Below are 46,663 nucleotides of genomic sequence, written 5' to 3' on the forward strand. Positions count from 1 at the left end.
CCTTGGACCTGAGCCGTTCTACTTCGACCAGGTATGCCAGCTCAGACGTCACACACTTCGCTATGTTCTCGAAGGCCGTAGCGTCACCGTCCCTGTAATTCGACGCGGCTCGCTCCATCGTCTCAGCGACCTGCTTCCACCCATGCGCGAAAGGGCCAAAGGGATTTCCCAGCGTTACATCCTCTCGTTGGGAGTAGAGCTCCTTTGCAGGCGCGGAGTTTCCTTTCATGAACTCATCCAGAGCCTGGTGGTATTTTTCAACTGTTTGATCGAAGTCATTGGCGTCGAGGGACACGTCATCCTCCCTGTCGTTCTATTCTGATGCGGGCTGGCGACTCCCATAGGTCAGCATTTTGTTTGTCTGCAGCGGCGAGGCATTTCCCCTAATGGGGGCGCAGTCCAGGTTGGCTTGCTGAGTATACCATGGCGTGAGACAAGTTTCGCGATGGCGTTTGAGACGGTCGGCAAATGGCCGTTCTCTACCCACAGCCGAAATTCAAACTGAGACGCTACCACCGGTCTAGTTGGCTTGCCTCGCCAGCGACGCTTGCGCATCATCCGGTAACAGGACACCGTCGGGCGGACCAAACAACGGAGGAAACATGCGCGACGAGCGGCCAAAATCGATTCTTCGTGAATTCCTCGACGGCGAGGCGGCCGGCGGCGTCATCCTGATGGTGGCCGCAGCCCTTGCGCTGATCGTCGCCAACTCGCCGCTCGCCGGCATCTATTTCGCGGCGCTTCACGCCTATCTCGGCCCGCTCAGCGTCTCGCATTGGATCAATGACGGGCTGATGGCGGTGTTCTTCCTGCTGGTTGGGCTCGAGATCAAGCGCGAGATGCTGGACGGACAGCTCTCGACCTGGCCGCGCCGCGTGCTGCCCGGCATCGCCGCCGCCGGCGGCATGGTGGTGCCGGCGCTGGTCTATGTCCTGATCAACCGCGACAATGCGGCGGCGCTCTCCGGCTGGGCGATCCCCACCGCCACCGACATCGCCTTCGCGCTCGGCGTGCTCTCGCTGCTCGGCAGCCGCGTGCCGGCCTCGCTGAAGGTCTTCCTCACCGCTTTGGCCATCATCGACGATCTCGGCGCCGTCATCATCATCGCGCTGTTCTACACCAGCGGCTTGTCGCTCACCTACCTCGCGGCTGGCTTCGTCGTCATCGCGCTGCTCGTCGTGCTCAACCGCATGCGAGCGATGAAGCTCTGGCCCTATCTCTTGCTTGGCGCATTGCTGTGGGTGCTGGTGCTCAAGTCAGGCGTGCATGCGACGCTCGCCGGCGTGGCGCTGGCGCTCACCATCCCGCTGGAGCGTTCGCCCGGCATCAGCCACGAAACAGAACATTCGCCGCTGCACCGGCTGGAGCGCGGCCTGCACAAGCTTGTGCCGTTTCTTGTCATCCCGATCTTCGGCTTCGCCAATGCCGGCGTCTCGCTCGGCGGCCTGAGCCTTGCTGCACTGGTCGAGCCGCTGACGCTTGGCGTCGCCGCCGGCCTGGTTCTCGGCAAGCTGGTCGGCGTCTTCGGCTCCTCGGCGCTGGCGATCCGCTTCGGCCTCGCCGACCTGCCGGCCAATGCCGGCTGGCTGCATATGCTGGGCATTTCGCTGCTTTGCGGCATCGGCTTCACCATGAGCCTGTTCATCGGCCTGCTCGCCTTCGCCGGCGACCCGGCGCTGCAGGACGCGGTGAAGGTCGGCATCCTCGCCGGCTCGCTGATCGCGGCGCTGGTCGGCGCGGCAGTGCTGCTGACGGCGCCGGCGGGCGGCGGAGTGGGCGAGGAAATGGAATAGGTCAGCTGCAACGCCTATTTCCTCTTCCACCTTGTGCGACGAGGAACAGACGCTACTCGCTCTCGCCATCCAGCGCCGGCACGGCGACGCCGGCAAGCTCGGCGGCCAGCAGCCGCGCGGCGCCCGCGCGGGCAATTCGCAGCATCAGCGCCTTGCGCGTCGCAGCCGCCATTCGGTGCTCGGGCGCGTCGCGCAGGATCTCCGCGCCATAGCCGTCGGAAAGGATGAAGCCGCATTCCTCGGGGAAGATGTCCTGGGGAACGCCGGGATGGGTGGCGAAGAAGAAGCGGTCGGAATGCAGCCGGTAGTCCGGCCACTTGCGGTCGACCCTGAAATCCTCGATCGAGGATTTGATCTCGATGATCCAGATATCGCCCTGCCTGGTCAGCGCCACGAGATCGGCGCGCCGCCCTGTGGCCAAAGACAGCTCCGGCAGCACATGCGCGCCCATTTCGGTGAGCAGCCGCTGCACGCCGCGCCGCACCAGCATGGCGCGCTCGGACTGGCGGCCGTCGATCAACGGGTTGAGGGGAATCGGGGAAACGAGTGGCATGGGAGGCACCATGCCAGATTTTGTTCACGGTTTGAACCCCTGTAGGCCGGGCGATTGTATACTTGACAGACCCGTTGGCGAATCCGTGATGCGGCAATATTTCAAGAAGAACGCTTGCGTATCAGGGTTCTAATAGCGGGATAGACCACGCTCATAACGATGGTGAGCACTACGAGAATTGCGATCTGCCAGTACCAGACATAATGGACACGGACCGCCGCAAAGACTGCTACGGCAACCATAGCCGCCCGGATGATCTGATCCCCAACGCCGCCATTCGAATAAGGGCTTTTATCCATCTTTGGTATCCTTCTTCGGCTTATCGCCCTTTAGCGGTGGCGATTCACCACCTTTTCAACATGCGGTCGAAGTTCTCTTCGGAGTCGTCCGTTTCGAGTTCGCGGGCGGCCTCTTTGAACTTTTCCAGTTGCTTGTTAGGTTGATCGGGCATTTCCATCACCTAGGCTCAAATCCATGCCGAAGCGGCACTATACAATCTATTGCGATGAATCCTCAAAAAAAGGCCGGTACTTCTCCAATTTTTACGGAAGCGCGTCGATCCAGTCTGCGGAGAGGCAGGCTATCGAAAAGGTGCTTCGCGAGAAAAAGAAGAACTGAATATCTTCGGAGAAATGAAGTGGACAAAAGTTACCAAGGAATATCAGGAGAAGTACATTGAATTCATCCGGTTGTTTTTCGATTTCGTGGCGAGAGGTCGCATCAAAATTCGAACTATGTTCACCCAGAATTACCACCGACCAAATAACCTGACCGACGAGCACCGGGATAAAGAGTACTATCTTCTACTACCAGATGCTCAAGCACGCGTTCGGGTTACGGCACTGCAATCCTAACGGTATCGACCGGGTTTCATCACCACGCTCTTGGATGACATGCCGGACAACAAGGAGAAGATTGAGCGCTTCCGCAACTACATATCCACATATCACAGACTAGCCGCGAACGTATTCGTCCTTGGAATGCGTGACGAACTCATGCGAGGCGAAATCCTGGCCGGCGCGCCGGTAGATACCACTCTCGTCGGTCATGAGCGCGCTTTCCGTGGCGATGTCGGTCCGGACGACAGGCGTGACATTGCCCATGCGCGCGGGGTCGACATGGAAGGAACGGGCTTTGCCGCCGGCGATTATCGGTTCCTTCGATGGTCGGCGGCGCAAAAGGCAGCGGTTAAGGCAGATGTCTACGGCGAGACCCGCTACTGCTAATCCCCCGCTCGAAATTCGTCCGCCAGAAGCCTGGCCAGGTGGTCGCGGCTCAGGCTCAATGCCTCTTTCAGGAACCACAGGAAGTTGCTCGGACCGTCTGTCGGCAGGCCGTTCTCTTCCGCCTGGGTGATGACCGCGCGCTGGCGCTCGATCCGCTCTTCGATCTCGCGGATGTGCTGCTCGACACGTTCGATGTCGTCCTGGAAACCCATGGCCGGCAATCTCATTGTGCGCGATCGTCAGAATAGCACAAAAAACGGAAATGCGTGGAGCGCAAAGCCAAGTGGGATGCTTGAGCCTTGGTTCAGATAGAATTAGCCCTTGCTAATTATATGCCCGGCAGCAATCTCGCCGTGAGAGGATTTCCGCCATGACCCGCGACCAGATGCTCGCCCACCTTAGGTCCGCCGATGCCGTCGCGCGCGAGGCGGCGGCGCATGGGCATCATCCGTTCGGCTGCGTGCTGGTCGGGCCGGACGACCGCGTTTTGATGCGGCAGGGCAATCTCGACACGGTGCGCCACGCCGAGACCGAGTTGGCCCGTCGCGCCGCGGCGGCCTATGAGCCGGAGTTCCTGTGGCAATGCACGCTGGTCTCGACTTTCGAGCCGTGCGCGATGTGCGCCGGCACGATGTACTGGGCGAATATCGGGCGCCTGGTCTATGGGGTCGAGGAAACCAGCCTTCTGGCGCTCACCGGGGATCACGCGGAGAATCCGACGATGAACCTCGCCTCGCGCACGGTCTTCGCCTCCGGCCAGAAGAAGATCGAGGTGTTCGGCCCCTTTCCCGAAATCGCGGACGAGATGCTCGCCCCGCACCGCGATTTCTGGAAGCGCTGAGCGGTTTCTCAGAAGTGGTTTCCCGCCTCGTTGAACCGGTAGACGAGCGAGAACGAAAGCGTCTGCACCGTCGGCTTGAACGCGATCGCGCCGTCCGGGGCACCGGTGGCGTCGACATACATGCCGGCGCTTCTGCGGCCATAGTCGGCGAAGCGGTATTCGGTTTTCATGAACCAGCCCGGTGAAGAGATGCCGGTGAAGTCGAGCGTATTCTCGACGCCGCCGCCCACGAACCAGCCATCATAGTGTTGTTTGGCAACGCTCAAGGGGACGAGTGGGGTCGGGTCCAGACCGGACCCTGTGAACTCGGCGTGACTGCAGCCGCCATTAGCATAGATCAGCACGTCCGGCGTTGCGAGCGCGCCCACCCGAAGGCCGGCGGCATAGTTCAGCCTGTTGTTCGTGGTGCCGGAATATCCCTCGAAGGGTGCCTTGATCCTGCCCTTGACGTCGCCGAACTGAACGTCGGCAAATGCGCCGGCCACCCAAGAGGGTGCGAACTGCCAGTCGAAGCCGCCGCCCACCGTGCCGAATCCGCCGCTGCCGTCCGTTTGCGCGGACGGAGGCGCTTCGAAATCCGTATGCTGGTCAGCGCTCCACCATCCGAACCCGCCGCCTGCCGAAAGATAGAACCCGCTCCAGTCCCTGGCCGGTGCTTGCGCCGCGGCGTCCATGTCGGCTGCCGACGCCGCCCGCGGCAATATGCTTGCGATCACGATACCGGCCGCGCACAAAAGTCTCATGCAAAAGTCCTCGATGTTCATCTTGTCCCTGCAAGCCATCGCCGATTTCGCGGCCATCGTCTTGGACGCACGGGCTCCGGCGTTGGACAGGCAGGCCCGCCGCAGGATCGGCCGGAAATGTTGCGCCGGCGCAACGACAGGAGGCTCAAATGATCGTCGATTGGACTGGCGGGCCCTGAAATTGGACGGCAGGGATTCCGCCGCTTCTTTGGCCGCTCCCGAAATGCGAAGGTCGTGATAGGTTGCGGCCAATCAAACAGATTTCCGTCAATGCAGAAGATCGATTTTTCGTCGGACAGCCTGCCAGCGTATCTGAGCGACAAGGATCGCTTTCGCCTCTGGCGCGACATGTGGATGGAGCAGCTTGGCGACGCCGAGATCAGGCATGCCGAGGACAAGCGTTTCGCGACGGCGACGAAGATGCGCTTCCTCGGCGAGCTTCGCGTCGGCCTGTTCGAGACCACGACCGAGTACTATGTGCGCACGCGCCGGCATGTCGCCAACGACCGCGACGATATCTTCGTGGGATTCTACCGCAGCCCCAAGCCGCAGATATGGTCGGTCGCCGATTGCGATCTGTCGCTGCAGCGCGGCAACGGCATCGCCTACAACGTCGCTCAGCCCTGTCAAAGTTTCACCGACGGCGTGACCGCCTGGGTGTTGGCCTCCATCCCTCGCGCCGCGTTGCTCAGGATGGTGCCGCATGCCGACGACCGCCCGGTGACGCGGCTCGATCCGGCAAACCCCGCCGTGCGCCATCTCGAGCGTACCATCGACTTCCTGCTTCAATCCGAGGAGCTGGATGCGGAGCCGGCGCTCTCGCGGCGGGCCGGGGCCGCACTGGCCGATCTGATCGTGCTGGCGCTGGGGGCCAAGGGCGATGCCGCGGAAATCGCGACCGGCCGCGGGCTCCGCGCGGCACGGCTGCGCGAAGCCGTGGCGGTGATCGAGGCACGCTTCGCCGACCCGGCGCTGTCGACCGAAATGGTCGCTCGCGCGGTGGGGCTTTCGCGTCGATATCTCAACACGCTTCTGCTCGAAAGCGGCAGCACCTTTGCCGAGCGTGTGCTGGAGCTTCGGCTGCAGAAGGCATGCGCCATGCTGTCGGACATCCGCAACGACGCCACGAAGGTGAGCGACATCGCGCTCGCCGCGGGATTCAACGACGTGTCCTATTTCAACCGGCGGTTCCGGATCCGGTTCGGTGCTTCGCCCACGCAATATCGCGGCGGGTAACCTGCCGGGGGCACCCCGGTCCTATCAGGCGGACACCTGGTCCGCCGCTCCCGCCATGTCGTCCAGGATCGGGCAGTCCGGCCGGTTATCGCCGTGGCAGGCATGGATCAGCTTCTGCAGCGTCGAGCGCATCGACTGCAATTCGCGCACCTTCTCCTCGATTGCCCTGACATGGGCGGCGGCGATCTCGCGCACATCGTGGCTGGCGCGGTCGCGATCCTGATAGAGCGCCATAAGCTGCCTGCAATCGTCGATTGAGAAGCCGAGATTGCGCGCGCGGCGCAGGAAGGCCAGCCGGTGGATATCCTCGCCGGAGTAATCGCGATAGCCGTTCTCAGCCCGTGCCGGGCGGATCAGCCCGATCTCCTCATAGTAGCGGATGGTCTTGGCCGGCAGGCCGGAACGCTCGGCGGCATCACCGACATTCATGGCGCTCTCCTCGAACCCAAGCGGCTCCATGAGCCGCCTCATTGATTTTGTTTCACAATCCGGTGAGGCCTGTTGCGGAAATGCCGCAGTTCGGCACTTACCGGCGCGTAAGGTCTTGCATATAGGCAGTGCGCGCTTGGCAAGCAAAAGAAATGCCAGCATGAATGATGACAACAAAGCGGCCGACTCGTGCCGCTGGCATCCAGGCGGGGCATCGGACCAATTTATGCGCTTGAAGTCATTTGCAATCCTCGCCGCTCTTGCGCTGTCGACCGCGATCAGCGGGTGCAGCACCATCGGCGGGCAAATCTTCACCAACAACTATGGCGCGATGACCGATGCCGGCTATCAGCTGCCGCGCATCCCGATCGAGAAGGTGCCCGCCAAATACCATCGGCAGGAAGTGCGCTATGACACTTCGGAGAAGCCGGGCACTATCATCGTCGATACCCAGAACAAGTTCCTCTATTTCATCGAGGACGACGGCATGGCGATGCGTTACGGCATCGGCGTCGGCCGCGAAGGTTTTGAATGGCACGGCACCGCCCATATCGCGCTGAAGCGCGAATGGCCGACCTGGACGCCGCCGGCGCCGATGATCAAGCGCCAGCCCGAGCTCGCCAAGTTCGCCAGCGGCATGGAGCCGGGCCTGAAGAACCCGCTCGGCGCGCGCGCCATGTATCTGTTCAACAAGGGCGGCGACATGGGCTATCGCCTGCACGGCAGCCCGGAATGGTTCTCGATCGGCAAGGCGATGTCGTCGGGCTGCATTCGGCTGATGAACCAGGATATTATCGACCTCTATGACCGCACGTCGGTCGGCGCCAAAGTCATCGTGATGTAAGGACCATGATCCCAAAAAGTGGCAGCCGGTTTTCGGAAAAGATCATGGTCAACTAAAGAGTTTCGCAGGCGGACCGTCTAGGCAACAACAAGACGTCCTGAAAACAGAAAACCGGGCTGTTGGGGCCCGGTTTTTTGTTTTTTGTGATAAGGCTGGTCGCGCAGCAACCGGCCGGGAATGCGTCAGGCGACTTGCTCGACCTGCTGCACCTCGGGAACAAAGTGGCGAAGCAGATTCTGGATGCCGTGCTTCAGCGTCGCCGTCGACGACGGGCAGCCGGCGCAGGCGCCCTTCATATGCAGGAACACCGTGCCGTTCTCGAAACCGCGGAAGGTGATGTCGCCGCCGTCCTGGGCAACGGCCGGGCGCACGCGCGTGTCGAGCAGTTCCTTGATGGTCAGCACCAGCTCTTCGTCTGCCTTGTCGTAGAACTCAGCGGTGCCGCCGGCGTCGCTCGCCGGAGCGGCCGAGGCCATGACCGGCGCGCCGGACATGAAATGCTCCATGATGGCGCCGAGGATCGCCGGCTTCAGATGCTGCCAGTCCGGGCCGTCCTTGGTCACGGTGATGAAGTCATAGCCGAAGAAAACGCCTGTGACGCCGGGGATCTCGAACAGCCGGCCGGCCAGCGGCGAGGCCTCCGCCGCGGCTTCGGCGTTGCGGAAATCGGCGGTGCCTTCGCGCAGCACTTCCTTGCCCGGCAGGAATTTCAGCGTCGCCGGGTTCGGCGTCGATTCGGTCTGGATGAACATGGGTATCTCCAGGCCCTTCGTGGGCCGATAGTTTGGAATAATTCTAAATAGGCTCTATCGGCTGGACATTCAAGCGAAACGCGTCGCTAGGAACGGCTGGCTGGCGGAATGTTTTTGCCATGCTGGAGGTCCGAACCATGGCAGCCCTCATCCGCCGACTTCGACGGTCAATTGTCCACTCGTCTGCAGGACATCGACCTCGGCGCCGTCATCCGTTCGCCTGAATTCGAGATCGGCGCTGCCCTTGCCGACACGCAACCCGCGAAGCGCGATACGGTTCACGAAACCGGGCATCCGCGGCCGCACGATCCGCAGCTTGTTCGCGAAGCCGTCGGGTTCCAGGCCAAGGCACACGGTCAGCAGGAAGGGCGCTGTTCCGGCCGCCCAGGCCTGCGGGTGGCAAGCCACCGGATAGTGCACCGGCACCTGGAAATCCGCGCGCGGAAAGCCCGCCATCGCTTCAGGTAGCCTGTGATGGCGAAAGTGCATCGCAGCCTCGGCGATGCCCGTGAAGATCCGCAGCGCCGCGTCGTCCTCGCCATATTGCCGGCAGCCGGCCGCCACCAGCGCATTGTCGTGCGGCCAGACGGTTCCGAGGTGGTAGCCGACGGGATTGTAGCGCCTTTCCGAGGTGGCAAGCGTACGCACGCCCCAGCCGTTGAACATGTCGTCCCGCATCAGCCGCGCCACGGAACGGCGGCCCTTGTCGCGGTCCGCGATACCGCACCACAGCGCATGTCCGGGGTTCGAGGAAACGACCGTGACCGGGCGGCTTCTTGCTTCCAGCGCGAGGGCGAAGATCCCTTGGTCCTCGCACCAGAAGTCGCGGTTGAAGCGTATTCGAAGCCTGTCGGCCTCTTGGCGAAGCTGTCTTGCGCGGTCAGCTTCGCCGCTGCGCTCATAAAGGTCGGCGATGGCATGTTTGGCGGCAAAGACATAGCCCTGCACCTCGACCAGGGCGATCGGCGGCTTGGCGAGGCCGCCATCGGCTCTCACGATCGCGTCGCCCGAGTCCTTCCATCCCTGGTTGACGAGACCCTCGGTGGAGCTGCTCCGGTATTTAAGGTAGCCCTCGCCATGGTCGTCTCCAGCCTTGGCGATCCAACCCAACGCCTTTTCCACCGGCGCCTGCAATTCGCGAAACAGGTCGAGATCGCCGGTCCAGGCGGCATGACGGCCGAGAAGCAACAGGAAGAGCGGGGTAGCGTCCACCGTGCCGTAGAACCTGGCATGAGGAACATCGCCGGCGCGCGCGAGCTCGCCGACGCGCAGTTCGTGCAGGATCTTGCCGGCCTGCTCCTCCCGCCATCGATCCGTCCGGCTTCCCTGATAGCTGGCCAGGAGGCGCAGCGTCTGGGCGGCGATCTCCGGCTGGAAGGCCAGCATTTCCAGCGCGACGATCAGGCTGTCTCGCCCGAACAGGGCAACGAACCAGGGCACGCCGGCGGCAAAGTATTCACGGCTCCCCAATTCCGAGCGCAGCATCACGACGTCGCGCAGGGATCTCTCCATGATGCTGTTGAGCAGAAGGCTGTCGCTGTCGAGCTTCGTATGCTGCTCCAGCCATTCTTCGGAGTTCGTCCGGAGGTTGCCGGCAACACCGTCGAACGTGGCTGTTGGGCGCTGAGTCAGTTGCCCGGCCCCGGCGTCTTCCGGCTGTTCCTCCAAGGCGATGGTCACCGCGATGGTTCGCGTGGCTCCGGGCGGCACGTCGATCTGGAATTCGGCCGCCGTCTTGTGCGTGGCATCAGGCCGGGGCGAGAATGCGACCGTCGCCATCCTGCGGAGCCGGTCGGCGCCGTGATAGGCGAAATGCAGCCTGCCGCCCCGCCAGGCGGGCCGTTCGGCCCTGCCGAGATTTTGCCTCACCAGCCCGCGGACGTTGAAGATGTCCTCGAAGCCGGCGCCGAACTGCAAGGTCAGCGGAAACTCGTGCGCCTCGTGTCCCAGATTCTGGATGGTCAAGACTTCCCTGACGCATGTCTGTTCGGCGTCCAGAATACGCTCCCAGCGAATGCCGAGTTGGTCCTTGGGGATCAATCGATCCTTGCTGGAGTGCAGGTCGGGGTTGGTCAGCTCGAAGAGCGCCGCGTACCCTTTCTGGGCGGTCGAGGCCAGGACGACCGGCGTCAGGCCGGCCAAGGTCATCTGATAGCCGCCGATGAAGCGGCAGTCATGAAAGTAGAGCCCGAAGCCGTGCCCGTCGCTTATAGGTATCTGCGCATCGGCGGCGATGACGTAATACAGATCGAGGCTCTTGACGGTGATCGCTCCGGCGATGCTGTCGACCATGGCCGGATGGCCCTTGGTAAGCACCCGATGCTTGCGCTCTTGCTGCGCATGAGGTGTCTGCCGGGCTTTTTCCTGGGTCCGTGCCGACTGCGGGCGCGGCCGCGCCGGTGGTTCGGCGCCCATGGCTTTCGCCCTCGATTGTTCGCGTCGGCCTGCCTCTTGCTCTGCTTCGGTCATCGGCTCTCCATTGGAATGCGCACATGATTCCAAATGGCGCGCCGCAAAAGCCGGCCAAGGGTGGCGTTGTTCTTGTACCAGCTTGGACATGTGCGCCGCGGGTGAGAAACCCGGCGCCGCCGGAAGGCCTTCGCAAATCAGGCCAGGCTGTCGATCTCTTCGTCGGACAGGTTCTGCGGCACGACCGTCACCGGAATCGGAAAGGCCGCGCCGCGGCCGGCAACCGCGCTGACCAGCGGTCCGGGACCTTCCTTGCCGGCGCCGGCCGCCAGTACCAGGATGGCGATGTCCTGGTCTTCCTCGATCAGCTTGTGGATCTCTTCGGTCGGCTTGCCTTCGCGCACCACCAGCTCCGGCTCGATGCCGACGCTCTGACGCACTTTGGTGGCGTAGCCGTCGAGTGCTCCGCGCGCCGTCGCGTTTGCTTCCTCGCGCATGATCTTTTCCACGCCCAGCCAGTGCTGGAAATCATCCGGCTCGATGACATAGAGCAGCACCAGCACGCCGCTGGTGTGCTGCGCCCGCTTCGAGGCGTAGGCGACGGCGCGCTCGCATTCCGGCGTGTCGTCGATGATCGCCAGGAACTTGCGGCGATGGCCGGCTTCGCGGCTGAGGCGTTTGGAGACCATGTCTATCTGCTCGGTATGGTTCGGCCGCAATCTGCCACCGCCAGCGGCCGGCGGCAAGCGGCCGGCCAGCATGGCGATGGTTCAGCAAGACCGCTCGATCAGTCCTGCAGCAGGCCGATGATGTCGCGAACCGTCTTCATCGTGCCCTCGGCGATTGCGCGGGCCCGGTTGCCGCCATCCTTGAGCACGGCGTCGACATAGGCGCGGTCGCCCTCGATCCGGCGCATCTCGGAAGCGATCGGCGCCAGCTTCTCGACGGCGAGATCGGCAAGCGCCGGCTTGAACACGGAAAACTGCTGGCCGCCATATTCCTTCAGCACGTCTTCTTTGGAGATCTCGGCGAGGCCGGCATAGATGCCGACGAGGTTTTCCGCCTCGGGCCGGCTTTCCAGTCCGTCGATCTCGCTCGGCAAGGCCTCCGGATCGGTCTTGGCCTTCCGGATCTTCTTCGAGATGGTGTCGGCGTCATCGGTCAGGTTGATGCGCGACAGGTCCGACGGATCCGATTTCGACATCTTCTTCGAGCCGTCGCGCAGGCTCATGATGCGCGCCGCAGGACCGCCGATCACCGGTTCGGTGATCGGGAAATAGCCGTTCACCGTCTCTTCGCCGACCTGCATTTCGACGCCGACGCCGAGTGCCGCGATCTTCTCGGAGAAGTCGTTGTTGAATTTCTGCGCGATGTCGCGGGTGAGCTCCAGATGCTGCTTCTGGTCCTCGCCCACCGGCACATGGGTGGCGCGGTAGAGCAGGATGTCGGCGGCCATCAGGCTCGGATAGGCGAGCAGGCCGAGCGAGGCGTTCTCGCGGTCCTTGCCGGCCTTGTCCTTGAACTGCGTCATGCGGTACATCCAGCCGATGCGCGCCACGCAGTTGAAGATCCAGGCTAGTTCGGCGTGCTGGATGACCCGCGACTGGTTGAAGACGATGTGCTTCTTCGGGTCGATGCCGGAGGCGAGGAACGCCGCAGTGATCGAGCGGGTCTGGTCGCCCAGGTCCTGGTGGACGAGCTGCGCCGTGAGCGAATGCAGGTCGACGACACAATAAATGCAGTCGGACTGTTCCTGGAGGGCGACGAATTTCTTGATGGCGCCGAGATAGTTGCCGAGGTGCAGATTGCCGGTCGGCTGGACGCCTGAAAAGACGAGTGGCTTGAAGGCGGACATGATTTCCTCAGGGCTTGTGGAGGGCCGTATTAAGCGTGATTCCAAAAAGTTGCAGACTTTTTGGAGCCAATCACGCGGCTGGAAACCGCGTGCGGCGAAAGTCTTGCGACGGCGCGCTTATGGACGAAGGGCGCGAGGGGATCAAGACCGGTGTTGCTGCAAGCCAGCTCGAGTTATTCGTCCAGGCCAGTATTCGATTCCCGCGGCGCAGATTTCCGTGAGCCGCGTTTCACATTCCGCCGGATCATGCCGAAGTCGGCGCCGCCAGTGCCGAAAGCGGCGAGGAAGTAGAGCGCGGCGCCTCCGCCGACCAGCGCGAACAGCGTCGTCGCCTTCACCACCAGCGGCGAGCCGGGTCCGAGCCGCGCGGCGAAGTAGTGCTCGGCGAAGTAAAGCGCCGTTGCCATGATCACGGCGGACAGCACCAATCGCGGAATGCGTCTCAAGAGCGGCACGTCGCGGCCCCAATGGCCGCGCCTGATCAGCATGGCGAGCAGCATCAGCGCGTTGACCCAGCCCGCGACTGCCGAAGCCACCGCGATGCCAGGCGCGCCCATCGACGGGAACAGGCTCAGCGCCGTGGCGACATTCACGCCGACCGAGATGGCGGCAAAGATCATCGGCGTGCGCGTGTCCTCGCGCGCGAAATAGCCTGGTGTGAAGGCCTTGATCAGCACGAAGGCCGGCAGGCCGAGGCCGAAGATCGCTAGGATGGAGGCGACGATCGGCGTCGAGTGGTTGGCGGCGAAGGCGCCGCGCTCATACACCAGCCGCACGATCGGCTCCGACATCACCCAGAGCGCCGCCGCCGCCGGCAAGGTCATGAACAAGGTGAATTCGACCGAGCGGTTCTGCAGATTGGCGGCCTCGACCAGGTTGCCGGATTTCAGCGCCCGCGACAGTTCCGGCAACAGCACGATGGCGACGGCCACGCCGACGACGCCGAGCGGCAGCTGATAGATTCGGTCGGCATAGGCGAGCGACGACACCGCGCTGTTCTGCGCCGAAGCGATCGCCGTGCCGATCAGCTGGTTGATCTGGGTGATGCCGCCGGTGATCGCCGCCGGCAGCGCCAGGATCAGCAGCCGCTTGACGTTGGGCGTCATCTTCGGACGGCGGAAGCCGATCGAGATGCCGGCGTGGCGCACCGCGATCCAGACGATCGCCAACTGCACGATGCCCGCTGCCAGCACGCCCCAGGACAGGCCAAAGCCGACGTCATGCGCGTCGAGCCCGTGATACCAGGCATAGGCGAGTACGCTGATCAGGATGATGTTGAGGAAGGCGGGCGCAATCGCCGCCGCGAAATAGCGGCGCAGCGAATTCAGCATGCCCGCCATCATGGCCCCGAGCGACATGCAGATCAGGTACGGGAACATGATCGTCGCAAGCCGCACGGTCGTCTCGAACTTGCCCGGGATGTCGGCAAAGCCCGGCGCTACCAGGTAGCGCACGATGAGCGGCATCGCGAGTTCCATGGCGATCGTCAGCGCCAAAAGCGCCGAGAACAGCACGCCGAACACTTCCTCCGAAAAACGCTTGGCGCCGTCGGTGCCATGCTGCTCGATCTCCTTGGCGAAGAGCGGCACGAAAGCAGCGTTGAAGGCGCCTTCGGCGAACAGCCGGCGGAAGGTGTTGGGGAACTGGAAGGCAGCGTTGAAGGCATCGGCGACCGGCCCGGTGCCGAGTGCCGCCGCCATCAGCATCTCGCGGCCGAAGCCCAGCGCGCGGCTCATCAGCGTGCCGGACGCGACGGTGGCGAATTTCTTGACGAGGCTCATACTGGGAATGACTGCCAGAAAAATTGCGTCAAATGGATGGTCACTCAGCCGCCGCCTTGGCCTTGCCGTTGCGTTCCGCCGAACTGCCTTCCAGCGTATCGATCAGCCGCTTGTGGATGGCGGCGGTGCGCGTCGGGCTGTCGATCTTCTGTCCGGTCAGGTCGGTGACGTAGAACGTATCGATGACCTTCTCGCCGAAGGTGGTGATATGCGCCGAGGCGATGTCGAGCGAAAGGTCGGAGATCGTTCCGGTGATCTCGGACAAAAGCCCCGGCCGGTCCAGTCCCTCGACCTCGATCACCGAGAAACGGTTCGACAGCGTGTTGCGGATTTCGGCGCGCGGCGGAATGCGGAAAGCCTTGGCGCCGCGCTTCGGCTTGGTGCGCTTCTCGATCATCTCGGGCAGCCAACTCTTGCCGGACAGCACGTCCTCGATCAGCCGGCCGACGCGCTCGGCGCGGCGGCGCTCGTCCTCGTCGCGGTCGAACTCGCGGGAGATCAGGATGCTGTCCAGCGCGCGGCCGTCCGAGGTGGTGAAGATCTGCGCGTCGACGATGTTGCCGCCCGCCGCGGCGCAAGCTCCCGCGATGATCGACAGCAGGCGCGGATGGTCCGGCGCCAGCACGGTGATCTCCGTCACCGCCTCGAACTCATGCGTCTTGACCATGGTGGCGAGCTTCTTGCCTGCCGCATCCGCCTCGCGGATGAATTCGGCATGGCGCAGCTGGTCGGGCAGATCGACGGTCAGCAGATAGTTCTCATAGTGCTGGGCGACATAGCGCTTGCGCTCCTTCGCCGGCCAGGCGGACAGCGCCTCAGCCAGCCGCTCGCGCGCCGCCGCCGTACGCTCGGCGCGCGACACTTCGGAGAAACCGCCGGTCAGAAGCAGCTCGGTCTCGAAATAAAGCGTACGCAGCAGCTGGCCTTTCCAGCCGTTCCACACGCCGGGCCCAACACCGCGTATGTCGCAGACCGTGAGGATCAAAAGCAGCTTCAGCCGCTCGGCCGACTGCACGATCGAGGCGAAATCCTCGATCGTCTTGCGGTCGTTGAGGTCGCGCGTCTGCGCGGTCATCGACATCACGAGGTGGTTCTCGACCAGCCAGGCGACCGTCTCCGTGTCGGCTGCCGACAACCCCATATGCGGGCAGATGCGCCGGGCGATCCTGGCGCCGGCTTCCGAATGGTCTTCCGGCCTGCCCTTGGCGATGTCGTGCAGAAGCACCGCGACATAAAGCGCCTCGCGGCTTTTCTTCAGACCCGGCATCAGCGTATGCGACAGCGGATGCACCTTGGCGCCGTCGCCGCGCTCGATCTCGGCCAGCACGCCGATGCAGCGGATCAGATGCTCGTCCACCGTATAGTGGTGGTACATCGAGAACTGCATCATGGCGACGATCTTGCCGAAGTCGGGGATCAGCCGGCCGAGCAGCCCCGCTTCGTTCATGCGCCGCAGATTGAGTTCGGCGTTGCGGTCCGAGGTCAATATGTCGAGGAACAGCCGGTTGGCTTCCTCGTCGCGCCGGAGCGATTTGTTGACAAGGCCGAGCGAACGGGTGAGCAGCTTCAGCGCATCGGGATGGAACTCCAATCCGTGCTTGTCGGCGAACCAGAACAGCCTGAGCAGATTGACCGGGTCGCGCTCGAACACGCTGTCGTCGGCGACGTTGATGCGGTGATTGTCGACGATGAAGTCGGACGTGCCGGCAAGCTTGCGCTTGCGCCGCTGGAAAGTGAGGAAGATGCGGTTGAAGCCCGGCACGTGCTTGGCCTGCTCTTCCTCGAGCGCCGCGCAGAAGATGCGGGTAAGGTCGCCGACATCCTTGGCGACGAGGAAATAGTGCTTCATGAAGCGCTCGACTGCCGACAGGCCGGGATGCGTCGTATAGCCCAGCCGCTCGGCGATCTCGCGCTGGATGTCGAAATGCAGCCGCTCTTCCGCCTTGCCGGTGAGGAAATGCATGTGGCAGCGCACCGCCCACAGGAAATCCTCGGCCTTCTGAAACTCGCGATACTCGGCCTCGGTGAAGACGCCCTTCTCAACCAGTTCCTCGCCCGTGCGCACGCGATAGAAATATTTGCCGATCCAGAACAGCGTCTGCAGGTCGCGCAACCCGCCCTTGCCGTCCTTGACATTGGGCTCGACCAGATAGCGGCTTTCGCCGGCCTTGGCGTGGCGCTCGTCGCGCTCGGCAAGCTTGGCCTGCACATATTCCGGCCCGGTCGTGCGCACCACCTCGTGGTCGAAGCGGGTCAGCAGCTCGTCATAGAGCTTGCGTTCGCCCCACAGGAAACGCGCTTCCAGGATCGACGTGCGGATGGTGATGTCGCTGCGCGACAGCCTCAGGCACTCGTCGATGTTGCGGGTGGCGTGGCCGACCTTCAGTCCCATGTCCCACAGCATGTAGAGCATGTATTCGACGATCTGCTCGCCCCATGGGGTCTGCTTGTAGGGCAGCAGGAAAAGCAGGTCGATGTCGGAGCCCGGCGCCAGCGTGCCGCGGCCGTAGCCGCCGACGGCAACGACCGCCATGCGCTCGGCCGCCGACCGGTTCTTGACCCGGTAGACATGGGTGGCGGCGAAATCATAGAGCGCCCGGATCAGATCATCCATCAGATGCGAGAGCCGCTCGGCGCAGGCGTTGCCGCCGCCATCCTGCTTGAGCATGGCCTCCGCGATCTTTCGCCCTTCCGTCATCCTGGCCTTGAGTAGCTGGAGGACGGCCGTGCGAACAGCCGGGCCCGAGCCGTCGCCGGCGCTCGCCGCCGTCAACGCCGTCAAGTCGCGGCGCAGCGCGTCGCCATCGATGATTTCGTCGAGTTTCAAGGAGATCTTTGCCATTCGGCGGCGTCTATAGCCTGTTTTCACGGCGCTGTGTATGGGGCCTGCGGCCGCGATTGCCATCGCGCAGGGGCGTAATTCGCAACCGCCCGGCCGATTTTCGCAAAAGTCGAAACCGCCCCTTGACCTTCCAGTTACTGGAAGGACTACCTCCGCCTCAATTCGAGAATTCCGAGGCATTGCTGATGACCCATTCCGACCATCACCACCACCACCATGCGCATGGCGGCGCCTGCTGCTCCGCGAAGAGCACCGCGCCCGCCGGCGAGCCGGTGATTCGCGATCCTGTCTGCGGCATGACGGTCGATCCGGCGGCCGGCAAGCCGACGGCCGAGCATGGCGGCCGGACCTTTCATTTCTGCAGCGAGCGCTGCCGCACGAAATTCCAGGCCGAGCCTGAGAGCTACCTGACGGCCACGGACCCCGTCTGCGGCATGAGCGTCGACCGCGCGAGCGCGAAGCATTTCGTTCGCCATGAAGGGCAGGGCTTCTATTTCTGCTCCGCCGGTTGCAAGGGCAAGTTCGAGGCGGAGCCGGCAAAATATCTCGCCGGCCGGCCCGAGCCGCAGCCGATGCCGAAGGGCACGCAATACACCTGCCCAATGCATCCCGAGATTGTTCGCGACAAGCCAGGTTCCTGCCCGATCTGCGGCATGGCGCTGGAGCCGATGGGCGTGCCGACAGGCGACGAAGGCCCTAACCCCGAGCTCGTCGATTTCACCCGCCGGTTCTGGGTCAGCGCTGCGCTCTCCCTGCCGCTCCTGATCGTCGCGATGGCGCCGATGCTGGGCGTCAGCTTCGAAACCCTCATCGACGGCCGGACGAAGACGTGGCTGGAACTCGCGCTGGCGAGCCCGGTGGTGCTGTGGGCGGCGTTTCCGTTCTTTCATCGCGGCTGGGAATCGATCCTCAATCGCAGCCCGAATATGTGGACGCTGATCTCGCTGGGCGTCGGCGCGGCCTATCTCTTCAGCCTCGTCGCGACATTGTTCCCGGGCGTCTTCCCGCATCAGTTCCGCGGTCACGATGGCGCCGTGCCGGTCTATTTCGAGGCCGCCGCTGTCATCGTCGCGCTGGTCTTCCTAGGCCAGGTGCTGGAACTGCGCGCCCGCGAGCGCACCGGCTCGGCTATCCGCGCCCTGCTCGACCTTGCGCCGAAGACGGCGCGGCTGATCGGCGCCGACGGCTCCGACAAGGACGTGCCGCTCGACAGCATCAAGTCGGGCGACCGCTTGCGCATCCGCCCCGGCGATGCGGTGCCGGTCGACGGCATCGTGCTGGAGGGCCGCTCGGCGATCGACGAATCCATGATCACCGGCGAGCCGCTGCCGGTCGAAAAGACGGAAGGCGACACACTCACCGGCGGCACGCTGAACAAGAACGGCTCGCTAGTCATGCGCGCCGAGAAGGTCGGCGCGGAAAGCACGCTGTCGCGCATCGTCGAGCTGGTCGCCAAGGCGCAGCGCTCGCGCGCCCCGATCCAGGGACTGGCCGATCGCGTGTCCTTCTATTTCGTCCCGGCCGTCGTGCTGGTGGCGATCCTGGCCTTTATCGCCTGGTCGATCTTCGGCCCCGAGCCCAGCCTGATCTTCGCCATCGTCTCGGCGGTGTCGGTGCTGATCATCGCCTGTCCCTGTGCGCTTGGCCTCGCCACCCCGATGTCGATCATGACGGCAACAGGGCGCGGCGCGCATGCCGGCGTGCTGATCAAGGAAGCCGCCGCGCTGGAGCGCTTCGCCGCCGTCGACACGCTGATCGTCGACAAGACCGGCACGCTGACCGAGGGCAAGCCGCGGCTGACCGACGTCGTTGCGGCCGACGGCATCCAGGAGAATGAGCTGCTGGGCCTCGCCGCCGCGCTCGAAAAGGGTTCGGAACATCCGCTGGCCGAGGCGATCGTCGAGGGCGCCGCCGCGCGCGGCTTGAAGCTGGCCGATGCCGTCGATTTCGAAGCCGTCACCGGCAAGGGTGTTTCGGGCATTGTATCGGGCCGGAAGGTCGCGCTCGGCAATGCGGCGATGATGAACGATCTTGGAGTCGAAACGCCGGTGGCCGATACCGAGGCGCTGCAGGCCGAAGGCAAGACGGCCATGTTCGTGGCCGTCGGCGGCAGCTTCGCCGGCATCGTCGCTGTCGCCGATCCGGTAAAGGCAACGACGGCCGAGGCGATCAAGGCGCTGCACGACAAGGGCCTGAAGATCATCATGGCCACTGGCGACAACGAGCGCACGGCAAAAGCGATCGCCGGCAGGCTCGGCATCGATGAGGTCCGCTCCGGTTTGCTGCCGGATGAGAAGGGCGCGCTGATCGAGGAACTGCGTGCCAAGGGCGCTGTCGTCGCCATGGCCGGCGACGGCGTCAACGACGCGCCGGCGTTGGCCGCCGCCGATGTCGGCATCGCCATGGGTACCGGCGCCGACGTCGCCGTCGAAAGCGCCGGCATCACGCTGGTCAAGGGCGACTTGAACGGCATCGTCAGGGCGCGCACGCTTGCCCAGGCGACGATCCGCAACATCCGCCAGAACCTGTTCTTTGCCTTCCTCTACAACGTGCTCGGCGTGCCGGTCGCGGCCGGCGTGCTCTACCCACTTACCGGCACATTGCTGTCGCCGATGATCGCTGCGGCGGCGATGAGCCTGTCGTCGGTGTCGGTCATCGCTAATGCCTTGCGGCTGAGAACGTTGAAACTCTGAGCAAAACCCCCAGATACGAACCCCAACCACAAGGAGAGCTTGAATGACCCTGGCCAAGAAAATCGTGCTGCTGCTGATGGCCGCCGGAATGCTGCTTGCCGTGTTCCTCGAAAGTGTGCCGGCCTCGTCGGAGGAGATGAAGCATGACATGTCCAAGATGGCGATGGGCGCCCAGAGCCCGGCCACTGTCGGCTACGAGAAGGCGATGAAGAAGATGCACAAGGACATGGCGATCAAATACACCGGCAATGCCGATGTCGACTTCGTCCGCGGCATGATCCCGCATCATCAGGGCGCCATCGATATGGCCAAGGTGGTGATCGCCAATGGCAAGGACCCGGAGATACGCAAGCTCGCCGAAGGCGTCGTCGCGGCACAGGAAGCCGAGATCAAACAGATGCAGGACTGGCTCGCCAAGCATCCGGCGAACTAGAGCAATTCCAGGAAAAGTGTGTAGCGGTTTTCTGTCCGGAATTGCGCAGAAACAAATACTTAGAGCGGTTCGGCGGTTCTGTGAAACGCTGAACCGCTCTAACCCGCTCCGGGAAATCCAGGCAGCCAGGCGGCTTTGGTCTGGATTTCCGACTTTGGCTGTGCTGCGATCCGGCCCACGCGGAGAGAAAGCCATGCCGTCAACAGTCAGGACCCTCAAGCTGCCGTCCGGCGAAGCCGTTCCGGTGCTGGGGCAAGGCACCTGGAAGATGGGTGAGGACCGGCGCCACCGCGCCGACGAGGTCGCGGCGCTGAAGCTCGGGCTCGATCTCGGCATCACGCTGATCGACACCGCCGAAATGTATGCCAGCGGCGGCGCCGAGGAGGTGGTGGCGGAAGCCGTCGCCGGGCGCCGCGACGAGACCTTCCTCGTCTCCAAGGTTTTGCCCTCCAACGCCTCGCGAGCCGGCGTGAAGCGCGCCTGCGAGGCCAGCCTGAAGCGTCTCGCCACCGATCGTATCGATCTCTATCTGCTGCACTGGCCGGGCAGCGTGCCGCTGTCCGAAACCGTGGAGGCGTTCGAGGCGCTGAAGTCGCAAGGCAAGATCCGCCACTGGGGCGTCAGCAATTTCGACAGGGACGAGATGGAGAATCTTGTCAGTCTGCCGTCCGGCAGCAATGTCCAGACCAACCAGGTGCTCTACAACCTGTCGCGGCGCGGGCTCGAATTCGACCTTGCGCCGTGGAGCCGGCAGCGCCGCATACCGCTGATGGCCTATTCGCCGGTGGAGCAGGGCGCGCTGGCCCGCAATGCGCGGCTCGAGGCCGTCGCTGCCCGACACAACGCCACGCCCGCGCAGATCGCGCTTGCCTGGGTACTGATGCAGGACGGCGTCATCGCCATCCCGAAGGCCGGCCGCCAGGAGCATGTCCGCCAGAACGCCGCCGCGCTCGACATCGCTCTGACGGCGGAAGACCTTGCCGATCTCGACCGCGCCTTCCCGCCGCCGACGCGCAAGCGCGGCCTGGAAATGATCTAGCCGAAAACCTCGATCGGGCGGAGAGCGGGCATTGGAACGAATTTCAGCCGGACCTCATCACACGGCCTATAAAATCGGCGACTTGACCGTCAGCTCGCTGCGCGACGGTTATGTCGACATGCCCGTCCGGCGACTGCGCCAGCCGGGAGACAAGCCTTTTGGCGACGATCTGCCGCCGCAGGTGCCGCTCTTCGACGGCGCGCTCAGATTGTCGGTCAATGCCTTTGCCATCCACGACGGCGAAGATATCACGCTAATCGATACGGGGTCCTCGAACGCCTGGCACCCGACGATGGGCTTCCTCCCGCAGGCGCTGAGCGAAGCTCAAATAGCCGTCGGTCGGATACGCACAATTGCCTTCACTCACACGCATCTCGACCATATCCACGGGCTCGTCCGTCCGGATGGCGGGGACGGTTTCCCGCAGCTCTCCCGCTTGCTTGTCCCTCGAGCCGAGCTCGACATGTTTCGGTCGGTAGCGAGGTTGAGCCGCTTCCATGATCGAGCACAGCCCTTGGACCCGGGCCAGCACCTGAACGCGAATATCGAGGCAATCGCCGCCCCGGGTCATGAAATCGGCCATACCTGCTTTCGCGTCACTAGCGGCGGCGAAACATTGTTGGTCTGGGGCGACCTCGTCCATGCTCCGTCGCTTCAGTTCGATCGGCCGGACATCGCATGGGAGTTCGACGCGGATCAGGAACAGGCGCGGGCAACACGGTTGCGAATATTGGCCCTTGCCGCCGACAACGCCTGGTACGTTGCCGGGGCGCATCTCGATTCACCGGGCATCGGCCGGGTTTCCCGAACCGAAACCGGTTTCCGCTTCGAACCTTTGTAGGAACCCCGGGGCAATTGCATATGGGGTTATCGGCGGAGGCCAACACAAGCCCGAGGATGACGCCAAGACATGCCGGGTTGTCCGAACTCCCAAACCCATACGCGATTGCCCTGGTAAGAACCCGGGCTAAATTAGGTCTTGGCCGGCAGCCCAAGCCGCATGCGCAGCCGGCGCAGCATACGCGAAAATACCCCGGCGTCGTCGGCGGCACGGGCGAGGGTGAGCGCGCCCTGGATGGCGGCAACGGTTTCCTCGGCGAGTTCCATGGCTTCGGCCGGTCGATGTCGGCCTCGCACCAGCGCATCGGCGAGATGCGTGATCCAGCGGCCGAAATAGTTGCTTATCTGGCCGGCGAAGAGGTTGCGCGAGTCATCCAGCGCGAAGGCTCCGATGAGGCAGACGCGCCGCCCGGAGCGGAAATAGCTGTCCGTCACTGCGAGCATCTGCTCGATCCCGGCCGACGGATCGGCGCCGTCGCGCAGCGGCGCAAAGACATTGTCCTCGAACCAGCCGTCGATATGGGCAATGACGGCCCTCGCCATCTCTTCCTTGCCGCCCGGAAAGAAGTGGTAGAGGCTTCCCTTGCCGAGCCCCGTCGCCTCGCCGATCAAGGCCAGGCTGGCGCCCTCATAGCCGTGCTCGCGGAAGACTTCGGCCACGATCGCCAGCAACTGGTCGTGGTCCGGAGCGATGCGTCGCATGCTTAGTGTTCTTGTTTGAGCATGACCTTTTCCAAAAACCGCTAAACACTTATTGGGATCATGCTCTAAAGCCCGAGTTCCGAAAGGCCCGGATGATCATCCGGCCGGCGGCCGAGCGGCCAATGATATTTCCGCTCGCTTTCGGCAATCGGCAGGTCGTTGATGCTTGCCACGCGCCGGCGCATCAGGCCGGCTTCGTCGAATTCCCAGTTCTCGTTGCCGTAGGAGCGGAACCAATGGCCGCTATCGTCGCGCCATTCATAGGCGAAGCGCACCGCGATGCGGTTGTCGTTCCAGGTCCAGACCTCCTTGATCAGGCGATAATCCAGCTCGCGCGCCCATTTGCGCGTGAGGAAGCCGACGATCTCGCCGCAGCCCGAGATGAATTCGGCCCGGTTGCGCCAGATGCTGTCCTCGGTATAGGCGAGCGAAACCCGTTCCGGGTCGCGGCTGTTCCAGGCATCCTCGGCGAGGCGCGCCTTTTGCGCCGCCGTCTCGGCCGTGAAGGGCGGCAATGGCGGACGGCTCATGAAGATCTCCTGTCGGTTCCGATCGTCGATAACCGACATTGTACCGATTGGTACAATGAGTCAACGGCCACGCCTGGTTCTACTGCTTTGTCGCCAGCCCCTTCAGCCGGTACAGCGCCTCCAGCGCCTCGCGCGGCGTCAGCTCGTCGGGATTGATCGCGCCGAGCGCATCGCCCAGCGCATCGCTCTTGACCGGCTTCGCCGCCTCGCGCTTCACCGCCACCGAAAACAGCGGCAAGTCATCGACGAGCCGGTTGGTCTTGCCCGAGACTTCGCCTTCCTCGAGCTGATGCAGGACTTCCTTGGCGCGGGCGACGACGGCTTCGGGCAGGCCGGCGAGCCGCGCCACCTGCACGCCGTAGGAGCGGTCGGCGGCGCCCTTGCCGACCTCGTGCAGGAAGACGACGTCGCCTTCCCATTCCTTGACACGCATGGTGACGTTGTGAAGCCGGGGGAGCTTGCCGGCCAGCGCCGTCATCTCATGGAAATGCGTGGCAAAGATTGCCCGGCAGCGGTTCTTCTCATGCAGATATTCGACCGCCGCCCAGGCGATCGACAACCCGTCGAAAGTTGCCGTGCCGCGGCCGATCTCGTCGAGGATCACCAGCGCCCGCTCGCTGGCCTGGTTGAGGATCGCCGCAGTCTCGACCATCTCGACCATGAAGGTCGAGCGGCCGCGCGCCAGATCGTCCGACGCGCCGACGCGCGAGAACAGCCGGTCGACGACGCCGATATGGGCGCGTTGCGCCGGCACGAAAGAACCGGTCTGGGCGAGGATGGCGATCAACGCGTTCTGCCTGAGGAACGTCGACTTACCGCCCATATTCGGGCCGGTGAGCAGCCAGATCGCCCCGGCCTTGGCGCCGCCCTGGGGCGACAGGTCGCAATCATTGGCGACGAACGGGCCTTCGCCGGAACGCCTGAGCGCCTGTTCGACCACCGGGTGACGCCCGCCGGTAATTTCGAAGGCGAGGCTGGAGTCCACCAGCGGCCGGCACCAGCCCTCGCTTTCGGAAAGCAATGCCAGAGCCGATGAAACATCCAGAGCCGCAAGCGCGTCGGCGCCGGCGCGGATCCGTTCGGCCTCGCTCACCACTTCCGCCGTCAGCCGGTCGAAGGCGGCGAGCTCGATGCTGAGCGCCCGGTCGGCGGCGTTGGCGATCTTCGATTCCAGCTCAGCCAGTTCCGTCGTGGTGAAGCGCATGGCGTTGGCCATGGTCTGGCGATGGATGAAGCGCGCCTTGGCGGCGTCGCTGCCGGTCATGGTCGAATGGTGATTGGCCGTCACCTCGATGTAGTAGCCGAGCACATTGTTGTGCCGGATCTTCAGCGAGCGGATGCCGGTTTCCTCGATCAGCGAGCGCTCCAGCCCGGCGATCACTTTGCGCGATTCGTCGCGCAATGCCCGCATCTCGTCGAGCTCGGCATTGTAGCTCGACCGCACGAAGCCGCCGTCGCGCTTGATCAGCGGCAACTCGTCGTCGAGCGCTTCGCTGAGGTGGCGGGCAAGCGCCGCGGGCAAGGCCTTGATCGCGGCCAGTGCTGTGGCGAGTTCGGCGGGCAGGGTAGCCGCCGCGAACAATTTGGCGATCGCGCCGGCCGCCTCGAAGCCGGCGCGCAGCGCGCCCAGATCGCGTGGTCCGCCGCGGTTGAGCGCCAGACGGGACAGCGCGCGCGGCATGTCGGCGACGTTTTTGAGGCTCGCCCGCAGGCCCTGGCAAAGCCGCGTCTCGGAGCGGAAGAACGACACCGAATCCAGCCTGGCCGCGATTGCCATCGGGTCGGTCAGCGGCGCCATCAGCCGGTCAGCGAGTAGTCGCGCGCCGCCGCCCGTGACGGTGCGGTCGATTGCCTTGAACAGCGAGCCGTCACGGCTGCCTGAAAGCGTGCGCAGCAATTCCAGATTGGCGCGCGTCGCCGGGTCGATGAACAGCGTCGAGCCTTGCTCCTCGCGCTCGGGCCGCGACAGCGGCGGGCGTTCGGCTTTTTGCGTCTTTTCGACGTAAGCAATGGCACCGGAAATCGCCGACAGCTCGGCGCGCGAAAAGGTGCCGAAACTGTCCGGCGTTGCAACCTCGAAGAAGCGCGCGATGCGTCCCGTGGCCGATGCCGAATCGAACAGCGACGGCGGCTGCGGATTGGCGACGCGGCCCAGCACATCGAACACAGGCCTGAGCTCCGGATCATGGAAAACCGGCTCGGCCACGATCAGTTCGCGCGGGTCGACGCGGAAGATGTCGGCAAGCAGCCGCTCGGCGCTCGTCTCGGCAACGCGGAAGGCGCCGGTCGAAATGTCGATCCAGGCCAGCGCAAAGCCGGCCTGGCTGACCGCGCCTCCCTTCACCCGGCCGAGCGCCATCAGGAAGCTCGATTCCGAGGGCGCGAGCAGCTTGTCCTCGGTGATGGTGCCTGGCGTGACCAGCCGCACCACGTCGCGGCGCACCACCGATTTGGAGCCACGTTTCTTGGCTTCGGCCGGGTCCTCGATCTGCTCGCAGACGGCGACGCGAAAACCTTGCGCGATCAGCTTCTGCAGATAGTCGTCCGCCGCATGCACCGGCACGCCGCACATCGGGATGTCGTTGCCCTGGTGCTTGCCCCGCTTGGTCAAGACGATGCCGAGCGCCTGGCTCGCCTTCTCCGCATCGTCGAAGAACAGCTCGTAGAAATCGCCCATGCGGTAGAACAGCAGCGAATCCGGGTTCGCCGCCTTGATCTCGATATATTGCTCCATCATCGGCGTGACGCCGGCCGTGGCGGGCGCAGGCGTCGTGGTCTCCTGGGCGTCGTTGTCTGTCGGCATGTGCATGTTCATGCCAAAACGCTAGCAGATGTGGCAGCCCGGTTTAATGCCGGCGGCGCGAAAAGCAGGGGAAGACTGGCGGCGACCTGACGTGACGAGGCCCGGTTGCGCCGGGGCCGGTCGAGCACGCCCATGGTTCCCTTGGGGTAAGGCGGCGGGGATTTTGGCGGATCGCGACCAGCAGGAGACCTTCGACGAGATGGTCGGCCCGGTCGACCGGCGAGCGCTCTGGCTGGAGAAGTGGCCGTTCTCCGGCACGGAGGGTTTGATGCGGTGGGCCGCCGTGCGGGAAATTGCCGCGCTCGTCAGCAAGCCGGAGCGGGCCTGACCGCTTGGCCGTTTACAGCGCTGCCGTGTAGCCTTAATCCGAAGACACATAAACACGCACCTGCCTCAAGGGTGCGCGAAGGCGAGGAAACCAAAAGCATCATGGCCAGGAAAACCGAAAGCAGCGGCCCCTCCGTCAGTCCCGAGGAGGCGTTGGAATTCCACGCCATGGGACGGCCCGGCAAGCTGGAGATCGTCGCCACCAAGCCGATGGCGACGCAGCGCGATCTGAGCCTCGCCTATTCGCCGGGCGTCGCCGTTCCGGTGCGCGCCATCGCCGAGGATCCGAGCCGCGCTTTCGACTATACGACGCGCGGCAACATGGTCGCCGTCATCTCCAACGGCACCGCCATTCTCGGTCTCGGCAATCTCGGCGCGCTGGCCTCCAAGCCGGTGATGGAAGGCAAGGCGGTGCTGTTCAAGCGCTTTGCCGATGTCGATTCGATCGACCTGGAAGTGGCGACCGAGGACGCCGACGAGTTCATCAACTGCGTGCGCTTCCTCGGCCCTTCCTTCGGCGGCATCAATCTCGAGGACATCAAGGCGCCGGAATGCTTCATCATCGAGCAACGGCTGCGCGAGCTGATGGACATTCCCGTTTTCCATGACGACCAGCACGGCACGGCAATCATCTCGGCCGCCGGGCTGATCAACGCGCTGGAGATCACCGGCCGCGACATGAAGACCACCAAAATGGTCTGCAACGGCGCGGGCGCCGCCGGCATCGCCTGTATCGAACTGATGAAGGCGATGGGCTTTCCGCCCGAAAACGTCATCCTGTGCGACACCAAGGGCGTGGTCTACCAGGGCCGCACCGAAGGCATGAACCAATGGAAGTCGGCGCATGCGGTCAAGACCGATCTGCGCAGCCTCGCCGAAGCGCTGGACGGCGCCGACGTCTTCCTTGGTCTGTCCGCCAAGGGCATGCTGACGCCCGCCATGGTGCAATCCATGGCGAAGAATCCGATCATCTTCGCCATGGCCAATCCCGATCCCGAGATCACACCGGAGGAAGTGGCCGAGATCCGCACCGACGCCGTCATGGCCACCGGCCGCTCGGACTATCCGAACCAGGTCAACAATGTGCTGGGCTTCCCCTATATCTTCCGCGGCGCGCTGGATGTTCGCGCCACCACCATCAATGACGAGATGAAGATCGCGGCCGCCAGGGCGCTGGCCGAGCTGGCGCGCCAGGACGTGCCCGACGACGTCGCCGCCGCCTATCAGGGCAACCGGCCGAAATTCGGCCCCAACTACATCATCCCGGTGCCGTTCGATCCACGCCTGATCTCGGCGATCCCGCTGGCGGTGGCCAAGGCCGCGATGGAATCCGGCGTCGCCCGCAAGCCGATCCTCGATCTCGACCGCTACGCGCAGGAACTGTCCGCCCGCCGCGACCCGATCGCTTCCACCTTGCAGCGCATTTATGACCGCGTGCGCCGCCAGCCCAAGCGCATCGTCTTTGCCGAGGGCGAGGAGGAACAGGTGATGCGCGCCGCCGTCTCCTATGTGAACCAGAGGCTCGGCACGGCGATCCTGCTCGGCCGCGACGACGTCATCAAGGACAATGCCCGAAATGCCGGCATCGACCTCAACAAGCCGGGCCTCCAGATCATCAATGCCAGGCTGTCGCGCCGCAACGGCATCTACACCGACTATCTTTACGAGCGCATGCAGCGGAAGGGTTTTCTGTTCCGCGACTGCCAGCGCCTGATCAACAACGACCGCAACCATTTCGCCGCCTGCATGGTGGCGCTGGGCGACGCCGACGGCATCGTCACGGGTGTGACCCGCAACTATTCCACCGCGCTCGACGACGTGCGCCGCATCATCGACGCCAAGCCGGGCCACCGCGTCATCGGCGTCTCGGTCGTGCTCGCGCGCGGCCGCACCGTGCTGGTCGCCGACACCGCCGTGCACGACATGCCGAATGCCGAGCAGATCGCCGACATCGCCGAGGAGGCGGCTGGTTTTGCCCGCCGCATGGGTTACGAACCGAGGATCGCGATGCTTGCCTATTCGACCTTCGGCCATCCGCAGGGCGAACGTTCCGAGCGCGTGCAGGAGGCGGTGCGCATCCTCGATAAGCGCCGCGTCGATTTCGAGTATGACGGCGAGATGGCGGCGGACGTGGCTCTGAACCCGCGCGCCATGGCGCAATATCCGTTCATCCGGCTGACCGGCCCGGCCAATGTGCTCGTCATGCCGGCATTCCACTCGGCCTCGATCTCGACCAAGATGCTGCAGGAGCTCGGCGGCTCGACCGTCATCGGCCCGCTGCTGGTGGGATTGAACAAGCCGGTCCAGATCGTCTCGCTCAACGCCAAGGACTCAGACATCGTCAACATGGCGGCGATCGCAGCCTATACGGCGGGGAATTGACGCAATAGCGGCGCTACCGTTTCGTTTGCTTGAGCCAAAGCAAAAGGCCCGCGGCGATGCCGCGGGCCTTTCTTTGTGATCTTTGCGCTCGATCAGAAGTTACGCTGGAAGCGGACGATGCCGCCGATGCTGTCTTTCTTGTCGGCCTTGGTGAAGTTGCCGTAGATGGAGGGATTGCCGAAGTTGCCGTAATGATCCCAGTCGACTTCGGTCGTGACCGTGAAACCGGGCACGATGGTGTAGGCGACGTTCGCGGCAAGAGCGTAGTTCTTGTCGTCGTCAGCCGAAGCCTGAACGTTGAACGCCGTCTTCTCGTTGAACTTGTAGGTGCCGCCACCCCATACGGCCCAGTTGCCGCCCCATGGCTTGTACTGAGTGCGGCCATGGACGTCGGTGAAGTTGTGGGCGTCGTCCTTGGAATTGTCATCAGTGCCGTAGCCGCCCATGACGAACAGCGTCAGTTCCTTGCTGACGTTGACGTCCAGGCGGACCTTGCCGGCCACTTCCTCGTAGTTGCTGTCATAGGCGACGACACCGGTGATCGCGCCCCAGTCGCCCTTGTATTTCAAGCCGCCGACAACATGCGGAACATAACTGTCGATGGTGTAGACGCCGGTGCCTTCTTCGAGCGAGACGACGCCTGTGATGCCGTTGCCTGCGTCGAAATTGTACTGGACGACGTTGGTGTCCTTGATGCCGTACGGGATGATCGTGTCCTGGATGACGTTGCCGGCGTAACCGATGAACTGGTCATAAGCCGTTTCATCCTTACCGACGCGCAGGCCGCCGAGCTGGATCCAGGCGAAGTTCAGCGTGACGCCTTTGTTGATGGCCTGCCAGTCATTGGCGCTGCTAGCTCTTTGATTGGTATAGTCGCCGGACTTGTTGCCGAACTGGAAACGGGTCTCGGTGAAGGTCTTCAGCGTGCCGAGCTCGGTTTCCTGGCCGGTATAGGTGCGCAGCGTGAAGCGCATGTTCTTGTAGTAGGTGTCGTGGTTGCTGCCGTCCTGCTGATCCGGAACGTTGTTGACGCCGTCCAGCGTGCCGGAGTCGCCGACGCCGATGTCGTAGCGCAGATAGCCGCCAATGCGCAGGCAGGTCTCGGTGCCGGGGATGTAGAAGTAGCCGGCGCCATAGACGTCGCAGATCTTCACGTATTCGGCCGGTTCCGGCTCGGCGACGGTGACCGCGTCGGCGGCGCGGGCGCCCGAAACTGCGATCAGAGCCGCAGCGGAGCCGAGTAGAAGGCTCTTGATGTTCATTTTCTTGAATCTCCAGTCAAAGGTTCAAGACAGGCCTGACGTGCCGTTCGGCTTTGCCACCCCCGTCCCCATCGTTGAAAAAGCACGCGCACCGGCGCCGCTTCTTCGCCTTGGACATGGCCCAATCGTTGGCCCCACACAACAGGGATTGTGTCGGAAACGCGGCCTTTTGAACTCTTGTGGAAGTCTTGTTGCGCAAATATCACGTCACATAAATGCAAAGATGGGACATTCTGAACAATAAGTACAACCGGAACGTCAGGTAATCTGAGAAATGTGCCAAATGTGCCAATTATTACAGTTTTATGACGAATGATTTGCCGGGTAAATTTCCAAGAATCCGGATAAACATAGAAAAATCGACTCCGCGAAACGGGAGTCAGGATAGAGTGCGGGCGGCGCGGACCACGTCCTCGACCCTGTCTTCTCTCAGCATCTCGATGGGGACGCGGCCATTGAGCTCGGGCGAAGGCCGGCTCAGCCAAAACCAGGCAAGCCTCGGATTGGCAATCGCCGAAAGCACGTCGCTGATCCCGAGAACCGGCCTGCCGTCGACGAATTGGGCCAATGGGAAGACATGCTTGCGGCCGCCCTTGCGCAGCGCAACGACCTCGCCGCGCCGTTGCCAGCGATGCAGCGTGGAGCGCGGGATGCGGAGCTTCTCTTCTAGATAGGTCGAGCCGGCGACCTCGCCGGCCCAATCCTCGATCAGCATCGACTGGAGATCCGCGGCTCGCTCGGCGATCGGCTGGGCGGCAGGCCTCTCTGTCGCCGATTTCGGCGGCGAGCGCTCAAGAGCGCGGCCGGATATGGCCGAGCCGTCGCTCGCGGCCTTGTTCGTCATCACGCGAAAGAAGTCGGAGGCAAGGTCGGTCCACTCACCCTTGAAGGAGCTGATGGCAAGGCGCTGTGCTTGCGGCAGGAAGGGCAGGGCGGCAGCCACATGGCCCGCGATCTTGCTTGCTGAAGCAAGCGCCTCGGCGTCCAGCATGACGCCATGCTGCGTCAGCGCCCCGTGCACGGCTTCGGTCATAAGGCCTGCCAATGCCTCTTGTGAAATCCCGCCGGACGGGTTCTGGAATCTGGTCATCAATCTGTCTTGTGGCCTGCGCTCCTCCCAGGCGCCGGCAATTGCTGAAAATCTATTGCGGAAAATAAGAAACGCGACGGCATCGAGCCTCGCGGCCCGGCAGCTTGCTGGCTTGCATCTTCACACCCCTGGTTTGGCGTGCCGAAATGTCAGTCGCGGAACGCCCAGATTGCGTGTAGGAGCGCTCTGTGACAGGGGCGCGACAGAGAAGCCGGTTTTGACCCTGTTGGCGCTGACGCGACGGTACTTATTGAGCAGCTCTAAAGAAGCCCCACTTGCTCGGCCTCGCGGCGTAGGTTCTGGCGCGGTCGCGGGCCGATCTGCTGGATCACCAACCCGGCGGCCAGCGAGCCGAGGTCGCCGCAGTCCTTGAGGCTGCGGCCGGTCGTGTAGCCGTAGAGGAAGCCGGCGGCGTAGAGGTCGCCGGCGCCGGTCGTGTCGACCAGTTCCTTGATCTTCGTGGCCTGGATGGTGACGGTCTCGTCGCCGCGCACGATCACCGAGCCTTTTTCTGAACGGGTGACGGCGGCTATTCTGCAATCCTTGCGGATGGCCGCGAGCGCCTCCTCGAAGGAAGCGGTCTGGTAGAGCGATTTGATCTCGTGGCTGTTGGCAAAGACGATGTCGACGGTGCCCGACCGCATCAGCTCGAGGAATTCGTCGCGGTAGCGGTCGACGCAGAAGGAATCCGACAGCGTCATCGAGACTTCGCGGCCCGCCGCGTGCGCCAGCTCCGCCGTCTGGCGAATGGCTTCCTTGGCGCGCGGCGGATCCCACAGATAACCCTCGAAATAGGTCACCTTGGCGCCGGCCGCCTTATCGGCCTCGACATCTTCCGGGCCAAGCTCGATACAGGCGCCCAGATAGGTGTTCATCGAACGCTCGCCGTCGGGCGTGACAAAGATCATCGAGCGCGCGGTCGGCGGCTCGCCTGTGAGCGGCCTGGTATCGAAGGCGACGCCCTGGGCATGGATGTCGTGGGTGTAGATGTCGCCAAGCGCGTCGTTCGACACCTTGCCGAAGAAGGCGGCCCGTCCACCGAGACTGGCGACGCCGGCCGCGGTGTTGCCGGCGCTGCCGCCGGAAGCCTCGATCGCCGGTCCCATGCGGCTGTAAAGCAATTCGGCGCGCCTGGCGTCGATGAGGTTCATCGCGCCCTTGATGATGCCGTTGGTCTCGAGAAAGGCCTCGTCGCACTGCGCGATGATGTCGACAATGGCATTGCCGATGCAAAGCACGTCATATTCCGGCATCAAAATCTCCGCCAAGGACTGCCCGGCTATCTGGCATGCCGGCCGGGCGCGGGTCTAGCGACTTGGCATTGCTTTGCCTACCCCGAAAATCGCCATCGTCTTCCGTCGGCCGGCCTTGGCGCCGATTGTTCGCCGGCTGCGGCAGTGTTCGCGTGCAACTGGCCCATATCGGCCGCCGCCTTCGCCGCTATGGTTTCACGGCGATCGAAACATTCCGCGTCGCCATGGGTCTAAAAACAGTTCCAGGAAGAGCGCGTGGCGGTTTTCCGTCCGGCATTGCGTAACAACAAAGCGGATCGTTCCCGCAACGGAAGGCGCAGAAATGTCCGAAAAGACCGAAATGTCCACCGACCTCGCGCTGCTCGGCGTCCTGGCGGTGCTGTGGGGCGCTTCCTACACCTTCATCAAGATCGGGGTCGAGACGATCCCGCCGGTGACCTTCATCGCCGCCCGGACTCTGATCGCCGGGGCTATTCTCTTCACCATCATCCGCTGGCGCGGCCTTGCCATGCCCGCCGATACGGCAACATGGCGCCGGTTCGCCTTCCAGGCTTGTCTCAACAGCGTCGTGCCGTTCACGCTGATCGCCGCCGCCGAGCGCTCGGTCGATGCCGGCCTAGCCACCATCCTCAATTCGACGTCGCCGATCTTCACCTTCCTGCTGACGGCATTGATCACGCGCCATGAGCCCGTCACGGCGCGCAAGCTGGTCGGCGTCGGCGCCGGCATCGTCGGCATCTGTCTCATCATCGGCACGCAGGCGCTTGGCGGGCTTGGCCATCAATTGTGGGCGCAGCTTGCGATCGTCATAGCGACGGTCTCCTATGCCGGGGCGGCGATCTTCGGCCGCGGCTTCAAGGGCCTCGATCCGATGATACCCGCCGCGGGTTCGATGCTTTGCGGCGCCGTCATCCTTGTGCCGCTGAGCCTGGTCGTCGACCGGCCATGGACGCTTGCGCCGTCGGCCGCATCGATCCTGGCCCTGCTCGGCCTGTCGGTCTTCTCGACGGCGCTGGCCTTCGTCATCTATTTCCGCCTGATCCACACGCTGGGCTCCGTCGGCACCACCTCGCAGGCCTATCTGCGCGTGCCGATCGGCGTCGGCATCGGCGCCGTCTTTCTCGGCGAAAGCCTCGGGGCCACGGCCTGGGTAGGCATGGCCTTCGTCGTCGCCGGAGTCGCGGCAATGACGATTCCGGCTCGACAGACCCGGCTCGCCCAATAGTTGCGCGTAGGATCAAGCCTGCTTATCTGCGAAGCGTCGTTTCTCGATGAGGGCTTGGACCTGCCGTGATCCTAGACGCTGCCCGCGCCGCCGCCAGCCGGCTGTTCTCGCCTGAATTCCGCTCCGTCTTCCTCAAGACGCTGGGGCTGACTCTGCTCGCTCTGCTGGCGCTGTGGGTCGGCCTGGAAAGCCTGCTCGAATGGTTGGCGTGGCCCTGGCTGAAAACGCTGCTCCCGGGCCTGCCGTCCTGGGCCGGGTGGCTGGGCGGTATCATCGCTGGCATCGTTCTGGCTGTGGGATTGGCATTGCTCATCGCGCCGGTGACGGCGATCGTCGCCGGCCTGTTCCTCGACGATATTGCCGAAGTGGTCGAGCGCACCGATTATCCCAACGATCGGCCTGGCCACGCCGTGCCGGCGCTGCATTCGCTTGGGCTGGCGATCAAATTCTTTGGCGTGGTCGTCCTCGGCAACATCGTCGCGCTGCTCTTGCTTCTGGTGCCGGGCATCAACATTGCCGCTTTCTTCATCGTCAACGGCTATCTGCTCGGCCGCGAATTCTTCGAGTTCGCCGCCATGCGTTTCCGCCCCGAGGCGGAGGCCAAGGCGCTGTGCCGCAAATATGCCGGCACGGTGTTCCTGGCCGGGCTGGTCATCGCCCTATTCCTCGCTTTACCGCTGCTCAACCTCCTGACGCCGCTCTTCGCGGCTGCCATGATGGTGCACCTGCACAAGGCGGTTTCGGCGAAGGAGCTGGTTTAGTCGGTGTCGCCGCCACGGAATAGCGCCTGCAGCTTGCCGAATGGCATCGCCGCGCGGGTGAAGCCGAAGGTGCCGTCCTGCTGGATTTCGCGCGCTGCCGTCTCCACCATACCGTAGGCGAAATTGGTCAGCCACGGTCCGAGCGAAATGCGTTTGACGCCGGCCATGGCAAGGTCGGCGATGGTGAAGCCGGGCCGGGCCATCACATTGACCGGTCGGCTCACCGACGAGCACATCGTGCGCACCATTTCGACGTCGCCGATGCCCGGCGCATAAAGCACGTCGGCGCCGGCTTTCTCGAAGGCCTGCAGCCGCTTGATGGTGTCGTCGAGGTCAGCCTTGCCCCACAGGAAATTCTCCGCCCGCGCGGTGAAGACGAAATCATGCCTCAGCGCCCGGGCCGCCTCGACGGCGGCCGCGACGCGTTCGGCCGCCAGCGAGAAGTCGTAGATCGGATTGGCCGGGTCGCCGGTGTGGTCCTCGATCGAGCAGCCGGCAAGGCCGGCGGCTTCGGCCGCAAAGATGGTCTCGGCGGCCTGTTCGGGGCTGTCGCCCTTGCCGCGCTCCAGATCGGCCGAAACCGGCAGGTCTGTCGCCGCCGTCACCTCGCGGCAATGATGGATCATGGCCTCGAAGGTCACGGCGCCGTCCGGCAGGCCGCGCGAGAAGGCGAAGCCGGCGCTGGTCGTCGCCAGCGCCTTGAAGCCGAACGAAGCGAGAAGCTTGGTCGTGCCTATGTCCCAAGGGTTGGGCATGACGAAGGTGGAGGCATGCAGATCGCGAAAAACCTTGCCTTTGTCCATGGCGGATCCTCAATCATGATCGGGGTTGTGTGGAGAAATCTATCGCGGTCGCTCGAACCGGGCAAACGAATGCGTCTGGCTCAGAAATGTTTGGCGTTTTCTGCTGACAATTTCTCGAAGGCGTCGGAATTCCTGACATAGCGCGACTTGGCTTTGTCCCAGCGATAGGTGACGGAAATGTCGTGCGAGGCGGCCTTGGGTGCCGGCTCCTCACAGTTTTCCCCGCTCGGCTTGGTGGCGTCGGTCACCGTCACTTTGATCGCCGCGTAGGGCTTCTCACCGCCATGCGTCCGGAAGGACAGGTCCTGCGTGCGTTTGTAGGCGCAGACATTCTCGTCGAACGTATTGATCTGGTCGATCGCCTCGAACCGGTCATTCCGGACGAGGATAAGGATCGTGCCGACATAGCCCTGGTTCGAATTGAAATGCGTGCTCATGGTGATCAGCGCGTCGTCACCCGCACTGATCGGGAGTTTTCCTGGATCCCGAAAATAGGTGCTCTGGTCGGTTCCGACATTGACCGCGTCGAGCAGCTTCGGCTTGGCCGTGAGATCGTAGAGCGCCAGCACGGCAAATCCTTCGGCGCTGTCCTGCGACTGGCCGAGATCGAGAAGCATCGCCAGCCGGTCCTTGCCGCCGGCCTTGATGGCCAGCACCGTCGCATTCGGCAGGTTGACGGTCTCGGGCGGCGATCCGCCGTTGTTGCCTTCGAGGATGTCGCGCATCTCGATGGGCGCGCCGCCTGTGTAGAAGCCGTCGTTGCCGGGCTTGAGATCAGGCACGATCATTTTGGCGAGGTCGAAATAGGTAACGTCCTGGTTCCCGGGAACGGCGCTGTTCAGTTCCGGAAAGCTGACGGCCTGGGCCAGCGCGGCCGCGCACAGGCATGGCAGCAGCAGGCATGCAAACATGAAACGGCATAGGGTGGGAATCACGGACCGCGCCCCCTCGGACGCGCTCACGCTAGCACGGCCGGTTGCGGTGCGCAGCCGGGTGCGATCAGCGGATCGGCACGAGCCCGGCAAGTTCGCGCATATCGTCGAACAATATGCCGCCGGCCGCCGCCAGGCCATCGCGATCGGAGAGCGGATCGGCGTAATAGGAGAACACTCGCATGCCGGCGGCGATCCCGGCCTCTGTCCCGGCGACGCTGTCTTCGATGACGATGCAGTCGGCCGGCACGAAGCCCATCGTCTTTGCCGCATGGAGAAAGAGATCCGGGAACGGCTTGCCTCGGCTGACCATGGTGGATGAGAACATCGCATGCTCGAACAGCGGCAACAGCCCGGTCTGGCCGAGCGTGATGTGCATCTTCGAAACCCTCGCCGAGGAGGCGACGCAATAGGCGATGCCCGCGGCCCGCACCTTATCGATGAAGTCGCGGACATAGGGGATCGCCTCGACCCCGTGCGAAAAAAGGTCCGGCAGGCCGGCATTCCAGCGCTCGACGAAGTCGCCGCCGAGCCTGACCTTGGTCGTCTCTTCGATCTCCTTCTGCACCGAGACCATGCTGCGACCGGAGAAATGCTTGCGGCAATATTCGAATGTGGTCGCAAAACCGGCGGCGGTCAGCCATTCCGCAAGGCGCCGATTGGCAAGATTCTCGGTGTCGACCAGAACCCCGTCGCAGTCGAAGATGACCAGCTTTGGAAGGGGTCGTGTTTCAGTCATATTGAAGCAATTCTGTCGGTGGGAATTCGAGTCAAGGTGGAAATCTTCGGCGCAGACCATGCCGGTAGCGCGGTCAAGTCCGAAGGGCGAAGGATTTGGCTCGAATTCACCCGGCAGAATGGTTCAATGTGATCGAAATACGGCCCACGCATCAAGCGGTGCCGGTCGATCCGAACCCACCGGCTCCGCGTGTCGTGCCGCCGGCTAGAGCGCGCTCCTCGACCGTAACCTGGGTGACGGGGGCGAAGACGATCTGTGCAATGCGCATGCCACGCGTCACCGGGAAATCCTCGTCGCCGAGATTGACGAGCAGCACTTTCACCTCGCCGCGATAGTCGCTGTCGACGGTGCCGGGCGAGTTGAGGACGGTAAGGCCATGCTTGAAGGCGAGACCCGAGCGCGGCCGCACCTGGCCTTCCATGCCTTCAGGGATTTCCAGGACGAGCCCGGTCGGCACCAGCGCGCGTTTTCCTGGCAGGATGAGCAGCGGCCGGTCCTCCGGCACCGCGGCGCGCAAATCCATGCCGGCGGCGCCCGCGCTCTCATAGGCCGGCAGGGGCAGGCCTTCGCCATGCGGGAGCCTGACGAAACCGACGGTGGGGCCGATGACGGAGGAAGAATGGACAGCCGTGCGCATGAGCCCACTCCTATCGGCGCGAATGCCGATTCGGTCAACTCGGATCAGGGCCTATCAACGGCTTTCTTCGACATCCGGTTCCGGCAGCCGTCAGCGCAGTTCCACCGGCACCACGGTGGTCTCCTTGATCTCCTCCATGACGAAGGAGGCCGAGACGTCCGACAGCGCCACCTTGGCGATCAGCCGCTGGTAGAGGCGGTCATAGGCTTTGACGTCGGCGACGCGCGCCCTCAGCACATAGTCGAGGTCACCCGACATCCGGTAGACGCCGGTGATCTCGGCAAAGCCGGTCACCGCCGCGCGGAATTTCTGCAGCCAGTCCGGATCGTGGTTGGAGGTGCGGACCAGGATGAAGACGGAAAGCCCGAGCCCGAGCTTATCGGCATCGACCAGCGCGACGCGGCCGGTGATGACGCCATCCTCCTCCAGCCGCTTGACGCGCCGCCAGCAGGCGTTGCGCGACAGCGCCACCCGCTCCGACAACTGGTCGACCGACAGCGTGCCGTCGCGTTGCAGCTCGGCCAGCAATCTTCGATCAATCTCATCGATTTCCGTCGCCATGTTGGGATGAATGTCCCACAAAGTATCAAAAGGCAAGGACCATTTGGGACCGATGAACCAAAGCCGTATGGCACGATACTCATTATCGGGGCTCATCCCGGCAGGAGGGATCACCATGACGACACGGTTTACGGCACTGTTCACGGCTCACCCGGAGAAGGTTGGCGAGACCTATTTCGGCCATATGGCTTTCGCCGCCTGGTTCTGCTCGCGCCTGTCGATGGCGGCGGGCGCCGCGCTCGTTCACGCTTTCTTGCCATTTCTGTTCGAGACTACGGCCAGCCGAATCGTTCGCGAGCTCTATCAGCGCACGCACAACAGGGGCTCGCACGCGGTGAAGGAGCCGAAGGCTCTGCTGGACCGCGCCTGATAGATGGTGGAATGCGATGTGCCGGTGGGCGGCCTATCTTGGTGAAGCGGTCTTCCTCGAAGACATCATCACCGCGCCCTGCCATTCGCTGATCGCCCAAAGCCACTGCGCCCAGGAAGCCAAGTCGCCGACCAATGGCGACGGCTTCGGTCTGGCCTGGTACGGCGACCGGCCCGAGCCCGGCCTTTATCGCGATATACTGCCGGCCTGGTCCGATCCCAACCTGAAAAGCTTGTGCCGGCAGATCAAGTCGGGCTTGTTTCTGGCTCATGTGCGGGCCTCGACAGGCGGCGCCACCAGCCGCATGAACTGCCATCCTTTCGTCTCCGGCCGCTGGTCGTTTATGCACAACGGCCAGATCGGCGGCTTCGAAAAGATCCGCCGCGCGCTGGAGAACTCGCTCTCCGACGAGGTCTTCGACCAGCGCGAGGGCACCACCGATTCCGAGCTCTTTTTCCTCTTGATGATCGACCAGGGACTGGCGAGCGACCCGCAGGGCGCGGTGTCGCGGGCAACCGGTCGCGTCATCGAGGCCTCGCGCCGCGTCGGCATCGAACCTGCGTTGAAACTGACCGCAGCCTTTTCCGATGGCGAGGCGCTCTATGCCGTGCGCTACGCCACCGACGACCATGCGCCGACGCTCTATACCGGCGCCTTCGCGAAACGCGCCGGCCATTGCATCGTCTCCGAGCCCTTCGACCGCGACGGTGGCGACTGGCAGGCGATCCCGCCATCGAGCTTCGTCACCATGACGAGGGGCGGCACCGGCATCCGGCCGTTCGCGCCGGCGGCGGTTCCGCTGGCGCTGGTCGGCTGAACCGCAATTTCGATCGAGCGTCGTCACCCCTTTCCGGCGGCCGCCGGGTTACTGATCGAACCGTGACAGCGCATAGGGCGCGATCAACGCATGGCGCTCACCGTCGAGGATTTCGCGGGCGGCAAACAGGCCTATCGCCGGCGCCAGCGTGATGCCGGAATGGGTGATGGCGACGTAGAGGCCGCCGACGCCTTCCGCGCGGCTGACGATCGGGAAACCGTCGACCGGCGTCGGACGGTAGCCGATCGTGTGGAAGTCGAATTCCAGCCCGTTGGCATCGCGCAGCATCGCTTTCGTCGCGGCGAACAGGGCGTGCGCGGCGGCCTCCGGATTCTCGCCCGGATCGCCGCCGCCGAAATCCGAGCCGGCGATGATGCGGCCCTCGGCGGTCTGGCGCATATGCAGTCTGTCGGCCAGCACCAGCCCGTTGAGCAGCCTTGGGTGCGGTCGCGAATGCACGATCAGGCCGGGCGGGTTCTCGATCGGCAGCTTGATGCCAGCCGTCGCGGCGATCGCCGGAGCGCCGGCGCCCGCCGCAATCACCACCTCGTCGGCGGCGATGATCTCGCCCGAAGCGACGAGGCCTGTGACCTTGCCGTTGACCAGCGCCAGCCTGTCGACTCTTCCCGTGACGATCCGTGCGCCGCGCCGTTCGGCATCCGCCAGCAGCGCCTTCGTGGTCGCCACAGGCTCGGCCACGCCTTCCTGCGCGACATAAAGTGCAAACTCGGGAAGCTCCGCCAAATTGGGTTCGATGCGCGCCGCCTGTTCGCGCCCGACCCGCTCGATGCCATAGCCCCATGACGAATGCTCGGCCGCATAGGCCTCGAGCCTGTCCTCGGGCAGATCGAAGCACAGGCCGCCGCACCAGGCGAGCGGCAGCCCGGGCATATCCTTCGCCAGCCTTTTCCATTCGGCCATGGCGCGGATACGTAGCCGAAAATAGGTTTCCGGATTGCCCCAACTGGCATTGATCCAGGCAAAGGAATTCGGCGTGGCGACACCGCCGGCGCGGCTTTCCGAAACCACCGTCACCCGCGCGCCGGCTTTCGTCAGATGCCAGGCGATCGAGGCGCCGATGATGCCGGCGCCGATGACGATGATTTCTTTTGTCACGCAGCTCTCTCAATCCTCTCGTCGGTGAGGCCGTTTTCCTGCCATCTGCGCCGGCTTTTGCCAACGCAAACTTCCCGCTTGACACCAATACGTACGTACGTATTATATCGCCATGGCTAGACAATCACTCCGCGAAAACCTTCTCGAAGCCGGTTTCCAGACCATCTGGAATGCGGGCTACACCGCAGCCGGCGTGCGCGACATCGTGGCGGCGGCCGGCGCTAGGCCGGGTTCCTTCACCAACCATTTCGCATCGAAGGAAGAATTCGCCGGCGAAGTGCTGGGTCGCTACTTCGCCTATGTCAGCGGTTTGGTGGAACAAGCGCTGGCGCAGGACGGCACGCCGCCCATCGGCAGGCTGCGCCGCTATCTCGACGTCATCACCTCGAAGCTCGAGGCGCATGACTGGGCGCGCGGCTGCATGATCGGCAATCTCAGCCTGGAAACGGCTGTCCACAGCGAGCCCCTCCGACTCAGGCTGGTCGACATTTTCGAGCGCTGGCGCCGGCCCTTCGCGGCCTGCATCGCGGAAGGTCAGGCGGCGGGCGAGATCTCCAGGGCATTCGATGCCGAGGACCTTGCCGATTTCCTGCTGTCGTCCTGGCAGGGCGCCATGCTGCGCATGAAGGTCGAGCGCAGCCCGGAACCGCTCGAGCGATTCAAGAAAATCATCTTCAGCACTGTATTTGGGAAGGAGACAGCGTGATGAATACGACGACCGACAGACAGCAGGCCACCTTGCGGCGTTTGCAAGTGGATGTGCTGGATTCCACCATGTCCTATCTGGAGGCCGGATCGGCCGGCCCGACCGTGCTGTTTCTGCACGGCAATCCGACCTCCTCCTACATCTGGCGCAACATCATCCCGCATGTCGCGCCGTTCGGCCGTTGCATCGCGCCCGATCTGATTGGCTATGGCCAATCGGGCAAGCCGGATATCGACTATCGCTTCTTCGATCAGGTCCGCTATCTCGACGCCTTCATCGACGCGCTCGGCATCGAGGATCTGGTTATCGTCGCTCAGGACTGGGGCACCGCGCTTGCGTTCCACTTTGCGGCGCGACGCCCGCAACGCGTTCTGGGCCTTGCCTTTATGGAGTTCATCCGGCCCTTCGAGCGCTGGGAGGACTTCCACCAGCGCCCGCAGGCGCGCGAGCTCTTCAAGGCGTTGCGCACGCCGGGCGCCGGCGAAAAGCTGGCGCTGGAGGAGAATGTCTTCGTCGAAAAAATCCTGCCCGCCTCGGTCCTGCGGCCGATGAGCGAGGAGGAGATGGCCGCTTACCGGGCGCCGTTCCCGACGCCGCAGTCGCGCAAGCCGGCGCTGCGCCTGCCGAGGGAACTGCCGATCGAAGGCCTGCCGGCCGATGTCGCCGCGATCAGCGCGCACGATCACCGGGCGCTGCGGCTCTCCTCCTATCCAAAGCTGCTTTTCGCGGGCGATCCCGGCGCTTTGATTTCAGCGCCGGCGGCAAAGGAATTCGCGGCCGGGCTGAAGAACTGCCGCTTCATCGATCTGGGGCCGGGCGCCCATTATCTGCAGGAAGATCATCCGGACACGATCGGCAAGGCCATTGCCGGTTGGCTGCCGCAGATCGCCCGGGCGGAGAGCGCGGCCGAGCTGGCTTGAGCAGGCGCGTAGGGCACAAGGCGTGCCCGCCCATGTCGACAGGCCGGCGCCGCGCTGGTAGAAGCGCCGCCTGTCACACGGAACGCCTTAAAAAATATGCCCGAAACGATACCTGAAGAGGTCGCGCGCCGCCGCACCTTCGCGATCATCGCCCACCCCGACGCCGGCAAGACCACGCTCACCGAAAAGCTGCTGCTGTTCGGTGGCGCCATTCAGCTTGCCGGCGAGGTCAAGGCCAAGAAGGATCGCATCCAGACGCGGTCCGACTGGATGAAGATCGAGCGCGAGCGCGGCATCTCCGTCGTCACCTCGGTGATGACCTTCGAATATGACGACAACGTCTTCAACCTGCTCGACACGCCCGGCCACGAGGATTTCGCCGACGACACCTACCGCACGCTCTCGGCGGTGGATTCGGCCGTCATGGTCATAGACGCTGCCAAGGGCATCGAGCCGCGCACGCTGAAACTGTTCGAGGTCTGCCGGCTGCGCGATATCCCGATCATCACCTTCGTCAACAAGATGGACCGCGAGAGCCGCGATCCGTTCGAGATCCTCGACGAGATCGAGCAGAAGCTGGCGCTCGACACCGCGCCCGTCACCTGGCCGATCGGCCGCGGCAGGACCTTTTCGGGCACCTACCACCTGGCGCAGAACGCGGTGCGCCGCAATGACGACGAGAAGGAGCGCACGCCGGTACACGGTCCCGATTCCAACCGCGTCGCGGGATTGTTGCCGGACAATGAGCGCGAAGCCTTCATCGAGGAACTGGAACTTGCGCGCGAGGCCTGCCGTCCGCTCGACGTGGAAGCTTTTCGCGAGGGCCATCTGACGCCCGTCTATTTCGGCTCGGCGCTGCGCAATTACGGCGTGCGCGACCTGATCGAGGCGCTCGGCGCCTATGGCCCGCCGCCGCGCGCCCAAGAGGCCGACGAACGTCTGGTCGAGGCGACGGAGGACAAAATGACCTCTTTCGTCTTCAAGATCCAGGCCAACATGGACCCCAACCACCGCGACCGCATCGCTTTCGTGCGCGTCTGCTCAGGCAAGCTGGAGCGCGGCATGAAGGCCAAGCTGGTGCGCACCGGCAAGCCGATGAGCCTGTCGGCGCCGCAGTTCTTCTTCGCCCGTACCCGCGTCACCGCCGACGAGGCCTTCGCCGGCGACGTCGTCGGCATCCCCAATCACGGCACGCTGCGCATCGGCGACACGCTGACCGAAGGCGAGGAGATCCTGTTCCGCGGCGTGCCGAACTTCGCCCCGGAAATCCTGCGCCGCGTGCGCCTCGGCGACGCGATGAAGGCCAAGAAGCTGAAGGAAGCGCTGCACCAGATGGCCGAGGAAGGCGTCGTGCAGCTGTTCTCGCCCGAGGATGGCTCGCCGGCTATCGTCGGCGTCGTCGGCGCGCTGCAGCTCGACGTGCTCAAGGAGCGGCTGAACATCGAATACACGCTGCCGGTTGATTTCGAGATGTCGCGTTTCTCGATCTGCCGCTGGATCTCGGCCGACGATAAGGCCCAAGTGCAGCGTTTCATCGAGGCGCATCGCGGCGACATCGCCCGCGACCTCGACAGCGATCCGGTGTTCCTGGCCCAGCACGCCTTCTCGCTGAATTACGAAGCCGAGCGCTGGAAAGCGATCCGCTTCGCCGCAGTCAAGGATTACCAGGTGCGCGACAAGGCGGCGTAACCTCTTCCTTCTCCCCATTCGACGGGGAGAAGGTGCCCAAAGGGCAGATGAGGGGCAGCGCCGGCCTCGATTATCCTCGGGCTGCCGCTTCGAGCTTGTCGATTTCGATCTTGCCCATCTGCATCATCGCCGACATCACGCGGCCGGCCTTCTCCCGGTCCGGATCCAGAAGCAGGCGCGGCAGTTGCTCCGGCACGACCTGCCAGGAAACGCCGAACTTGTCCTTCAGCCAGCTGCAGCGTCCCGGCTCGCCGCCTTCGGTGAGCCTGGTCCAGAAATGATCCACCTCTTCCTGCGTCTTGCAGTCGATCGACAGCGAGATCGCTTCGGTGAACTTGTATTGCGGCCCGCCGTTGAGGGCTTGGAACTGCACGCCGTCGAGCTCGAACGAGGCGACCAGCACCTGGCCTTCCTGGGGGTGGCCCTTGGGCCAGCGCGTCACGCTCAGCACCTTCGAATTCTTGAAGATGGAGATGTAGTGGTTCATGGCTTCCTCGGCCTGATTGTCGAACCACAGGAAGGTGGTGATCTTCTGCATGCCTTGCTCCTCGGGCTTCATGTTGGCTTCATTGTCAAACGGTTCGCCGGCGATTTCGTGCCATTTCGATGCCGTCTGCCTCAAGGACGCTTCAGCGAGGCATAATCCGACAGCGGCAGCAAAAATTTCCTGAGGAGCTCAAATTCCCGAAGCGTGCTGGTGCAGCGCAAAAATGTGGCAAGGCCGGATCATGGCCGCTATAACGCTGCCGACCAAATTTAAGCGCCGCCCGCCGCGCATCGGCGCGGCCAGCCAGCAAGGACAATACAATGCCTGCCTATCGTTCCCGCACCACCACCCATGGCCGCAACATGGCCGGCGCCCGCGGCCTGTGGCGCGCCACGGGCATGAAGGACAGTGATTTCGGCAAGCCGATCATCGCGGTGGTCAATTCCTTCACCCAGTTCGTGCCGGGCCATGTGCATCTGAAGGATCTCGGCCAGCTTGTCGCTCGCGAGATCGAGAAGGCTGGCGGCGTCGCCAAGGAATTCAACACCATCGCGGTCGACGACGGCATCGCCATGGGACATGACGGCATGCTCTATTCGCTGCCGTCGCGCGAGCTGATCGCCGACTCCGTCGAATACATGGTCAACGCGCATTGCGCCGACGCCATGGTCTGCATTTCCAACTGCGACAAGATCACGCCCGGCATGCTGATGGCGTCGCTTCGCCTCAACATCCCGACTGTCTTCGTCTCGGGCGGACCGATGGAGGCCGGCAAGGTGGTGCTAGCCGGCAAGACGCAGGCGCTCGATCTGGTCGATGCCATGGTGGCGGCCGCCGACGACAAGATCTCCGATGAGGACGTCAAGGTCATCGAGCGCTCGGCCTGCCCGACCTGCGGCTCGTGCTCCGGCATGTTCACCGCCAATTCGATGAACTGCCTGACGGAAGCGCTCGGCCTGTCGCTGCCCGGCAACGGCTCGACCTTGGCCACCCATGCCGACCGCAAGCGCCTGTTCGTCGAGGCCGGCCATCTCGTCGTTGATCTCGCCCAGCGCTACTACGAGCAGGACGATGAAACAGCACTTCCGCGCAGCATCGCCTCCAAGGGCGCTTTCGAGAACGCCATGGCGCTCGATATCGCCATGGGCGGCTCGACCAACACGGTGCTGCACATCCTCGCCGCCGCGCATGAGGGCGAGGTCGATTTCACCATGGAAGACATCGACCGGCTGTCGCGCAAGGTGCCGGTGCTTTGCAAGGTGGCGCCCGCCAAGTCCGACGTGCACATGGAGGACGTCCACCGCGCCGGAGGCATCATGGCCATCCTCGGCCAGCTCGATCAGGCAGGCCTGATCAATCGCGACCTGCCGACCGTGCACACCGCCACGCTCGGTGAGGCGCTCGACCATTGGGATATTGCGCGCACCTCGGCCGAGAATGTCCGTGACTTCTTCCGTGCCGCCCCCGGCGGCGTGCCGACGCAGGTGGCCTTCAGCCAGGACCGCCGCTGGGACGAACTCGACACAGACCGCGAAAAGGGCGTCATCCGCTCGGCCAAGACGCCCTTCTCCAAGGATGGCGGCCTTGCCGTCTTGAAGGGCAATCTGGCGCTCGACGGCTGCATCGTGAAGACCGCCGGCGTCGACGAGTCGATCCTGAGATTCACCGGGCCGGCCCGCGTCTTCGAAAGCCAGGACGCATCCGTCAAGGCGATCCTCGGCAACGAGATCAAGGCCGGCGACATCGTCGTCATCCGCTACGAGGGACCGCGCGGCGGCCCCGGCATGCAGGAGATGCTCTACCCGACGAGCTATCTGAAGTCGAAGGGCCTCGGCAAAGCCTGCGCCCTCATCACCGACGGCCGCTTCTCGGGCGGCACGTCCGGCCTGTCGATCGGCCACGTCTCGCCCGAAGCGGCCGAGGGCGGCGCGATCGGCCTGGTCCAGGAAGGCGACACGATCGAGATCGACATTCCCAACCGCACCATCCGCCTCGCCATCAGCGATGCCGAGCTCGAAGCGCGCCGGACGGCGATGAACGCCAAGGGCGCCGACGCCTGGAAGCCGGCCGAAAAGCGCAAGCGCAAGGTGACGACGGCGCTCCGCGCTTACGCCGCCTTCGCCACCAGCGCCGACAAGGGCGCGGTCAGGAACGTGCCGGAGTAGGCTAGAGTCTTTCATGTTTTGACGGAAGCGTATCCGGCGTTTTCGAAGTAGTTCTTGCATTCGGTTGCCTCGATGGT

44 protein-coding genes (1 of these 44 cut by a window edge) are annotated in these 46,663 nt (G+C 63.8%); 19 read left to right on the forward strand and 25 right to left on the reverse strand.

Annotation, left to right across the window (positions count from 1 at the left end):
• Positions 1-295, reverse strand: partial view of a YybH family protein gene (locus tag LB565_RS13700; RefSeq protein ID WP_224584727.1) — the 5' portion only. It extends 143 nt beyond the left edge of the window; only the first 295 of its 438 coding nucleotides appear in the window; its start codon is at positions 293-295; its stop codon lies off the left edge, out of view.
• Positions 296-602: 307 nt separating this feature from the next.
• Here LB565_RS13700 and nhaA point away from each other — a divergent pair, with 307 nt between their 5' ends.
• The gene (nhaA, locus tag LB565_RS13705) at positions 603-1,793 is read left to right on the forward strand and encodes a Na+/H+ antiporter NhaA (RefSeq protein ID WP_224584729.1); all 1,191 of its coding nucleotides are present in this window, start codon (positions 603-605) and stop codon (positions 1,791-1,793) included.
• Between the two features lie 52 nt (positions 1,794-1,845).
• Here the strand turns inward: nhaA and LB565_RS13710 are convergent, their stop codons facing one another.
• Together LB565_RS13710 and LB565_RS13715 are read right to left on the reverse strand one after the other, a co-directional pair.
• A complete protein-coding gene (locus LB565_RS13710; protein ID WP_181164855.1) occupies positions 1,846-2,346 on the reverse strand; it encodes an MmcB family DNA repair protein in 501 nt (166 codons plus the stop codon).
• A gap of 101 nt (positions 2,347-2,447) precedes the next feature.
• The gene (locus tag LB565_RS13715) at positions 2,448-2,645 is read right to left on the reverse strand and encodes a hypothetical protein (protein ID WP_224584732.1); all 198 of its coding nucleotides are present in this window, start codon (positions 2,643-2,645) and stop codon (positions 2,448-2,450) included.
• 594 nt (positions 2,646-3,239) lie between these two features.
• Between LB565_RS13715 and LB565_RS13720 the strand changes: the two genes are divergently transcribed.
• On the forward strand, positions 3,240-3,572 hold the full coding sequence (locus tag LB565_RS13720) for a hypothetical protein (RefSeq protein WP_224584734.1): 333 nt from the start codon (positions 3,240-3,242) through the stop codon (positions 3,570-3,572).
• Here LB565_RS13720 and LB565_RS13725 read toward each other — a convergent pair.
• Complete coding sequence (locus tag LB565_RS13725) at positions 3,569-3,784, reverse strand: hypothetical protein (RefSeq protein WP_224584736.1); 216 nt, start codon at positions 3,782-3,784, stop codon at positions 3,569-3,571. The genes LB565_RS13720 and LB565_RS13725 overlap by 4 nt on opposite strands.
• Before the next feature lie 158 nt (positions 3,785-3,942).
• Here LB565_RS13725 and LB565_RS13730 point away from each other — a divergent pair, with 158 nt between their 5' ends.
• The gene (locus LB565_RS13730) at positions 3,943-4,413 is read left to right on the forward strand and encodes a nucleoside deaminase (protein ID WP_224584738.1); all 471 of its coding nucleotides are present in this window, start codon (positions 3,943-3,945) and stop codon (positions 4,411-4,413) included.
• 8 nt (positions 4,414-4,421) lie between these two features.
• On the opposite strand, the gene LB565_RS13735 is transcribed toward LB565_RS13730, so the two are convergent.
• Positions 4,422-5,408: an outer membrane protein gene (locus LB565_RS13735; RefSeq protein ID WP_224584740.1), complete on the reverse strand. Its 987-nt coding sequence runs from the start codon at positions 5,406-5,408 to the stop codon at positions 4,422-4,424.
• An 18-nt stretch (positions 5,409-5,426) separates the two neighbouring features.
• Here LB565_RS13735 and LB565_RS13740 point away from each other — a divergent pair, with 18 nt between their 5' ends.
• Positions 5,427-6,392, forward strand: coding sequence for a helix-turn-helix domain-containing protein (locus tag LB565_RS13740; RefSeq protein WP_224584741.1), 966 nt, complete (start codon positions 5,427-5,429; stop codon positions 6,390-6,392).
• Positions 6,393-6,416: 24 nt separating this feature from the next.
• On the opposite strand, the gene cueR is transcribed toward LB565_RS13740, so the two are convergent.
• Positions 6,417-6,821, reverse strand: coding sequence for a Cu(I)-responsive transcriptional regulator (cueR, locus tag LB565_RS13745; RefSeq protein WP_224584810.1), 405 nt, complete (start codon positions 6,819-6,821; stop codon positions 6,417-6,419).
• Positions 6,822-7,047: 226 nt separating this feature from the next.
• Between cueR and LB565_RS13750 the strand changes: the two genes are divergently transcribed.
• Complete coding sequence (locus LB565_RS13750; protein ID WP_224584744.1) at positions 7,048-7,665, forward strand: L,D-transpeptidase; 618 nt, start codon at positions 7,048-7,050, stop codon at positions 7,663-7,665.
• Between the two features lie 182 nt (positions 7,666-7,847).
• Here the strand turns inward: LB565_RS13750 and LB565_RS13755 are convergent, their stop codons facing one another.
• From LB565_RS13755 to LB565_RS13780, 6 genes are all read right to left on the reverse strand, one after another.
• The gene (locus LB565_RS13755) at positions 7,848-8,417 is read right to left on the reverse strand and encodes a NifU family protein (RefSeq protein ID WP_224511537.1); all 570 of its coding nucleotides are present in this window, start codon (positions 8,415-8,417) and stop codon (positions 7,848-7,850) included.
• Between the two features lie 147 nt (positions 8,418-8,564).
• Positions 8,565-10,976, reverse strand: a complete 2,412-nt coding sequence (locus tag LB565_RS13760; protein WP_224584746.1) for a glycogen debranching N-terminal domain-containing protein — start codon at positions 10,974-10,976, stop codon at positions 8,565-8,567.
• A 47-nt stretch (positions 10,977-11,023) separates the two neighbouring features.
• Positions 11,024-11,515 carry a universal stress protein gene (locus LB565_RS13765; RefSeq protein ID WP_224584747.1) on the reverse strand — a complete coding sequence of 164 codons (492 nt, stop codon included), beginning with the start codon at positions 11,513-11,515 and terminating at the stop codon, positions 11,024-11,026.
• A gap of 98 nt (positions 11,516-11,613) precedes the next feature.
• On the reverse strand, positions 11,614-12,681 hold the full coding sequence (gene trpS / locus LB565_RS13770) for a tryptophan--tRNA ligase (RefSeq protein WP_224584748.1): 1,068 nt from the start codon (positions 12,679-12,681) through the stop codon (positions 11,614-11,616).
• A gap of 173 nt (positions 12,682-12,854) precedes the next feature.
• Complete coding sequence (gene murJ / locus LB565_RS13775; RefSeq protein ID WP_224584749.1) at positions 12,855-14,462, reverse strand: murein biosynthesis integral membrane protein MurJ; 1,608 nt, start codon at positions 14,460-14,462, stop codon at positions 12,855-12,857.
• Between the two features lie 40 nt (positions 14,463-14,502).
• Positions 14,503-17,304, reverse strand: coding sequence for a [protein-PII] uridylyltransferase (locus LB565_RS13780; RefSeq protein ID WP_224584750.1), 2,802 nt, complete (start codon positions 17,302-17,304; stop codon positions 14,503-14,505).
• A 185-nt stretch (positions 17,305-17,489) separates the two neighbouring features.
• Here LB565_RS13780 and LB565_RS13785 point away from each other — a divergent pair, with 185 nt between their 5' ends.
• The 4 genes from LB565_RS13785 to LB565_RS13800 all read left to right on the forward strand — a co-directional run bounded on the left by LB565_RS13785 (position 17,490) and on the right by LB565_RS13800 (position 22,310).
• Positions 17,490-19,997, forward strand: a complete 2,508-nt coding sequence (locus LB565_RS13785; RefSeq protein WP_224584751.1) for a heavy metal translocating P-type ATPase — start codon at positions 17,490-17,492, stop codon at positions 19,995-19,997.
• A gap of 43 nt (positions 19,998-20,040) precedes the next feature.
• Positions 20,041-20,430: a DUF305 domain-containing protein gene (locus tag LB565_RS13790; protein WP_224584752.1), complete on the forward strand. Its 390-nt coding sequence runs from the start codon at positions 20,041-20,043 to the stop codon at positions 20,428-20,430.
• 193 nt (positions 20,431-20,623) lie between these two features.
• Positions 20,624-21,469 (forward strand): aldo/keto reductase, encoded by an 846-nt coding sequence (locus LB565_RS13795; RefSeq protein ID WP_224584753.1) that lies wholly within the window; start codon positions 20,624-20,626, stop codon positions 21,467-21,469.
• Between the two features lie 31 nt (positions 21,470-21,500).
• The gene (locus LB565_RS13800; RefSeq protein ID WP_224584755.1) at positions 21,501-22,310 is read left to right on the forward strand and encodes an MBL fold metallo-hydrolase; all 810 of its coding nucleotides are present in this window, start codon (positions 21,501-21,503) and stop codon (positions 22,308-22,310) included.
• A gap of 131 nt (positions 22,311-22,441) precedes the next feature.
• Here the strand turns inward: LB565_RS13800 and LB565_RS13805 are convergent, their stop codons facing one another.
• The 3 genes from LB565_RS13805 to mutS all read right to left on the reverse strand — a co-directional run bounded on the left by LB565_RS13805 (position 22,442) and on the right by mutS (position 26,356).
• Positions 22,442-23,011, reverse strand: coding sequence for a TetR/AcrR family transcriptional regulator (locus LB565_RS13805; protein ID WP_224584756.1), 570 nt, complete (start codon positions 23,009-23,011; stop codon positions 22,442-22,444).
• A gap of 65 nt (positions 23,012-23,076) precedes the next feature.
• On the reverse strand, positions 23,077-23,541 hold the full coding sequence (locus tag LB565_RS13810) for a DUF1348 family protein (RefSeq protein ID WP_224584758.1): 465 nt from the start codon (positions 23,539-23,541) through the stop codon (positions 23,077-23,079).
• Positions 23,542-23,620: 79 nt separating this feature from the next.
• Positions 23,621-26,356, reverse strand: coding sequence for a DNA mismatch repair protein MutS (mutS, locus tag LB565_RS13815; RefSeq protein ID WP_224584761.1), 2,736 nt, complete (start codon positions 26,354-26,356; stop codon positions 23,621-23,623).
• A gap of 151 nt (positions 26,357-26,507) precedes the next feature.
• Between mutS and LB565_RS13820 the strand changes: the two genes are divergently transcribed.
• Entirely contained in the window at positions 26,508-26,672 is a 165-nt protein-coding gene (locus LB565_RS13820; RefSeq protein WP_224584763.1) for a hypothetical protein, read from the forward strand.
• Positions 26,673-26,773: 101 nt separating this feature from the next.
• On the forward strand, positions 26,774-29,053 hold the full coding sequence (locus LB565_RS13825) for an NADP-dependent malic enzyme (protein WP_224584764.1): 2,280 nt from the start codon (positions 26,774-26,776) through the stop codon (positions 29,051-29,053).
• Between the two features lie 92 nt (positions 29,054-29,145).
• Here the strand turns inward: LB565_RS13825 and LB565_RS13830 are convergent, their stop codons facing one another.
• From LB565_RS13830 to LB565_RS13840, 3 genes are all read right to left on the reverse strand, one after another.
• Positions 29,146-30,315, reverse strand: coding sequence for a porin (locus LB565_RS13830; RefSeq protein ID WP_224584765.1), 1,170 nt, complete (start codon positions 30,313-30,315; stop codon positions 29,146-29,148).
• A 379-nt stretch (positions 30,316-30,694) separates the two neighbouring features.
• Complete coding sequence (locus LB565_RS13835; protein ID WP_224584767.1) at positions 30,695-31,405, reverse strand: antitoxin Xre/MbcA/ParS toxin-binding domain-containing protein; 711 nt, start codon at positions 31,403-31,405, stop codon at positions 30,695-30,697.
• A gap of 260 nt (positions 31,406-31,665) precedes the next feature.
• On the reverse strand, positions 31,666-32,658 hold the full coding sequence (locus LB565_RS13840) for an adenosine kinase (RefSeq protein WP_224584769.1): 993 nt from the start codon (positions 32,656-32,658) through the stop codon (positions 31,666-31,668).
• A 322-nt stretch (positions 32,659-32,980) separates the two neighbouring features.
• Here LB565_RS13840 and LB565_RS13845 point away from each other — a divergent pair, with 322 nt between their 5' ends.
• A complete protein-coding gene (locus tag LB565_RS13845) occupies positions 32,981-33,883 on the forward strand; it encodes a DMT family transporter (RefSeq protein ID WP_224584771.1) in 903 nt (300 codons plus the stop codon).
• A gap of 65 nt (positions 33,884-33,948) precedes the next feature.
• Complete coding sequence (locus LB565_RS13850) at positions 33,949-34,644, forward strand: sulfate transporter family protein (RefSeq protein WP_224584772.1); 696 nt, start codon at positions 33,949-33,951, stop codon at positions 34,642-34,644.
• Here LB565_RS13850 and LB565_RS13855 read toward each other — a convergent pair.
• The 5 genes from LB565_RS13855 to LB565_RS13875 form a co-directional block, all read right to left on the reverse strand.
• Positions 34,641-35,447 carry an isocitrate lyase/phosphoenolpyruvate mutase family protein gene (locus LB565_RS13855; RefSeq protein WP_224584773.1) on the reverse strand — a complete coding sequence of 269 codons (807 nt, stop codon included), beginning with the start codon at positions 35,445-35,447 and terminating at the stop codon, positions 34,641-34,643. The two genes, LB565_RS13850 and LB565_RS13855, sit on opposite strands and share 4 nt — an antisense overlap.
• Before the next feature lie 80 nt (positions 35,448-35,527).
• Complete coding sequence (locus LB565_RS13860; RefSeq protein WP_224584774.1) at positions 35,528-36,358, reverse strand: hypothetical protein; 831 nt, start codon at positions 36,356-36,358, stop codon at positions 35,528-35,530.
• 88 nt (positions 36,359-36,446) lie between these two features.
• On the reverse strand, positions 36,447-37,118 hold the full coding sequence (locus LB565_RS13865; protein ID WP_224584775.1) for an HAD family hydrolase: 672 nt from the start codon (positions 37,116-37,118) through the stop codon (positions 36,447-36,449).
• A 151-nt stretch (positions 37,119-37,269) separates the two neighbouring features.
• Positions 37,270-37,755, reverse strand: a complete 486-nt coding sequence (dut, locus tag LB565_RS13870; protein WP_224584776.1) for a dUTP diphosphatase — start codon at positions 37,753-37,755, stop codon at positions 37,270-37,272.
• Positions 37,756-37,845: 90 nt separating this feature from the next.
• Positions 37,846-38,316 (reverse strand): Lrp/AsnC family transcriptional regulator, encoded by a 471-nt coding sequence (locus tag LB565_RS13875; RefSeq protein WP_095766090.1) that lies wholly within the window; start codon positions 38,314-38,316, stop codon positions 37,846-37,848.
• A gap of 115 nt (positions 38,317-38,431) precedes the next feature.
• Between LB565_RS13875 and LB565_RS13880 the strand changes: the two genes are divergently transcribed.
• Complete coding sequence (locus LB565_RS13880; RefSeq protein WP_224584777.1) at positions 38,432-38,686, forward strand: DUF6356 family protein; 255 nt, start codon at positions 38,432-38,434, stop codon at positions 38,684-38,686.
• Between the two features lie 16 nt (positions 38,687-38,702).
• On the forward strand, positions 38,703-39,503 hold the full coding sequence (locus tag LB565_RS13885) for a class II glutamine amidotransferase (protein ID WP_224584778.1): 801 nt from the start codon (positions 38,703-38,705) through the stop codon (positions 39,501-39,503).
• Between the two features lie 48 nt (positions 39,504-39,551).
• Here LB565_RS13885 and LB565_RS13890 read toward each other — a convergent pair whose 3' ends face one another.
• Positions 39,552-40,619, reverse strand: coding sequence for an NAD(P)/FAD-dependent oxidoreductase (locus LB565_RS13890; protein WP_224584779.1), 1,068 nt, complete (start codon positions 40,617-40,619; stop codon positions 39,552-39,554).
• A 112-nt stretch (positions 40,620-40,731) separates the two neighbouring features.
• Here LB565_RS13890 and LB565_RS13895 point away from each other — a divergent pair, with 112 nt between their 5' ends.
• The 3 genes from LB565_RS13895 (at position 40,732) to LB565_RS13905 (ending at position 43,934) form a co-directional block, all read left to right on the forward strand.
• The gene (locus LB565_RS13895; protein ID WP_224584781.1) at positions 40,732-41,325 is read left to right on the forward strand and encodes a TetR/AcrR family transcriptional regulator; all 594 of its coding nucleotides are present in this window, start codon (positions 40,732-40,734) and stop codon (positions 41,323-41,325) included.
• Positions 41,325-42,245 carry a haloalkane dehalogenase gene (locus LB565_RS13900; protein ID WP_224584783.1) on the forward strand — a complete coding sequence of 307 codons (921 nt, stop codon included), beginning with the start codon at positions 41,325-41,327 and terminating at the stop codon, positions 42,243-42,245. Before LB565_RS13895 ends, LB565_RS13900 begins: the two co-directional genes overlap by 1 nt.
• 96 nt (positions 42,246-42,341) lie before the next feature.
• Positions 42,342-43,934, forward strand: a complete 1,593-nt coding sequence (locus LB565_RS13905) for a peptide chain release factor 3 (protein WP_224584785.1) — start codon at positions 42,342-42,344, stop codon at positions 43,932-43,934.
• Between the two features lie 70 nt (positions 43,935-44,004).
• Here the strand turns inward: LB565_RS13905 and LB565_RS13910 are convergent, their stop codons facing one another.
• Entirely contained in the window at positions 44,005-44,472 is a 468-nt protein-coding gene (locus tag LB565_RS13910; RefSeq protein WP_224584787.1) for a VOC family protein, read from the reverse strand.
• A gap of 269 nt (positions 44,473-44,741) precedes the next feature.
• Between LB565_RS13910 and ilvD the strand changes: the two genes are divergently transcribed.
• Positions 44,742-46,586: a dihydroxy-acid dehydratase gene (gene ilvD / locus LB565_RS13915; RefSeq protein ID WP_224584789.1), complete on the forward strand. Its 1,845-nt coding sequence runs from the start codon at positions 44,742-44,744 to the stop codon at positions 46,584-46,586.
• Positions 46,587-46,663: the final 77 nt, after the last annotated feature.

The organism is Mesorhizobium sp. CA14, assembly GCF_020165195.1.
Taxonomy (GTDB): domain Bacteria; phylum Pseudomonadota; class Alphaproteobacteria; order Rhizobiales; family Rhizobiaceae; genus Mesorhizobium.

What these genes read in the sequence shown, in the direction of transcription:
- LB565_RS13725 (WP_224584736.1), bottom strand. Translation starts at nt 3,784, where the DNA reads ATGGGTTTCCAGGACGACATCGAACGTGTCGAGCAGCACATCCGCGAG.
- LB565_RS13855 (WP_224584773.1), bottom strand. Translation starts at nt 35,447, where the DNA reads ATGGACAAAGGCAAGGTTTTTCGCGATCTGCATGCCTCCACCTTCGTC.
- LB565_RS13835 (WP_224584767.1), bottom strand. Translation starts at nt 31,405, where the DNA reads ATGACCAGATTCCAGAACCCGTCCGGCGGGATTTCACAAGAGGCATTG.
- LB565_RS13840 (WP_224584769.1), bottom strand. Translation starts at nt 32,658, where the DNA reads ATGCCGGAATATGACGTGCTTTGCATCGGCAATGCCATTGTCGACATC.
- LB565_RS13715 (WP_224584732.1), bottom strand. Translation starts at nt 2,645, where the DNA reads ATGGATAAAAGCCCTTATTCGAATGGCGGCGTTGGGGATCAGATCATC.
- LB565_RS13880 (WP_224584777.1), top strand. Translation starts at nt 38,432, where the DNA reads ATGACGACACGGTTTACGGCACTGTTCACGGCTCACCCGGAGAAGGTT.
- LB565_RS13750 (WP_224584744.1), top strand. Translation starts at nt 7,048, where the DNA reads ATGCGCTTGAAGTCATTTGCAATCCTCGCCGCTCTTGCGCTGTCGACC.
- LB565_RS13830 (WP_224584765.1), bottom strand. Translation starts at nt 30,315, where the DNA reads ATGAACATCAAGAGCCTTCTACTCGGCTCCGCTGCGGCTCTGATCGCA.
- LB565_RS13875 (WP_095766090.1), bottom strand. Translation starts at nt 38,316, where the DNA reads ATGGCGACGGAAATCGATGAGATTGATCGAAGATTGCTGGCCGAGCTG.
- LB565_RS13885 (WP_224584778.1), top strand. Translation starts at nt 38,703, where the DNA reads ATGTGCCGGTGGGCGGCCTATCTTGGTGAAGCGGTCTTCCTCGAAGAC.
- LB565_RS13740 (WP_224584741.1), top strand. Translation starts at nt 5,427, where the DNA reads ATGCAGAAGATCGATTTTTCGTCGGACAGCCTGCCAGCGTATCTGAGC.
- LB565_RS13865 (WP_224584775.1), bottom strand. Translation starts at nt 37,118, where the DNA reads ATGACTGAAACACGACCCCTTCCAAAGCTGGTCATCTTCGACTGCGAC.
- cueR (WP_224584810.1), bottom strand. Translation starts at nt 6,821, where the DNA reads ATGAATGTCGGTGATGCCGCCGAGCGTTCCGGCCTGCCGGCCAAGACC.
- LB565_RS13765 (WP_224584747.1), bottom strand. Translation starts at nt 11,515, where the DNA reads ATGGTCTCCAAACGCCTCAGCCGCGAAGCCGGCCATCGCCGCAAGTTC.
- ilvD (WP_224584789.1), top strand. Translation starts at nt 44,742, where the DNA reads ATGCCTGCCTATCGTTCCCGCACCACCACCCATGGCCGCAACATGGCC.
- LB565_RS13795 (WP_224584753.1), top strand. Translation starts at nt 20,624, where the DNA reads ATGCCGTCAACAGTCAGGACCCTCAAGCTGCCGTCCGGCGAAGCCGTT.
- LB565_RS13790 (WP_224584752.1), top strand. Translation starts at nt 20,041, where the DNA reads ATGACCCTGGCCAAGAAAATCGTGCTGCTGCTGATGGCCGCCGGAATG.
- LB565_RS13755 (WP_224511537.1), bottom strand. Translation starts at nt 8,417, where the DNA reads ATGTTCATCCAGACCGAATCGACGCCGAACCCGGCGACGCTGAAATTC.
- LB565_RS13730 (WP_224584738.1), top strand. Translation starts at nt 3,943, where the DNA reads ATGACCCGCGACCAGATGCTCGCCCACCTTAGGTCCGCCGATGCCGTC.
- dut (WP_224584776.1), bottom strand. Translation starts at nt 37,755, where the DNA reads ATGCGCACGGCTGTCCATTCTTCCTCCGTCATCGGCCCCACCGTCGGT.
- LB565_RS13710 (WP_181164855.1), bottom strand. Translation starts at nt 2,346, where the DNA reads ATGCCACTCGTTTCCCCGATTCCCCTCAACCCGTTGATCGACGGCCGC.
- LB565_RS13720 (WP_224584734.1), top strand. Translation starts at nt 3,240, where the DNA reads ATGCCGGACAACAAGGAGAAGATTGAGCGCTTCCGCAACTACATATCC.
- LB565_RS13900 (WP_224584783.1), top strand. Translation starts at nt 41,325, where the DNA reads ATGAATACGACGACCGACAGACAGCAGGCCACCTTGCGGCGTTTGCAA.
- LB565_RS13845 (WP_224584771.1), top strand. Translation starts at nt 32,981, where the DNA reads ATGTCCGAAAAGACCGAAATGTCCACCGACCTCGCGCTGCTCGGCGTC.
- LB565_RS13810 (WP_224584758.1), bottom strand. Translation starts at nt 23,541, where the DNA reads ATGAGCCGTCCGCCATTGCCGCCCTTCACGGCCGAGACGGCGGCGCAA.
- LB565_RS13895 (WP_224584781.1), top strand. Translation starts at nt 40,732, where the DNA reads ATGGCTAGACAATCACTCCGCGAAAACCTTCTCGAAGCCGGTTTCCAG.
- LB565_RS13780 (WP_224584750.1), bottom strand. Translation starts at nt 17,304, where the DNA reads ATGGCAAAGATCTCCTTGAAACTCGACGAAATCATCGATGGCGACGCG.
- LB565_RS13860 (WP_224584774.1), bottom strand. Translation starts at nt 36,358, where the DNA reads ATGTTTGCATGCCTGCTGCTGCCATGCCTGTGCGCGGCCGCGCTGGCC.
- LB565_RS13905 (WP_224584785.1), top strand. Translation starts at nt 42,342, where the DNA reads ATGCCCGAAACGATACCTGAAGAGGTCGCGCGCCGCCGCACCTTCGCG.
- LB565_RS13785 (WP_224584751.1), top strand. Translation starts at nt 17,490, where the DNA reads ATGACCCATTCCGACCATCACCACCACCACCATGCGCATGGCGGCGCC.
- LB565_RS13805 (WP_224584756.1), bottom strand. Translation starts at nt 23,011, where the DNA reads ATGCGACGCATCGCTCCGGACCACGACCAGTTGCTGGCGATCGTGGCC.
- LB565_RS13910 (WP_224584787.1), bottom strand. Translation starts at nt 44,472, where the DNA reads ATGCAGAAGATCACCACCTTCCTGTGGTTCGACAATCAGGCCGAGGAA.
- LB565_RS13825 (WP_224584764.1), top strand. Translation starts at nt 26,774, where the DNA reads ATGGCCAGGAAAACCGAAAGCAGCGGCCCCTCCGTCAGTCCCGAGGAG.
- nhaA (WP_224584729.1), top strand. Translation starts at nt 603, where the DNA reads ATGCGCGACGAGCGGCCAAAATCGATTCTTCGTGAATTCCTCGACGGC.
- trpS (WP_224584748.1), bottom strand. Translation starts at nt 12,681, where the DNA reads ATGTCCGCCTTCAAGCCACTCGTCTTTTCAGGCGTCCAGCCGACCGGC.
- mutS (WP_224584761.1), bottom strand. Translation starts at nt 26,356, where the DNA reads ATGAACATGCACATGCCGACAGACAACGACGCCCAGGAGACCACGACG.
- murJ (WP_224584749.1), bottom strand. Translation starts at nt 14,462, where the DNA reads ATGAGCCTCGTCAAGAAATTCGCCACCGTCGCGTCCGGCACGCTGATG.
- LB565_RS13760 (WP_224584746.1), bottom strand. Translation starts at nt 10,976, where the DNA reads ATGTCCAAGCTGGTACAAGAACAACGCCACCCTTGGCCGGCTTTTGCG.